The organism is Bacillus cereus group sp. BfR-BA-01316, assembly GCF_022664195.1.
In the GTDB taxonomy this organism is placed as follows: domain Bacteria; phylum Bacillota; class Bacilli; order Bacillales; family Bacillaceae_G; genus Bacillus_A.
Window position 1 is genome coordinate 1 of the sequence record NZ_JAKUGX010000029.1, and the last position, 57,671, is coordinate 57,671.

The window sequence follows — 57,671 nt, forward strand, 5'->3', positions numbered from 1 at the left end:
ATTAAAAGTTGAGCCTTTTTTAGTCATAAAAAATCCCCTCCAAGTAATAGTGTAACATCCATGTGTGCACATGGTCTTTTTTACACTGTCTACCTAAAGGGGATAATACCAAAAACGGTCTCTCCTTAAGCATAATCTTCAGTTATCGCTAATGTTGTAGGAGTTTGAAGACTTTTAGATCGTAAACGATAGGCAACGGCTTTCTTCTTATATTGCTTTATTACATCAACATGTTCCTTATAACTATATATCGATAATGTAATTATTCTTTTTCCTTTCTTCGTTTCAATGATTATCGGCATCCCTTCACCGTGCGGCGGAAAGTAATGCTTATCTAAAAATAAAGCCTCGTTAAAGTCGTTTATAACTTGAAGTTTCATTTCACCCTCTATATTCTTTCCATCTAGCGATACAGTAGTATTTTCTTCATCAAGTTTTTGATGTAACTCAAATCTACTAATAATTGATTCTACAACAGAAGTTGGCATACTAGAAACTAGTACTTTAAGGGCACCAAAAATAAATAATGTAACTATAAACCATGTTGTCATTTTCATCATCTCCATTACATTCTCAAATAAATAGTATTATATTTCTTATTACAATTCTTAAAATATAAATTTCGTTCCATAAGGTATTAATATACTAATGAGTATTCCTGTTACAATCATCGTTACCGAACCGATAGTCGCTTCTTTCTCCCCTTCCTTCACTAGACGACTCACACCGATAATATGTGATGCGCAGCCCATTCCAACTCCTTTTCCAATTGTACTTGTTATACGGAAAAACTTAAGTACTGTTGGTCCGATAATAGCACCTGTTATTCCTGCAACAACTACAAAACTAGAAGTCATAGAAGGAATACCACCAATTTGATCCGATAATGAAATGGCAATTGGCATTGTCGCTAATTGCGGAAGAGTTGTTAGTATAAACTCCTTATCTATATTTAAAATTCCACCAATCACTACATTCATACTTGTTAAAGCCACTATACCTATCACTACGCCGATAAGTATCGATAAAAAGTTTTTCATAAGTATCTTTCGCTCTTTAAATAGAGGTATGGCTAACGCTACAATTGCAGGGCTCAAGAATCCTGAAAGGATATCTCCCCCATTTTCCTTATACTCATGATGAGAGATGCCGAAAATCAAAAATAAGCAAATCATAATTGCTGTAACTGTTAATACCGGTAACGTAAATGGAAACGTATATTTTTTATACAGCTTTGTCGCAAATAAATATATTACTACAGTAATAATAATTAAGACCATTTGAATAGCGCACCTTGTCGATTTTATTTTTTTGATGTTACTAACAATTGACTTACATACCCTGAAACAATCAATGTTACTATCGTACTTGCAACAACTAAAAGGAATATAACACTCCCCTTACTTAAAAGAAAAGATCCGTATTCCATTAACCCTGTTGTCGAAGGGATTAGAAATAACGGTAAAAATACTATTAATTTTTCCGCACCTACCTCAAACCACTTTAATGGCAAAATACGAGTAGAAAGGAGTAAGAACAGCATTAACATCCCTATTAAACTTCCTGGCATCGATAGATGGAATATTCCCTGAATCCACGTACCAGTTAAGCTAAATACATATAGCACGCCTACTTGAAGTAAAAGCGTCACGTACTTCATTTCTTTCCCTCATTTCAATATTACGCATCACTATTATGAAATCTCGTTTAACGTTTCCGCAAACCTTGTAATTCCAAGTTGGATTTGTTCTACATCTACTCTCCCAAAAGTAAAACGAATATATTCACTTTTAGAACCTAAAACACTTCCTGGGACAAACGCTACACCATTTCGTATAGATTCACCTAATAAATGATATTCATCAAACGTTCCTTGCACTTTGCACCATAAATGTATTCCACCCTCCGGAACAAAAAATTCAACCTGATCCCCTAATAATTCTTCAAGCTTTCTAATTAACTCATCTCTTCTTTGTTTCAATTGTCCACGAAGCATTGTAATATGTGCATGAAAATCTTCTGATTCTAAAAATTGATTTGCCACCCACTGCGTAAATACACTATGGCCAAAATCAACTTGTTGCTTCGCATCTGCTAAACGTTCTATTACACGCGTAGGTCCAATTACCCAGCCAATACGTAATCCTGATGCAACAATTTTTGATAATGAACTTACATAAAGAACATTTCCATTTTGATCCATCGATTTTAATGTTGGATTCACTTCTCCATTAAATGTAGTTAAACTGTACGGATCATCTTCTACAATTGGTATACCGAATTCAGAAGACAGTTCTAAAATCTTTTTACGTCTTGCTAATGAAAGCACAGTGCCAGTTGGATTTTGATAATCTGGATTCAAAAACACCATACGAATACGATGCTTTTTATGCAAATCAATTAAGTCATCTGGATTCATTCCATGCTGATCAACAGGTAAATGGAATATTTTTAAGCCAGCGGATTTAAACATCGGAAGTGAGAAACAATACGAAGGATCCTCAATCGCAATCGCATCTCCAGGTTTTAATAAGCATTGAACGATAAGATTAAGCGCCTGTTGTGCTCCAGATGTAATTAGTATAGAACTTGAATCCGCTTCAATTTGTTTATATTGCTGAACATGTGCTGCAATTGTTTTTCTCAACATTTCATTTCCAAGTGGATGGTCATAACCGAGGTTTTCCATAAACGTTTTCTCCGACAAAATTGTTCGAAATCTATCACTCGGAATTAATTCTGGTGACAATTCACCACTGGCTAAATTAATTAAGTCATCTTTTTGTGTTTCCGTTCGAATTTGTTGAACAAGTGGTACATTAGGTAAGAACGATCCATCCTCAACGTACCTACCCCAGTTCGGTATTCGTTTATGTGACACACCCCATATGTCTGTATTCACCCGTGTTCCGCTTCCTTTTTGCCGTTCTACTACCCCAAGTGATTTTAATTCTTCATACGCAGCTACTATTGTGCTCCGGTTCACTTGTAATTCCTTTGCTAACATACGCTCAGAAGGTAACTTGCTATCAGAAGGAAATTCACCTGAAGAAATACCCCTTTCAATATAATCAGCAATTTGTTTATATACAGGTGTCTTATCTGCACGATTTGGTTTCCATTCCATATAGTTGCCTCCTCTCAAAACTAACTATACCTTACTCACTAATAACAGTATTCACTGTAACAATAGTATTAATTAAGCGCATGATTTAAAAATGTTTCTACCGTCATATTAAAGCTAGTCGGCTGTTCTAAATAAGGCAAGTGCCCGCTATTTTTAAACAATATGACAGGACCCGATCCTTCTATATTGTTTAAAATCTTTCGATTCTTATATTCAAAATACATATTCATCACCTTCAGTTATAGCATCACTTATTCTTATCTTTGAATGGATATATCCAAAACGGTTCTCTTTCTAACCACTCAACTGTTTCTGGAACACCTTCTTCATACTCTCTTTCCAGCTCATCCACTTTAGTTGTAAATTGTGATGCATGTGCTCGTAATGCCTCCAATTTTTTCGGAACATATTCCGTCACTTCATTTTTAAAATCTGGAGGACCAATTTCGTCTTCATGATTTTTCGAAAAAGCTACAGCATAAAAGACCGGTCGTTTACTTTCCGAAATATTAGCTACTGCCTCTACTACCGCTTCCCCTGTTGCATCGTGATCTGGATGAACTGCATACCCAGGATAGAAAGAAATAACTACAGAAGGATTCAATTCTTCAATATAGTTTTGAATCAGACCTCTTAATTGTCCAGGCTCTTCAAATTCAAGAGTTTTATCACGATATCCCATCATACGTAAATCTTCAATCCCTAAAATATTTGTAGCTCGCTTTAACTCTTTCTCTCTAATAGCATATAAAGATTCACGTGTTGCAAAAGGTGGATTCCCCATCGCTCTCCCCATTTCACCAAGTGTTAAGCAAACATAAGTAAGAGGGACTTTCTGCTCAGTATAAGCCAAAATTGTGCCAGCCACGCAATACGACTCATCATCTGGGTGCGGAAAAACAACTAAAACGTGGCGCTCATTTTTCATCAATACATTAACTCCTCCATCATATACAAACTCTATAAAATAACGACCGCATACCATGTAACCCCCACAAGTAGTCCTAAAAGAAGGATGACATAGATAGCAGATAAATTTTTCACATTCTTCTTTGTAGACTTACCGTAATTCTCTTCCACATTTCGTGCGACTAGTACGGTCCCAAACAGTGATACAACTACAATAATAACAACTAGTGAAATTGCAAAACTCATTGTCTTTTCACCTCTCTAAAACCAGTCTATTTAAACAAAGGAGATACATATAAAATGTCCTTCTTAAGGTATCAATAAAATACTACCTTTCTTCTCTTATCATAATAGATGTTTGTAAAAAACGGACCAACCACTTTCGTGTTTTTTTGCTCATCCACTTTAAAAATAAAAAGTAACTGATCACTTATGGCCAGTTGCTTTTTCGCAGGATTATTTATATTCATTTTCACTTGAAATTAATCCGATTCAGAAGTTTGGTCTTTTCATAATGAAACATCGATTGAGATAACTCGAAAATTGTTCCATTTACAAGATAAACTGTATTTTCAATAAGAAGCGCCGGATCACCTTCATTTAGTTCTAAAAGCTGTGCATTTTCTTTATTTACTTTTTCACAACTAATAACTTTATCGGCAAAACCAATATTTAATCGTAAATCTTCAATGAAATAACTGTATACAGAGCTTAATGCTATTTCTTCATTCAAATAAGGAATGATATCCTTTTTGAAATAACTTACTTCCATAGAGAATGGTTTCCCATCTACAATTCTTAAGCGCTTCAAAAAATATAACCTAGTTCCAACTTCACATTGCATCCGCTTTGCTATCTCTTCTTCCGCATCTATTACTTCAAGCTCTAACACTTTCGTTTCAATATTTTGTGAAACGAGGTTTTTCGTTAATCCACGCAAACTGCCTAGATTAATGTAATCTGTTACAGAAGTTTCGCGTAAAAACATGCCACTACCTTGCACTTGAAATATATAGCCTCTATTAACAAGCTGGCTAATCACTTTACGTATCGTATTACGGCTTACTTCAAATCGATTCATCAATGCTTCTTCTGTAGGTAGTTTTTTCGTTTCATTAAAAAGCCCGTCTCGAATGTTTTGCTCTAACACATCTGCAATTTGTTTATACTTTGCACGCATACACTTTCTCCTAAAATACTCTTTTATCTGTTATAACTCTTCTCCTCTCGTTTCGATCACATGCTTATACCAATGAAACGAAAGTTTCTTCTTACGTTTTAAGTTATCATTATGATCGACAAAAATAAAGCCATATTGCTTTTTATATCCATTTAGCCAACTTAATAAATCGATAACAGACCATGCATAATACCCTTTTAAATTAATTCCCTCTTGAATTGCACGCTTCATTACTTTTAAATGCTCTTCAATGAATTTAATTCTCGGAATATCTACAATTTCTCCGTCAATGATTGGATCTTCATCACCAAGTCCATTTTCCGTTACATACATCTTTATGTCACCGTAGCGTGCTTTCAACATATGCAATCCATCTAAGAAACCTTCGGGAGATATTTCCCATCCCCATTTTGTATATGTTTTATCATCCATTTTAACTGTTCGATAAAAACCATCAAAAGAAGGATTACCCGGAGCAAGTGTTGAGTTTTCTCGAGAATGTTCCTCGCTCTTTATATCCATATCGTATCTTTCTACTCGTATCGGTTGATAATAATTCAAGCCAATAAAATCATTTTTTCCAGCATTTTGTTTAATGATTTCTAATTCTTCAACCGTCCAATTAGGAGTCCATCCTTTTTCCTTTAATTCCTGCACAACATAAGACGGATACTCACCTTTTAAAACTGGATCATAGTACCAATACATTTCATATTCATTCGCATGATTTGCTGCTAGTATATTTTCTTTTTGATCATCCACACTATAAGCAGGTAAGAAAACATGCGTAATCCCAATCTCTCCATATTGTTTCAGCTGCTTGTACACTGCAACTGTTTTTGCATGTGCATAAAATACATAATGAGTCGCTTGAAAGTACTTTGAAACATCATTTTGTATTCCTGGTGGATGTGCACCTTTTAAATACCCTAGTCCACAAAACATTACTGTTTCGTTAAAAGTAATCCAATGTTTCACTCTATCACCAAATGCTTTAAAACAAATCTCTGCGTATTTTACGAAAGCCTCTGCTGTTCGTTTATTCGTCCATCCACCATCTTTTTCTAATGGTAAAGGTAAATCCCAATGATATAAAGTTACAAACGGTACAATCCCGTATTTTAAACATTCATCAATTAAGTTGTTATAAAATTCTATTCCTTTTTCATTTACCTCTCCATCTCCAGTCGGCAATATTCTCGCCCAAGAAATAGAAAAGCGATACGATTCTAATCCCATCTCAGCCATTAAGCGAACATCTTCCTTATATCGATGATAATGATCAACAGCTACATCACCATTTGTTCCATTGTATGTTTTGCCAGGAATTTTTGAAAACTCATCCCAATTCGTAACACCTTTTCCATCTTCATTCCATGCACCTTCTACTTGATAAGAAGCTGAAGCAGCCCCGAATAAAAAATCATGTGGAAACTTCATAGTATATACCTCCGTTTCATTACAATAAATCAAATTTATTACTACATATAAAATTTATAGGTACAAATTTTATATGTGTAATTATATCGCAAGTTTCGATTTTTTCCTATCATGAAAGTACGATATGTAAAACTATACCTAATGTTAATTTTTAGAAAACAAAAAAGAAGCGATGTATTTTATCGCTTCTTACTATTACAATCTTCATTCTTTTATAAGTGACTTATTCGCTCTTATAACTTCTTGATAAAGTATTGGTGACCATTTTTCATTTATATAATCTTGAATCATCCAGCCTACTCTTTTAGGATTCTTTTGTTTCATATAGTTTGCAATTTCAGGATTTATATAAGAGGCGTAATAATATGGACTATTCCATGCTGTACCACCAGAAGACAAGCTTGTAAAATTAATATACAGATGATTACAATCTTCACTATTGTTAATCGTTTCATTTATCGTATCTTTAATAGATTTTACTTTCTCATCATAACTCACTTTATATTTATCTTGTACTGTTACATTTACATTTTGATTTACAGTTGTCGTAAACGTCTCATTATCTGGCCAATAAAAATTATTATATCCTCCAGATTCATTACTACCACTATATCTTTTTAGTAGTACAATTTTCCCTCGAGCATCTCCAAGCTTTATATTCCCTTCTGTTTTTAAAAAGATAGGATCAAGGAAATAATTTTTTTCAAACGTACTACTAAATGAATCTTCTGCCCCTTTCATATCCTCATACTCTTTTTTTAAAGACATAATAATCGTTTCACTTGGGTTATCTTTTAAAAATTGTTTCGCTTCATTTATAAATTCGTGCAATGTTACATAAAGATATAGTGGCCCATGATGAAGAACTATCGTATTATCATCTGTTAAACGCCCTCTAATATCAAAAATTCTAGCTCCGTGATCCATTTGGTAACGAAAATCATATTCTTGCGTCATTCCCCATACTTGCTTTATCGGATTTTGCAACTTGAACGTTCCACTATCATGTGTTCCTGGAATTGAAATTCGTGTTAACGGTATGTCATCAGGTATAGGTTGCATCCATTTTGACCAGTTTTCAAGCCCATTACCAGAGCTAGCAGCAACTGCTTGCTTATCATTGAAAGCAAATACAAATGTGCTAAGTATAGTACTACATATGAATAATTTCAAAATAAACTTCTTATTGCTCATTTTTATTCCTCTCTTTTTCTGTTTTTACATCAAACTTATTGAATATAATATAAGCTACTTAATAAATAACATTTCATAAATATGGAATATTGCATAGAAGTAAAATTTAAAAGCATTCACATATTCTCAATGCATTAGGAAAATTTAAAATCCCTTTCCACTAGATAAATTATAGTAATCAACAACATGAACTTCAATGGGCTTTCATATGCAATATTTCATATTTGGGTCCTACACGATATAAATAAAAAACTTATAATGATTATTTATTTCATACGTGCTGATATACTTATATTAAAATATAAATACATATCTTATATACTCTGAACTACATTACTCAACAGTTAAAACTTAATTTTTTATTGGGAGGATTTACAATGAAATTATTAAAAATAAAACATATAATTCCTTTATCTGCGGCAGCCATTACATTCGTATGTAATCAAGGTGTAGCTGAGGCTTCCACCATTCATACAGTAAAAAAGAATGATACACTTTGGGGTATCATTAAACAATATGGAGTTTCAATACAATCTATTAAACAAGCAAATAATAAAGGAAACGATCAAACTTTTATTGGTGAACAGTTAAATATTCCAGGATCCATGAAATCAAATGAGGTCACTGTTCATCAAAATGACAACCCTAAGAACATCTCTGGACAAATTATTTATCAAGTACAGCCGGGAGATTCATTAGAAACTATAGCAAAGCGTTACAATGTTACCGTTCAATCTATAAAACAAATTAACAATACAGTCGGAAACAAGCTTTATACAGGACAACATTTAAAAATTAATTCAAGTATTTCAGAAAAAGAAAAAGACTTAATGGCACGCTTAGTTACTGCTGAAGCAGGTGGCGAATCATATAAAGGAAAAGTGGCAGTGGCGAAAGTTATTTTAAATCGTGTAAATGCAAAAGGTTTTCCTAATACAATAACAGGCGTTATTTATGAACCTATTAAACACGGATATGCATTTACTCCTGTTACAGATGGAAGAATTAATCAGCCTGCAAGTGCAGAAGCAAAGATGGCAGTAGAAGAGGCTATCTCCACAAATGGAATACATTCTGATTGGCTTTATTTCTATAATCCGAAAACATCAACAAGCAAATGGATTACTACACGTCAAACAGTAGCAATCATAGGTAACCATGTCTTTGCTAAATAAAGATACGTAATAAAACTATAATTAATTTCAAATTATTAGCAGACCTCTTTACTTAAAAGGTCTGTTCTTTTTATATGTAAGCTTTTTATTAACCCTATGATAAAATGATTGTTTAAAAGTATCTCTCTTTTCAAATAAAAAAACTGTTGTATCTCATTCACCATTTAGAGTAATTGAGAGAGCATCAAATCCACAACTATGACTTTATTAATACAAGCTATTTCTTAACTTCGTAAAATTGTTATACACTAGGAAAATAGCAAACAAACTATTCGGTAGCAGGTGAAAAAATATGTATGATATTACAATTATCGGTGCTGGAGTGAGTAGCATTTTTATGGCTTATACATTAGCCAAAAGCAACAAAAAGGTTTTAATTCTTGATAAAGGCAAATCGTTAGAACATCGAAATTGCTCTTTAGAACAAGGGGAAATATGTAACTGTACTGCATGTGATAAATATTTCGGATTTGGTGGTTTAGGAAAGTCTGAAGGGAAATTTAATTATACAAACGGCTTTGGAGGCGAACTTGAGCAAAAAGTAGGTAAAGAAGGTTTTATGCACCTCATGGCTGAAGTAGATGAAATTCTATGTCAGTTTGGCGGAAGTTCAGTTTCAAAATATTCTACAGAAAATTTAAATCTCACTAAGAGAGCTGAAGCGTGTGGTTTACAAATGTTAACAACGGAAGTAAGGCATCTGGGTACTAAACTTTCCAGCAGCATTTTTCAGCAACTCTATGAATTTTTACTTACGAAAATAAATATTCAATTTCATATAGATGTACAACATATTATGAAACAGAAAGATCATTTCAAAATAGAAACAAACCAAGGAATAGTTCATTCTAAGCAACTAGTATTTGCAACTGGGCGCTCTGGGGCGGATTGGTTAAAAGAAATGTGTACTTCTCTAAATATTTCTCAGGAGCAAACACGTGTAGATTTAGGTATTAGAGTAGAAATGAAAGAACATCAATTACGTTCTATATTAAAGGATACTTTCGAAACGAAACTTTCTTATCAAAGCGAAAATTTCACAGCTACTACTTACTGTATGAATCCAAAAGGACGCATTATTCGAAAGTACGAAGAAGGTTTAGTTATGCCTGACGGCCAAAATTTTCGAGAGCAAGGAACTGGCACTCCTAACTTAAATTTCACTTTATTTATCCCGCGCTATTTTCCAACTCTCAAAGAAGCAAATGTATACGCAAGTTTAATTATTAAAAGTATTAACCAAGGACGAGATCGGATTATTATACAGCGCTTAGAGGACTTAATAAAGAAACAACCTACTACGGAAAAAGATATGAAACATAATCGTATACAACCTACACTACACGGAGATTTTGGGGATTTGCACAAAGAAATCCCTCCATTATATATTGAAGGGCTCAAAGCATTTTTATTACGTTTAGAACAATTTACCGAAGAACCTATCGATCAAGATACTTTATTATATGGAATTGATGGAAAGTTCTATGCTCCTACGATAAAAATCAATAACCATTTTGAAACAAGTATGAATGGGCTATTTTTAATTGGAGATTGTTCAGGCGTCACTCATTCATTATCTCAAGCAGCCGCAAGCGGTCTGTATGTTGGAAAATATTTATCAGGTATTTAAACTCTTTAATTAAGATGCCAGTCAAATGTTTTAAGTTTCACCAACACTTTACTTATCTAATAATAGCTTTAACGAAATTATTATCCCTCCCCCGCTGATGATTAACCCACAAAGAATCATGATTTTACGGGATATATTAAAAGCACATGAAAAACTACATTCTATATAGAATGTAGTTTTCTACTAATTAATATAACCGTTTACTTTAAATTAACTTTTTGAAAATTCTAACCGATTAAATGTCAATAGTTTAAAAATCATCTATTCATTTCCACTTTCATTTGTTCGATATTTTGTAACATCATCATAGTGTTTAATATGTTAGGATGTCTATAAGTCACTTTCACTACAACTATGACTTTTTCTGCTCCGTTTCTAAAAAAATTAGATTTATGTTACTTCGCTTTAAAATTCCCCATTGTATATATATGAACACTTCAAATTATTACCTTTAGAAAACATAATCTAAATGGTTCATTACACTCTAATAGTTATAAAAATATAATATATAACTCTAGTTAAATAAATTAGATAAAGAAGGTGTAAAAATGAAGAATAAAATAAATTTACAAATGCAAAATATAAGCTTTGTTTTAATAATTGCTTTAGCAGTATGGTTAAAAACATATCTTATTACGCGATTCAGTTTTGATTTGAAAATTGAGTCTTCTACACAAGAGCTTATTTTGTTTATTAGCCCTCTAGCTGCATCATTAGCATTTGTTGGACTAGCATTATTTGCAACTGGTGAAAAACGAAATTATATAGCGCTATGTATTAATTTCTTATTAACTATAGTTCTCGTTGGAAATGTAATGTTCTATGATTTTTATAGCGATTTTGTTACTTTGCCAGTACTTGGGCAAACATCTAACTTTACACAGTTAGGCGGCAGTATTAAAGAAATATTAAACTACAAAATTATACTCGCATTCGTAGATATTATTTTCTTCTTTATTTTGTTAAAGAAGAGATCAATAGTCTTTAAAACAGGACGTGTAACTCATTCTGCACGCTTGTTATATTTTCTCTTAACAATTGCTGTATTTTTTGCGAATCTAAATCTTGCAGAAAAAGAGCGACCTGAATTATTAACGAGATCCTTCGACCGAGTAATGCTTGTTAAAAATTTAGGACTATATACTCATCAAGTATATGATTTAACACTGCAAGTAAAAGCAGGATCACAAAAGGCTCTTGCTGATAGTAGTAAATTACAAGAAACTGAAAACTACGTAAAAGCAAACCAAAGTGAACCAAATCCTAATATGTTTGGTGCAGCGAAAGGAAAAAACGTAATTGTCGTTACTCTTGAATCCTTACAAACCTTTTTAATAGGTGCATCCGTCAATGGTCAAGAAGTTACACCGTTCTTGAATGAATTCATAAATGAAAGCTATTACTTTGATAACTTTTCCCACCAAACTGGTCAAGGAAAAACATCAGATTCTGAATTTCTAATAGATACATCGTTGTATCCATTAAATCGAGGAGCTGTATTCTTCACGCACGGTAACAACGATTATACTGCGACTCCAGAAATTTTACGTCAGCAAGGCTATTTCACTACTGTATTCCATGCGAATAACGCAACATTTTGGAATCGTAATATCATGTACTCTGCTCTTGGTTATGATCGTTACTACAATGAACTAGATTACAAGATTACGCCAGAAACAAATTTAAATTGGGGATTAAAAGATATCGAATACTTTGATCAATCAGTAGACATATTAAAAACAATTGATCAACCATTTTATGCTCGTTTCCTCACTTTAACAAACCATTATCCATTTACGTATGATGAAGATACAAAATTCATTGAACCATATAACTCTGGTAATGGCGTATTTGATCGTTACATCGTAACAGCTCGTTACTTAGACGAATCAATTAAAAACTTTATTGAGCGTTTAAAAGCTGAGGGGCTTTATGATGATTCTATTATTGTGTTATACGGTGATCATTAAGGCATTTCCGAAAAACATAATCGCGCAATGGCGCAGTTTTTAGAAAAAGATCAAATAACAGAATTTGATACTTTAAATTTACAACGTACACCTTTATATATTCATGTCCCTGGACAAAAAGAAGGTCAAACCATTTCAAAGCCTACTGGACAAATCGATATGAAACCTACTATTCTAAATTTATTAGGGGTTGATACTACTAACGATATCCGTTTTGGTCATGATATGTTTTCAGATGAATATAACGGATTTGTTGTTTTCCGTGATGGTAGCTTCGTTACAGACAAGTATGCATATACAAATCATACTTTTTATAATCGAGAAACAGGTGAGGTTGTAGATTTACCAAAAAAAGAAGCTCAAGAAATGATTAACCGTGCACAAAATGAATTACGAATGTCTGACAAAATTATTGAAGGCGATTTATTACGTTTCTCAGAAAGTAATAAAATTAAAACTGGAGAAGTAAAAACTAAAATTAAAGAAACTGAAAAATAATCTATATATGCGAAGGGAGCAACTAACTACAGTTGCTCCCTTTTTACTCTCTTATAACACATGATGCAATTTAATATTAAAAAAGACCTGACATATTATACAGATGTAAACAAAAAACAACTCCAAAATCAACTTTCATTGTATATTTTGGAGTTACTTTACGTTTATTCTATGATTGTTTCTAAAGATAAATCTGTATAGGAATTATCCTCACCTATATTCAAGATTACTTCACATTGACGTAATCTCAATTCAAAGAGCTTTATAGGATCATGATAAACTTCAGGGTTTGATTTCATTTTATGCAGCTTATCTTGTTTTTCTTTTATTTCTAAATGAGTATTTTCTATAGCTTGCTCCAACGCACCAAATGGATTTCTAAAGAACATATTAATATCCCGCTCTTGTGTGTTTTCAAACAGCTCAAATTGCAAGAAAAACTTCTTCATAATAGAAGCCGTTACATCGGTATAATCTTCATTTTCTAAATACTGTTTGTATTTGTTATATAGCATAGCTTTATTTTTAGGAAGAACTCCAAATAATTTACCGGCACTTTTCAGTAAAAATTGTGCTGGTGTAAATCGGCGTAAAATATTTACTTCTTCCATTTGTATTCTAGTTGTCATTCTATCAGTATCTCTGCGCCAATCATCAATTACTTTAAAGTCACATTCTAACTGTATTCGATTTTCTCCAAATAAAGAATTAAGTCCTTCACTGGTTTCTTCTAAGTACAATTGACTTTGAAGGAGCTCGTTATTAGAAGTCGCAATCCAATTTTGCATAGAGCGAGCAAGATTAGGTAATACAGTTTGTTCTAGATATTGTTGCACTCTTTCATTCATCGCTGTGTTTAGTTCAATATCAATGTGACCAAAATCGCTTTCTTCACTAATTAAATCGGAACAACTCTGCAATAGTTTCGGAATATGTTCTGTAAGATCATTAGTAATTTCGTTTTTCATTGTACGATATGATTCTGTAATTAAATGAATTTTGTCCTTCTCAAAAGCAGTAAGGTTATTAATACAACCATTTAGTTTAACTAACATATCTTCATTCCAATTAATAGAATCCACTAGATTGTTTTCCCTCTCGACGCGTTTATCCAAAAGATATGTAATTGTTTTTCGAATGAAAAACAATAGCTTTTCATTACGTTCTGCATCGATATTTTTATGGTTAAAGTTAAAATGAATAAACTCAGTTAAATCGTTTAGTTGTTTACTATTTGTATATAACGAAGAATAAGGGAAAATTCTTGCATTAGGGAAATATGTATTTATTCTCACTTGCGTATCTTGTACAACTCTTTTTGCTTCTGCTTCATTGTAAATATTATCGATTTTATTTAATAAGAAATGAACTTGTAGATTTGGTGTATGTTCTTGAATACTTAATAGAATGTCACGTTCTTTGTCAGTAAAAGGTGAATCCGCATTCAATACGAATAATAATTCATCTGTAGAATTTAAATATTCAAATACCTCATCTTTCGCGTCATTGTTCCTATTAAAGCTAGGTGTAACAACGAATGTAAGTTTGTTTTTACTTAAAAATCTGCATGGTAATTTAAATTCAACACAAGCTCTATCTCTATATGTTTGACGGTGTAGAGACATCATGTTATGGAAATCAGAGAAATTCTCAGTTGTTGTAATTTCCGAATCTGTTATAGCGTTAATTTCTGTATAAGCGTCATTTTTAAAAACAACTACATTTGAAATTGAGTTTTCTAATATATTTTCTCCTAAAATAGAGTTAATAAATGAAGCTTTTCCGTTTCCTGAAGTTCCAGTTACTAATAGGCGATTTGTTCTTAAATCTGCAAGCTCGCCAACTAACCAGCTAAATCGGTGACCCATTTCTAAATCATATTCTTGTGCCCACCCTGTAATAGATTCAAAAAGATGTAAACTATACTCTAAACCATTCACATGATTAATAGAATATGACAGTAGGTTTTCCGCATATTTTATATCCGCTGAATCTATTTTGGAAGGAAAAATCTCATCCCATGCCAATACTGCTGCAGATGGAAATACAGCATGAGAGGGATTGACTACCTTTAACCAATTTGTTAACAGATTTGGAATAATATCGTGTAATTGTCTAAGCATATATTGACCTTGAATTAATTCAAAGTATGTTTCTTCGTAAAGAGAAGAAATTTCGTCCCATATATCGGACGAATGTATTTCGATATGTATGAAAAATTCATTTATTGTGTTGAGCCATAATAAGTAATTTTGTTCATCTTTATAGCTGTGCCAAAGTGATGAAACAATTTGCGTAAATTGTACTTGATCTACATTATTTAATGTAACTAATACTTTATAAAAATAGTCTGGTGAAATATTTTTAGTAAATCCTTTATCGATATATTCTTTTAGAACCTCAAACCACGGATAAGATTCTGTTCGAATTAACTCGTTCACAGCAAGCTCTACTGCACTATCAAAATCTTGCTGTTCTTCATAAAAGGAACGTGCAATTGTTGTGACGTTTGGATAATCGGGATTTAAAGAAACCGCTTCTTTTATAACAGCGAAAGCTGAATCAAAATTATTTTGCTCGATGTAAAGAGACAGTAATTGCAGTACAATTTCGGTCATCAGTATTTTGTTATCAGTAGTAATGGAAGTATACACGTTTTCAGCAACTGATAATTGGTTAAGTTCGAAGTAAGCATCCGCAATATTTTTTTGTGCCCATGGTGCTAATTCATTACTAACTTTCTCCCATTTAAAAATAGCTGCTTCAAAATCTTGATGGTGATAATAAAATTCACCTTGTGCAAAACGAATATAAAATCCATCGGAAATCTCATTTTTTTCTTCGTTTAAATAAGCTTCTCCAAGTACTTGAAGAGGTGGATGTGTTTCATTCTCCATTAGGAATGTTTCATAATACACCTTTTTTATTAATTGTTTTTCTAATCTCATCTTTTCCCCCACTATATCTTGAAAAATACATTTTTCTCCATATGTCAATACTTTTTTGTATGTATGCTTTTTATCTTAACAAAGAATTCCTTTTGGAAAATTTCATTTTCCTTTCATTTTTCAAGTAAGATTGAATTTTTATGAGAAAAGTTTCAGTTTTTTTTCAATTCCCTTTCAGTTGTGAGACAACATTAAATGTTCCTAATAGCTTAATACGAGTATACTATACTACATTAAATTATTAGGAACATCACATATAGAGTACATTATAAAAACAATCTATAATGAATATGTATGCGACGTTTGCTTCGCTGATAAATAAAAGAACCCACCAAATAATGGTTGTTAGATGAACCGAGATGCCACGTCTCTTCAGAATTTCAGATACATCACGACAACTTAAAAAACAACAATAGTATTCAACGGCTATCAATACAATATCTTTCTCGAATTGTTTCCTTTAAAATATTTCAGCATTTATGTAATTAAATTCTATTAACCTATATAAATAACTAGTCCAAAAAAATATATATGCATATCATGTTATAGTAAAGAATTTAGGAAATCCTAAAAAGGAGGCATTTTCATGTTTGAAGATAAATCTAAAATAAATTACCCATATGAATTTACCGAAACTACAACAATCCCCATAAAAAACCCAGTTTATAAACAATACAAAAACGGCACAGGTACACATAATTTCCCAATAACAAAACATTACAAAGAAAAAGTTCTATATACCGAAAAAATAAATAATAACAAACATAAATAATTCTATAGAGCATCATTGCGACCATGCACAGTTACGATTTAAGTAGTGTCTAAATCTTGATTTTACAGCTCACACACCCTTTAAAAAGGAGAGTTTACTGGAAAACTTTCCTTTTTAAAGGTGCTGATATACCGCGCTCTTTTTATTCTTAGTAGGATTTGATAACAGGATAAAGTAACCATAGCCAAGAAAGTAATTCCTTCAAAAATGAATACATACTAAAAAACAACATACCGTTATAACCTCTTAAATACTCTTTCCAATTCTTATTTCAAAACTAAACTGCTTCACACTCATTGAACAATAACAAATCTACATAAAAAAAGAGAGCAACTAATTACTGTTGCTCCCTTTTTAATCTAACTTTATCTTTATTAAATCCAAAACATTTTAGAAAAAAGCAATTTCCCCTACATAACCCTCTTAAACATCTTCTCTAACTCATAAGTAGAATGATGCACCAGAATCGGTCTTCCATGCGGACATGTATATGGGTTTGTCGTCGTACGAAGTTCTTCGAGTAAAGCGAATATTTGATCGTTCGTTAAATATTGATTTGCTTTAATGGAAGCTTTACAGCTCATCATGATGGCTGCTTCTTCTCGTAGTTTTTTAATATCAACTTTTTTTAGTTTGACAACTTGCTCCATCATTTCGTCGATAATTTCTGTTTCTTGTCCTTTTGGGAACCACGTTGGGTGCGAACGAACAATAAAGGATTGATGGCCGAATTGCTCCAAGAATAGACCGACTTTTTTCAGTTCTTCTAGCTGCTCTTCAACACGTAAAAATTCGGTAAGAGATAAATCGATACGGTACGGTACAAGTAGTTCTTGTACTTCTTGCGTAACTCGTCCCACTTTATCACGGAAGTATTCATAATTGATACGTTCCTGTGCTGCATGCTGGTCAATCATATATAGCCCGTTATCATTTTGAGCGAAAATATATGTTCCGTGCATTTGTCCAATTGGATAAAGCGGTGGTAGGTCATTACCGTTCATTTCAATCTCTTCTATCTCCCCGACTTCTTCTTCCAATTCTTCTAATTCAAAGTCTTCTTCGTTACTGTTCCATGATTTTTCTTCCCTAATTGGTTCTTCGATTATCGGTTTATTAGATGGCTGCCAACTTTGTTCTTCTCTTACGAGTGACTGTGGTGGTTGCCATTCTTGCTTCGGCGGTTGCCAAAGTTGTGCTGGTTGTTTCACAGTCGTTGTTTCTTCTTGTTTCTCATCCATGCCAGTCGGTAAAACGATGTTTGGCACCTGTGGTTCTTTCGGCTTTGTATGCTCAAACTGGAACTGCCCTTGCACACTTTCATCTTTTTCTTTTTTCTTCGTTGTTACACCAGCATCTGGAATGAGCTGTATTTTTTTGAATGCAGCTTGCAATGTTTCTTCGATAAGCTTTAGCAATTCTTGTTCTTTACTAAAGCGTACTTCTAATTTTGCTGGATGTACGTTTACATCAACAAGCATTGGATCCATTTCAATTGATAAGAAGCTGATTGGGTATCGTCCGATTGGCAGTAACGTATGATATCCTTGCTGAATTGCTTTCATTAATACGAAATTTCGAACGTAACGGCCATTTACAATCGTTGACATATAGTTACGAGACGCTCTCGTTACTTCTGGTAATGTTACATAACCTTTAATGGTAAAGTCTAGAGACTCAGCTTCAATCGGAATCAGCTTCTTCGCAACTTGAATGCTGTAAATCGATGCAAGTACTTGTCTTACATCACCGTTTCCTGATGTATGAAGCAATTTTTTTTCATTATGAAACAGTTTTAACGATACTTCGGGATGTGACATTGCAATACGATACACGATATCTGTAATGTTACCAAGCTCTGTATGAATAGTTTTCATATATTTAAGGCGCGCTGGTGTATTAAAGAATAAGTTTTGTACTGTGATATCTGTTCCTTTTCGGCTCGCCGTTTTCTCTTGTTTTATAATGTCTCCACCTTTAATAATAAGGTGTGTACCAGGCGCATCACCGGTGCTTGTGATTAATTCTAATTCACTTACAGAAGCAATACTCGGCAGGGCCTCTCCACGGAAACCGAGCGTTCTTATACGAAATAGATCATTTTCATCTTTAATTTTGCTCGTTGCGTGGCGTTCAAATGCAACGATACAATCTTCTTCTGCAATGCCATCTCCATTATCAATGATGCGAATTTTCGATAACCCAGCTTCTTCTAAGTGGATTTCAATAGATGTACTATTCGCATCGATGGAATTTTCCACGAGTTCTTTTACAACTGAGGCAGGGCGCTCTACTACTTCCCCTGCCGCAATTAAGTTAGAGAGTTGATCATCGAGTTTGCGAATTTTCCCCATCTACTTACTCATCCTTTCTTTAACTTTTTCTGTAAACGATACAGTTCGTTCATCGCTTCTAAAGGCGTCATATCGAGTAAATCAATCTTTTTAATTTGTGTAAGTACTGCCGTTTCTTTTTGATTGAGCACAGGCTTGTCTTGTTTTTTCGAAGATTGTTCTCCTCCAAAGAAAGATAGTTGTGATTCTTCGTCTGTCTCTTCTTTCTTTTCTTGTATTTTTGCCGGTTCTTCTTTTACAATAACTGGTTCTGGAGCAACTTCTTGCACTTTCACTTCTACTCGTTTCGGAATAATAATTTCTTCCTGTCCTTCTAGTTGCGCTAACACTTCTTTCGCACGAGCGATTAAGCTATCTGGAAGCTCGGCAAGTTGAGCAACGTGAATTCCGTAACTTTTATCAGCCGCTCCATCTTGAATTTTATGAAGGAAAACTACTTTTCCATTCTCTTCAATTGCTGAAACATGTACATTCTTTAGTTGGTCTAAACTTTCTTCTAACACTGTTAATTCATGATAGTGTGTAGAGAATAATGTTTTCGCACCAATTTGGTCATGAATATGTTCAATGATTGCTTGTGCAAGTGCCATACCATCGTACGTAGATGTACCGCGTCCAATTTCATCGAATAAAATTAAACTTCTTTCTGATGCATTTGCAATTGCATTTTTCGCTTCTAACATTTCAACCATAAATGTACTTTGACCTGAGATTAAATCATCTGCTGCACCAATTCTCGTAAAGATTTGATCGAAGACAGGTAATACTGCTTCTGTCGCTGGTACAAAGCAACCAATTTGTGACATAACAGTAACAAGTGCTAATTGTCTCATATACGTACTTTTACCAGACATGTTCGGTCCTGTAATTAAAAAGACATCCATCTTCTCCGGCATAATACAATCATTCGGTACATACAATTTCCCGTTCAATACTTTTTCAACGACAGGATGACGACCATCTTTAATAAAGATTTCGCGCTTAGTTGTTAAAACAGGTTTTACAAACTGCTCTTCTTCACTAACTGTCGCAAAGCTTTGCAGTACGTCTAGTTCACTAATTACTTTCGCTAAGTGTTGCAATTTCGGTATGAATGCTTTTACTTCTTCGCGAAGTGCTGTAAATAAATCGTATTCTAATTGTACAATTTTCTCTTCTGCTTCTAAGATTAATGTTTCTTTTTCTTTTAGTTCATCTGTTATGAAACGTTCTGCATTTGCAAGTGTTTGTTTACGCTCATAGCGCCCTTCTGGAAGTGCTGCAAGATTCGCCTTCGTCACTTCAATGTAGTAGCCGAAAATACGGTTATACCCAATTTTTAATGATTTAACCCCTGTAATATCACGCTCTCGTTTTTCAAGCTCAGCAATCCACGTTTTTCCGTTTTTACTAACGTAACGATATTGATCAAGCTTGTCATTATAACCGTCTTTAATAATATCTCCATCTTTAATAGAAAGCGGTGGGTTTTCTTGAATACTTCTTCCTAGTAATTCAGTTAAGCTCTCACATGGATCCGCACCTTGAATTAACCTTGCTGCATAAGCATTATCTAAAAGACTAATCGCTTCTAAAATAGCTGGTACTTGAAGTAAAGAACGTCTTAATTGTAATAGGTCCCGTGCATTTACATTACCAAATGCAACTTTCCCTGCTAAACGCTCTAAATCATATACTTCTTTTAACTTTTCTTTTAAATCTTCACGTAAGAAGTAATCATTTACAAACGTTTCAACCATTTCTAAACGCTCTTCAACTTTTTCTTTCTGGATAAGTGGACGTTCCATCCACTGTTTTAACATACGCCCACCCATAGCCGTTTTTGTTTTGTCTAATAGCCATAATAATGAGCCTGTCTTTTCCTTCGTACGAAGAGTCTCTGTTAACTCTAAATTACGTTTTGAATGCACATCAATTTTCATAAATTGGTTCGTGTAATAAATTTCTACTGGTTGCAAGTGATCTAACGAACGTTTTTGTGTTCTTATCACATAGTTAAATAAGCGTCCAATTGCTTTAATTAACTTTGCTTGTGAAACATTTTTCACAAGATGTTCTAGTCCTTCTGGAATAGTTGTTGCATCTTCATACGAAATCGTCATTTTTAATGTTTCAGTTAATTTATTTAATTCATCTTTTGAAAAAGTAGAATCTACAACAATTTCTTTCGAACCAGTCGCATACACTTCTAATAAAATGTCTTCTACCGAACCTGTTAATAACGTCACTGTATTTTGTCCAGTCGTTAAGTCATTACAAGCTAGCGCATAAGATCCATCTTCGAAATGTGTTAATGCTGCTAAGAAGTTATTCTCTTTCTCGTCTATTGTACGCCCTTCCATCATCGTTCCTGGCGTAATTAGTTGTACTACTTCACGACGTACTACACCTTTAGCTATTTTTGGATCTTCCACTTGCTCACAAACAGCTACTTTATATCCTTTTTCAACAAGTTGTTCAATATAATTTTTAGCTGCATGATGCGGTACACCGCACATCGGTATACGTTCACTACTACCACCATCTCGGCTCGTTAATGTAATTTCAAGTTCATGAGCTGCTTTAACCGCATCTTCAAAGAACATTTCATAAAAATCACCTAATCGGAAAAATAAAAAGGCATCTTGATAGTCTGCCTTAACCTTTAAGTATTGCTGTATCATAGGCGTATATTGCGTCATGTCTTTCCTCCATAATTCTTACATAATAATCTATATTCATATATATCAAATTTCACGGACACCCATATCTCCTATTCCAGGAGTCTTTCCTCATTATAGCACATTTCATAAGGAATCATGTTCATGCAGCACCACTTATGTACTGTAAAAAGCTAGGAAGAACTTCTCCCTAGCTTTCTCTTACTCTTCTTCTGCATCGACGATAAAGTTCGGATCTAATTCTTCAAACTCATCATCATCGACTTGGAAATCCTCGTCTGATTCTACGCAACCTTCAGGATTTACACTTACACAAATTTTCGTTTCCCCAACTACTTCTGTTACAAATTCACGTTCTACCGTCACAACAATTTTATTACCATTTGGCGATACAAGAGCTTCTAAACAATTTGGCGGCTGAATTACACGAGCAATAATTTCTAAATCGTCACCAGAGAAGTTTTTATCACGATACCCAATGCTTACTTCATCAGTGTAGTTAACACGTTCTGTTACAACTTCAGTCTTTGTGTTTCCATCAAATGAATACCAAGTGTTTACATCATAGAAACCTTCAATTTCCACATGTTTCCCATTCTTTCTCGCTTCGTACGAATGGTTAATTACCCAGCACCCTAAAATACTTGTTGGCTCATTATTCGATTCACATGTATGCGTTGACTTTGTATACTTACGTCCTTTTCCAACTACTGCTTTTGTAATAATCTCTCTAAATTCGGACATTCGTAACCCTCCTCAATCACTATTCACTTAATCATATGCGTGACAATAGCGGAATGTGTCATTCTTTTTTTTGAGAAGAATTTACGATATAACCCACAAAAAAAAAAGAGATGTCAATAAGACATCTCTTTAACAACCACAATTTCCTTTTTTACTTTCTACCGCTGCACCAGTTTCACCCTTCAATACATCGCCGCCAGTTGAAACTAATATTTCATCTGTTACATTGTTAGAAATGGTACTAGCAACTAGCTGTAGTAAGTCATTTACATATGTTTGTGAAGATTTAAACTCCTGTACAACTGGGATATTATCTAACTTATCTTGAAGTGCATCAATTTCAGCTTCTACTTTTTTCAAAGCTTCCCATTTCCCATAATGTTGCAAGTTTACTGCTTGTTTTTGCAAAGCTTTTATTTCATCAATTGCTCGCTTTACATTTTCATTTTTATGAATTTGTGCTTCTGCTCGCTTAAAGAAATCGACTTCTTCTGTTTCAGAGATCATTTTCGCTAATTCTTTCGCTTGCTCAACAATTTCATCTTTCGTATATACTTTCATCTATTATTTCACCTCAATCGGTTCCTTAACCAATTCCCCGTTAAGAGACCAAGTTTTTGCTTCCGTTACTTTTACTTTCACAAGCTGACCAATTAAAGATTTTGAAGCAACAAAGTTTACAAGTTTATTCGTACGTGTGTATCCCGCAAGTACTTCAGGGTTATTCTTACTTTCCCCATCAACTAATACTTCTACAATTTGTCCTATATAACGCTTATTCTTATTAACTGCATATTCATTCACTAGTGTATTTAAGCGTTGTAATCGCTCTTTCTTCACTTCCATCGGAACATTATCCTGCATTTTTGCAGCTGGTGTACCTTCACGCGGAGAATAAATAAATGTGAATGCCGTATCAAATCCTACTTCACGATATAACGACATCGTCTCTTCAAACTGCTCATCCGTTTCATTTGGGAAACCAACGATAATATCAGTCGTTAGTACTGCATTCGGAATGGTTTCTTTAATTTTTCGTACAAGCGCTAAATAGTGTTCTCGCGAATATTTACGCGCCATAATTTTAAGCATATCTGTACTACCAGATTGAACCGGTAAGTGGATATGTTCTACTAGGTTACCACCTTTTCCAAGAACATCAATTAAATGATCGTCAAAATCACGTGGATGGCTTGTTGTAAAACGAATACGTGCGATATCGATTTTACGAAGTTCATCCATTAAATCGCCAAGACCATATTGTATATCTTCAAAGTCTTTACCGTATGCGTTTACGTTTTGTCCAAGTAACGTAATTTCTTTATAACCGTTCGCAGCTAAATGGCGAATTTCTTTAATAATATCTTCTGGACGTCTGCTGCGCTCTTTTCCGCGTGTATACGGTACAATACAATATGTACAGAATTTATCACAGCCATACATAATATTTACCCAAGCTTTAATATCACCACGACGTACTTTCGGAAGGTTTTCAATTACATCCCCTTCTTTTGACCAAACTTCAACCACCGTCTCTTTTGAGAACATTGCGTCCTTTAAGATATACGGTAATCTATGAATATTATGTGTACCAAACACCATATCTACATGCTGATTTTTTTGCATAATTTTATTTACAACAGATTCCTCTTGAGACATACAACCACATACACCAATTAAAAGATCCGGATTTCTTCGCTTTAATGATTTTAAATGACCAAGTTCACCGAACACTTTATTTTCAGCATTTTCACGAATTGCACAAGTATTTAATAAAATCACATCTGCCTCTTCAGTTGAAAAGGTTGGCTCATATCCAAGTGTTGTAAAAATCCCAGCCATTACTTCTGTATCATGCTCATTCATTTGACAGCCATATGTACGAATGTAAAACTTTCTTCCTGCGCCAAAATCACGGAACTCTTCAGGTAAGCCAAAATCTCGTTCAATTTTAACTTCTTCTTTCCCACGCTTTTTCGCATCTTTCAAGGAAGGTGGTTGGTATACACTTTCAAAGTATTTACTATAATCTTTCTCTTCTTTTTTCGTAGAGGAATTTGCTTGTCGACTTGCTAATCGTTGTTGCTCGTTCATCGGTAATCTCCTTTCACCCTTAACTATACACACTCTCTGTAGTCCATTTTAATGCGCTTAGACCCATCTCAATGATGTTAGATAGCTTGAGAGATAACTTGCCCTTTGAAACTTGAGTAATCGATCTAATCATCCGTAAGAATGAAGTCTTCCCCACACAAATAGACATTCCCTTTTTATTATTTCATCTTGTCCTATTGAAAAGCATATTGCTTTATCCCTATACACATTATCATAGTATAGAACGTTTAGCCAACTTTAACGAAGAAAAAGCCTTATCCTACATTACATTTCACAGTTAATGAACATGCTATTTTTATACAACGATTTATATATTATTTTATCATTCTGAATTTTCTAAGTAAACAAATCTATTAATTATTTTTATTCCCTCAAAAAGAAGGTTGCCAAGTGGCAACCTTCTCTCCGATCATTACATAAATTCAGCAACAAGCTCATCAAACATTTTCTGATCCATATTCAAATCAGCTTGCACTAAAGGCTTTTCACTATAGTCTTTTACAAGCTCTTGGTAAGAAGGCTGCTTTGTATTTTGATAAATCAAACCTGTTACTAACCCGTTCTTTTCCATTAATGTTTGCATAGCCATCATGCGGTTAGATGGATCATATCCTTCTACTGTACTTAGTTTCGTTAAATTCTCTTTAAACCAATCGTAAGTATTTACTTTATTGTAAGTAACACATGGACTAAATACATTAATTAATGAAAAGCCTTTATGGTTAATACCAGCTTCAATAATTTGCGTTAATTCTTTTAAATCACTTGAAAAGCTTTGCGCCACAAATGTCGCACCGGCTGTTAAAGCCATTTCCATAACATTTAGTGATGGTTCAATTGAACCTTGTGGTGTACTTTTCGTTTTAAATCCAGCTTCACTACGTGGTGAAGTTTGACCTTTTGTTAATCCGTAAATTTGGTTATCCATTACGATGTACGTAATATCAATGTTACGACGAATAGAATGGATTGTATGTCCCATACCAATCGCAAAACCATCACCGTCACCACCTGATGCGATAACTGTTAAATCACGATTTGCCATTTTCACACCTTGTGCAATCGGAAGAGCACGTCCGTGAATACTATGCAAACCATATGAATTAATATACCCTGAAATACGACCGGAACAGCCGATACCAGAAATAACAGCTAGCTCATCTGGATTTAAACCAACGTTAGCTGCCGCACGCTGAATCGCAGCCTGCACCGAGAAGTCTCCGCAACCTGGGCACCAGTTTGGTTTTACACTGTTACGAAAGTCCTTAAATGTTGCCATTTAATACAACCCCTTTTTTACATTCGTTGTAAATCTCTTTCGGCAAGAATGGATTTCCATCGTATTTTAAAAGACTAGAAATTTTCTCACCATTGCCAAGATTCATTTTCATAATGTTAGCAAGCTGACCAGTTGCATTGTTTTCTACCACTACAACACGCTTCGCTTTTTTCACAAGTGGATCGATTTCAGCTGTTGGGAACGGATGAATTAAACGTACATGGGCATGGTTTACTTTCATTCCCTCTTGTTCCAAACGCTTCATTGCCTCTTCGATCGCACCACGAGTTGAGTTAAAGCCAACTAACAATACGTCTGCGTCATCATGCTTAGCATTTTTGTAAATAGGGGTATTAAACTGCAAGTTCGCCATTTTACGGAAACGTTTGTCCATTTGATCTTTACGATTTAACGCTGATTCAGATGGTTTACCCGTTTCATCATGTTCTACACCTGTAACATGGTGAATACCATTTTTCATACCAGGTAAAACACGTGGTGAAATTCCATCTTCTGTTACTTCATAACGCTTGAAGTATGCTTTATTTTCACGTTCTGGTAATTCTACTTCTAAATCAAGCTTACCGCGACGAATTTCAACTTTATCTAACTTAAGTGGTTCTACTGTTTGCTTTCCTAAAGAAAGCTGTAGATCTGTTAAGAAGATAACAGGCACTTGATATTCTTCTGCTAGGTTAAACGCTTCTACAATATCATAGAAAGCTTCTTCAACTGTACTTGGTGCCATTACGATTTTTGGAATTTCACCATGCGTTCCGTAAATCATAGCCATTAAGTCAGACTGCTCTTGTTTTGTTGGTAAGCCCGTACTTGGACCACCACGTTGTGTATCAATGATAACTAGCGGTGTTTCAGTAATACCTGCTAAACCAATTGCTTCCATCATTAAAGAAAGACCAGGACCAGCAGATGCTGTTAATGTACGAACACCAGCGTAGTTTGCACCAATCGCCATTGTACAAGCTGCGATTTCATCCTCAGTTTGGATTACTGTTCCGCCGACTTTCGGTAACTTTTTAATTAAATATTCCATAATTTCAGATGCAGGTGTGATTGGATATGCAGACATAAAGCGAGCACCACCAGCTACCGCACCAAATGCGATTGCATCGTTTCCAATCATAAACATGCGTTTCTTACCGTCAGCTTTTTCAAGCTGCATCATGTTTACTTTCTCACCAAGCAATTCTTTCATGTATTGAGAGCCACGTTTAATTGCTTCCATATTCTTTTGAACGACTTGCTCTCCTTTACGACCAAAGATTTCTTCAACAACCTCTAAATAAGCTGTTTCGTCTAATCCTAATACCGCACTAGATGCCCCAACAGCAACCATGTTTTTCATTAAAGATGTACCTAATTCTGAAGCGATATCTGTAAACGGTATCACATATAGCTTTACATCTGTATTATCAGGTATTGTCGGATTAAATTTCGCATCCGCAACTACAATTCCGCCCGGACGTAGTTCGTGGAAGTTAAAATCAATTGTTTCTTGATCAAAAGCAATTAAAATATCTAAATCATCTGAGATCGCACGTACTTCTGTTGTACTTACACGAATTTTATTATTTGTATGGCCGCCTTTAATACGTGATGAGAAGTGGCGGTAACCGTATAGGTAATATCCTAATCGGTTTAATGCAATACAGAAGATTTCTCCTGTACTTTCAATTCCTTCACCTTGTTGGCCTCCAACTTTCCATGAAAGTTGACTAATCATCTCCTACACCCCTTTTGGCTGCATTCATTGTAGTGTATTTTTTTACAGTAATAGTTTAGCATTTTTTATGCAAATAAACTACAATGGACACAAATTATGCCTCTTCTGTTTTCCCTGAATCTTTAGTATAATGCTATTTCGTTTACCATTCTAGTATTAGGTCTTAAAAAAATCAATAAATTACTACGAATAATTTTTAATTTTTCTGATTTTTTTAAAAATAAATAATTAGAAAGTAATACGATCAATAAAATTTTTATACAAAAAATGCTCTACCATTGATTCACTATACTTTTTACAAAGTTGGTTAATTATATTTTCATAATCCTTATACGTTTCTACACCTATAACAGTTTCTAAAATCCCATCAAAATCAGAACCAAACCCTATATTTTTTTCTCCACCTAATGAACAAATATATTCCACATGCCTTAATATATCCGTTACATTCGCTCGTCTTTCATTCGTTAAAAATTGCGGTACAAAAGTAACTCCAATAATGCTATTTCGATTTATGAGAGCCCTTATTTGTTCGTCATTCAAATTGCGTGGATGCTGGCATAGGTGATGGCAGTTCGAGTGAGATGCAATCGGATTTTGTGCAATTTCAATAACATCCCAAAAGCTCCTTTCATTTAAGTGAGACACATCGGTCCATAAATGTAACTTATTAAGTTCTTGTACAACTTTTCTACCAAATGTAGTTAAACCTGCTCCACGTGCCTCTAGCGCTCCATCAGCTAACAGATTGGCATAGTTCCATGTCAATCCGAAGGAACGTACACCTAAGCGATAAAACAAACGTAATTTCATCGCTTCTTTTCCAATTGCTTCGCATCCTTCTAATGTTAATAATGCTCCAATCTCGTCCTGTTTTAGCATGTTAATATCATTTTTTGTCTGAATAAACTTCATTCCTGGTAGCGATAGAATTTCATTATGAAAAATATCTATCATTTGCAGCGCAACTTCAAAACGCTTTTCATACGCTACTGTTTCTGGTACATATATAGCAAAGCATTGTATACTTCCTTTTCTTTTCTTTAATTGTTCAAATGTAATATGTAATTGTGAATCGTTTTGAAAGTCTTTTTTTCCCTTTGCACTCCATAACTGAAAGAGTACATCGCAATGAGCATCAAAAATTTTCATTTTCATTCCTCCACTATAAAAACAACCTGTTTGCATACATGCAAACAGGTTGTTTCAACTTAACGAGGTTCTACAATTAATTTTATCGCTGTACGCTCTTCACCATCAATCATAATATCTGTAAACGCTGGGATACAAATCAAGTCCAAACCGCTAGGCGCTACAAATCCTCTTGCAATTGCTACTGCCTTTACCGCTTGGTTCAATGCACCTGCACCAATAGCTTGAATTTCTGCTGTTCCGCGTTCGCGAATAACACCTGCAAGTGCACCAGCTACAGAATTAGGGACCGACGTTGCTTTAACTTTTAATATTTCCATTCCGCGTTTCCTCCTCGTTTCTATAAAAAGTAATAGCAATTATTTCACTTTAACTTATATTCACGAGGAATGGCACGTATTCCTGCTAAATTTCTGTAATTTTTCTAAAAAATTAAAATATAATAAATTCTCTAACTTTTCGTTAAAAATCAGTCAAAAAACGGTTGGTCATCATTAATTAAAATACGCTCAATTTTCTTCGCTTTCCCTGTATTAGGATCCACATCAATTAACACTGCACTTAATTGCGTTCTACCATTCGTCACTTCAAAACGCACTGGTAAGTTCGTTAAAAACTTCTTCAATACTGCTTCGCGATCCATACCTAAAATCCCATCATATGGGCCTGTCATACCAACATCTGTAATATAAGCTGTTCCGCTTGGTAAAATACGATTATCAGCTGTAGGAACGTGTGTATGTGTACCTACTACCGCTGTAGCACGACCGTCTACGTACCAACCTAACGCCTGCTTCTCACTTGTTGTTTCAGCATGAAAATCAACAAAGATAATGTTTGTACGTTTTTTTGCAATGCTGATTAACTCATCCACTTTACGGAATGGACAATCAATTGGAGGAAGGAAAGTACGTCCTTGTAAGTTAATAACTGCAACTTCTGTTCCATTACAATTTACAAAGATAAGCCCTTTTCCCGGCGTTCCTTCTGGGAAGTTAGCTGGTCTTGCAAGATATTTTGCATCATCAATAAATTCAAATACTTCACGGTTATCCCAAGCGTGGTTTCCAAGCGTAACCGCTTGTGCCCCGCACTCTAAAAAGTTTCGATATATTTTTTCCGTAATTCCACGTCCACCCGCAGCATTTTCTCCATTAATAATTGTTACTGTGGGTGTATACTTTTTCTTTAATGCCGGTACGTACTGTTGAATCATGTCTCTACCAGGAGATCCTACTACATCCCCAACAAATAATATTCTCATATGTCTTACCCTTTCTATGTACTACATTTTTTATTATCATACTATAACTTGAAGCTATTTCCTTACAACAGTTACAATTTATCTATTATAAGTTTCTTTCACTTGCATACTGCTTATAAATAGTTTCCTTTATTTTACCCAATTCCAACACAAAAAAATAAAGTGGTGTTTCACCACTTTATTTTGCGTATTCCACTGCACGTGTTTCACGAATAACAGTTACTTTAATATGTCCTGGATAATCCAGTTCATTTTCAATACGTTTTCGAATATCACGAGCTAAACGATGAGCTTCTAAATCATCAATTGTATCTGGTTTTACCAGAATACGAACTTCACGTCCTGCTTGAATTGCGAAAGATTTTTCTACGCCTTCATAAGACTCTGAAATTTCTTCTAACTTTTCAAGACGACGAATGTAGTTCTCAAGCGTTTCACTACGAGCTCCCGGTCTTGCAGCTGATAATGCATCTGCTGCAGCAACTAGAACTGCAATGATAGAAGTTGGTTCTGTGTCACCATGGTGAGATGCGATACTGTTTATTACAACAGGATGCTCTTTATATTTCGTTGCGAGTTCAACACCAATTTCAACGTGACTACCTTCTACTTCATGATCGATTGCTTTTCCGATATCATGTAATAGACCAGCACGTCTTGCTAGTTTTTCATCCTCACCAAGCTCCGCTGCCATAAGTCCAGTTAAGTATGCAACTTCCATAGAGTGTTTTAAGACGTTTTGTCCATAACTTGTACGGTATTTTAAACGACCTAAAATTTTAATTAAATCTGGATGTAAGCCATGAACACCCACTTCAAACGTTGTTTGCTCTCCGACTTCACGAATATACTCGTCCACTTCACGTCTTGATTTTTCGACCATCTCTTCAATACGCGCTGGGTGAATACGTCCGTCCTGTACTAGTTTATCAAGAGCGATACGAGCTGTTTCACGACGAATCGGGTCAAATCCAGATAGAATTACCGCTTCTGGTGTATCATCGATAATAAGGTCAATACCTGTTAACGTTTCTAACGTACGAATATTACGACCTTCACGTCCGATAATACGTCCCTTCATTTCGTCATTTGGAAGATTTACAACCGAAACGGTTGTTTCAGCAACATGATCAGCTGCACATCTTTGCATTGCAAGAGATAAAATCTCTTTTGCCTTCTTATCCGCTTCTTCTTTCGCGCGAACTTCACTTTCTTTTACCATAACGGCAATTTCATGAGAAACTTCACTTTCCACTTTACCAAGAATAATTGCTTTCGCTTGTTCGCGGGTCAGATTGGAAATGCGCTCTAATTCCGTTTGTTGCTTTTGAACTAACTCTCCCACTTTGCTTTCCAACTCTTCAATCTGTTGTTGTTTCGCTACAAGAGATTCCTCTTTCTTTTCTAACTGTCGCTCGCGCTTATCGAGCGTTTCGTCTTTACGATCAAGGTTCTCTTCTTTTTGCATTAAACGATTTTCTTGTTTTTGTAATTCGCTTCTACGGTCACGAATTTCTAATTCAGCTTCTGTACGAAGTGTATGAATTTCATCCTTTGCTTCTAAAAGCGCTTCTTTCTTAAGTGCTTCAGCATCACGATTCGCTTCGTCTAGAATACGTTTTGCTTCATTAGCTGCACCATTAATCTTCGCTTCAGCAATAGACTTTCGAACAAAAAAGCCAACAACTGCACCGACTGTTGCAAGCAAAATGGAGATGAGTATCCAAACTGTACTACTCATGATTTCACCTCCCCTTGCTATGAATGAAAAAAGACTGTCGGCATGTACATTGAATTACAACGTACAGCAAAGACCGTCGCCCCGCTTTTTTAAGGGACTTTCTTCATTTCACAATTAAAATGTCATATTATTATTTCGGCAAGATTTAAGTCTTACTCCGAATATTACTTCTCTTCTTGAGAAGAGTGTATCGTATATAAGAAAAAATATACATTCTCATTGTATCTATCGCAATTTTCATTGTCAAGCGTTGTCTACTTTTACTTTCTTTACCTTCAGCCCTGAATCTTATATGGATTAAAAAAATAGACGGCATATTATCCTGGAAAACCTTAGAAAATCCCAATTCATTCACTTAAAATATATGAATATTCCCCTTTACACATAGCCTTTTGGATAGAATAAATATTTTATCTTCAGCTATATACAACGCTTTCATAGTGGATTAAAAAATAAAAGACACGGGACCGTGTCTTTTATTTTTTAATCTTGACGAGTTGAATCTTCCGTGTCTTCAACACCAGAGTTTTCACCAATTCCGTGATGTTCACGAACAAAGAAGGCAATTTCCTCTCTTAAATCCGTATTCTCTTTTAAGAATTGCTTCGAATTTTCACGACCTTGTCCTAAGCGTTCTTCATTATAAGAGTACCAAGCACCGCTCTTTTGAACGATATCAAGTTCAGAAGCCATATCTAAGATTTCACCTTCTCTTGAAATACCTTCTCCGTACATAATATCAACTTCAGCAACACGGAATGGCGGTGCTACTTTATTTTTAACTACCTTTACTTTCGTTTTATTACCAACGATGTCATTACCTTGCTTTAATTGCTCAGCACGACGTACTTCAAGACGGACAGTTGAATAGAATTTCAATGCACGACCACCTGGAGTTGTTTCTGGGTTCCCGAACATAACCCCAACTTTTTCACGAATTTGGTTGATAAAGATTGCGATTGTTTTTGATTTGTTGATTGCACCTGAAAGTTTACGAAGTGCTTGTGACATTAAACGTGCTTGTAAACCAACGTGAGAGTCACCCATGTCCCCTTCGATCTCAGCTTTCGGTACAAGAGCTGCTACAGAGTCAATTACGATAATATCAACCGCGCCACTTCGTACAAGTGCTTCTGCGATTTCTAGTCCTTGCTCCCCTGTATCAGGCTGTGATAATAGTAATTCATCGATGTTAACACCTAATTTTTGTGCATATACAGGATCCATTGCATGCTCCGCATCAATGAACGCTGCTTGTCCACCTTGACGCTGTACTTCCGCGATTGCGTGTAATGAAACTGTTGTTTTACCTGAACTTTCAGGTCCATAAATTTCAATAACACGGCCACGTGGGTATCCGCCTACCCCTAGTGCCACATCAAGTGCTAAAGAACCACTTGAAATTGTAGAAATTCTACGCTCCGCTTGTTCTCCTAATTTCATAATTGAACCTTTACCGAATTGCTTCTCTATTTGTTTTAACGCCATATCTAATGCCGCTTGACGATCGCTCATTCAAAATTCCTCCTTAACTAAATTGCTAATCTTATTATACCTATTTTCAATTCAATTTGCCAACAAAAATCGAACATTTATTCGATTTTTTATTTTATATCGAATAAAACTAGGTTTTCCAACAAAAAAAAGCTAGAAGAAATTTATATCTCTTCTAGCTTTTTAAATAAATGATAAAATCCATATTTTGTAGAGCGTTCTCTAATTTGTTGACGACTTCCACTTAAATTAAGCGAGAAGACTACAGCTGGTTCATCTTTAATCACCAATCCAATAAATACTGTTCCTGGTTCTTTCTGCTCTGAAGCATCCGGTCCTGCCACCCCAGTGAAACTAATTCCGATATCTGCTTTTAACAGTTTCTTTACATTTTCAGCAAGATAACGAGCACACTGTTTACTAACCGCGCCGTCAGTACGCAACACTTCTTCAGGTACATGTAAAATTTGTTGCTTCACATCATTTTGATAACAAATGACACCGCCTTTAAATACAGACGAAACACCAGCATTTTCTGTTACTTGATTTCCAAAAAGACCACCTGTTAAACTTTCTGCACACGCTAAAGTTAACCCTTTTTCCTTCAATAGCCTTATTACCTTGTAATGAAGGAAATCTTGGTCATATCCGTAGAAAAATTCTCCTACTCTTTCTAAAATCAAATCTTCCACATGCTGAATCAGTTTCTCCGCCTCATCAGCATCATGATGTTTGGCAGTTAAACGTAATGTCACTTCTCCATCATTTGCAAGTGGTGCAATGGTTGGGTTCGTTTGTCCATCAATTAAATCTTGAACTTTCACCTCTAATTGAGATTCCCCAATACCGAAAAAACGAAGAACACGAGAATAAATATTTTCCCCCGTTGTAAACTTACATAAAAAAGGCTCTACGTAACTTATATACATCGGCTTCATTTCTTTTGGTGGTCCTGGTAATAAAATATAAACTTTTCCGTTCTTATTTAACCCCATACCAGGCGCCATACCGTGATCATTCGCAAATACAGTCGATCCATTTAAAACGAGCGCCTGCTTTTTATTATTCTCTGTAAATTCACGGCCTGTACGCTTAAAATAATCGCTTATCGATGTTAATGCCTTTTCATCATACACAAGCTCTTCATCTAAACTAGACGCTATTGTTTCTTTCGTTAAATCATCTTTTGTCGGTCCTAATCCACCTGTAAAAATGAGCATATCGGCTCGTTCTTCAGCCAATTCAATTGCCTTCTGTAATCGCTTGTTATTATCCCCAACAACAGTATGGTAGTACACGTTAATTCCGATTGAAGCTAACTTTTCAGATAAAAACTGGGCATTTGTATTTGCAATTTGTCCAAGTAATAGTTCCGTTCCAACCGCAATAATTTCAGCATTCATCCCAATTCCCCCATAAACTTCTATTTTGAGTTTACAAAAGCATCTTTATTTTTCCAGAAATAATCCCATCCTGAAATAACGGTAAAGAATAATGCAATCCATATGAAAATATCTGCAACTGGAATATGAAGTAAATTTAACGGTACATCATGCAATAAGTATGCTGCAATCGCAATAATTTGTGTCCATGTCTTAATTTTCCCTAGCTGATTTGCTGCAACTACTTCCCCTGTCCCAGCAAGTACAAGGCGTAAACCTGTTACTGCAAACTCACGGCTTATAATTACAATAACGATCCAAGCAGGTACATATTGCATCTCTACCAACGTGATAAGTGCTGCAGAAACAAGTAATTTATCTGCTAACGGGTCAAGGAATTTCCCTAAATTCGTTACAAGATTATATTTTCTTGCATAATATCCATCAATCCAATCTGTAGCTGAAGCAATTATAAAGATTAGTGCTCCTACTAAATGTTGAATTGGTAAATTGACATCACCAATTGCATATGAGCCCCAGTTAAAGGGCGCTAGCATAATTACCATAAAAATTGGAATTAAGCAGATTCTAGATATTGTAATTTTATTTGGTAAATTCACAGCTATTCCTCCATCATGTCAAAAACATTTGTTCATTGAAAAAAGTCATCGAAGCGATGACTGTTATTGTGCAGGTTGCCCTATCCCTAGATTTTTAATCAAGAATTTCTGATGATAATTCTCTTCCGGATTCAATGGGAATGTAACGACTTGGCCATTCAATTTAAATTCAACATTCGGTGCACTTCCTATATTAAGGTTTACCTCTTTCGCTGTTGATAAATCATATTTTTGGGTCTGGCCTGCCTGTAAAGTACCGCTAAAGATATCATTTCCTGCCTCATTTTTAATACCTACATAACTTGCGTCTTTTGTTGTAATTTCCAATTCTAACGCTTTATTATTATGAATTTCCAAAGTAGATGTTATCTTATCGGTTCCAACTAACTTAATTTCATTCTCACCAGTTGGCTGTCCTTTTTGTTCCTCTTTCTTTGGTTCTTCTTTTTTAGGTTCTTCCGCTTTCACTTCATCTTTCTTCGTATCTAGCGGAGAATCTTTTGCTTTTTGAACCTCAATTTTCTCACTTTGAGCATTTGGAACTTGCCTATCATCTTTTCCAGTTAACGCTTGAATAACAAACCAGACTACCACTCCAAATGCGATTACTAACAACACAATCAAAATTTTCGGCATATGATCTGCAATTGGCCATGATGAAGATTTTTGCATTGTTTCTTGTGTTTTTTGTCCGGTTGATACTTGTGGAACTTCACGATTTTCAGATTGTGGTATCGTACTCTGATATTCTACAAGCAGTTCCTCTCCATTTAATCCAACAGCATCTGCATATTGTTTAATGAATGCACGCGCATAAAAAGCTCCTGGCAACACATCATAATTGCCTTCTTCAATCGCTACTAAATGGCGTTTTTGAATTTTTGTAATCTCATGCAGCTGATCAATAGACAAGCCTTTCGCTTCTCTTGCTTCTGTCAGCTTTTGTCCTAATTCCGTCACTACTAACACCTCAATATTTCTTTAAAAGTCGAACATAGAGAAATTATTTTGCGTACCTTGCTCAATTTCATCTACTAAATTATATTGAATTTCTTCATCATAATCGTTACGCAATTCGATAATATAATCAAAATCATCCAATGTGTATTCTGACTGACTCACAAACACATCCGGATGTTCCACAACTTTCGTTGCAGGCAATCTCATGATTTCACGAACGAGCTGCCAGTGTCTTTCATTGGCACGCTTTGTCGACACAATTCCATCTAGTATGAAAATATTATCGTCGCTATACTCATCTTCAATCAATTGGCTACGAACAGTTTGCTTAATGAGAGTAGATGATACGAATAACCATCTCTTATTTGCACAAACACTTGCGGCAACAATAGATTCTGTTTTTCCGACACGAGGCATTCCTCGTATCCCAATTAATTTATGACCTTCTTTTTTCATTATCTCCGCCATAAAGTCTACAAGTAATCCTAGTTCATCACGCACAAATCGAAATGTTTTCTTATCATCTGCATCTCGTTGTATGTACCTACCATGTCTAACTGCTAGCTTATCTCTAAGCTTTGGTGGACGATATTTCGTTACCGTTATATTATCCATCGTATTTAAAATTGATTCAAGTCTAGAGATTTGTTCTTGATTATCACACATAAGCAAAAGTCCACGTCGTGCATTATCTACACCATTAATTGTGACAATATTGATGCCAAGCATACCGATTAGCGAAGAAACGTCACCAAGTAAGCCAGGTCGGTTTTTATGTATTTCATATTCAAAATACCATTCAATCATCCAAAATCACTCCCCCACGCTTACTTTACACCTACGTACTATATTATATGATTTCACCTTAATAGGGAAGCTAAATGTATAATCTATTCCTCCTAATTATTATACAAAAAAAGTAGAGAGGATCTTCTCCTCTCTACTTTTACTTATGTTGTACAAACTTCACCATTAAATTTGCGATTGTATGTTGCTCTTGTTCATCAGCAACTTTCCAAAGCTCAGCTAATAATTTTTCTTGATCATTGCGAGCTTCCACTTCATTAGCTAGATAATCTCCCACACGAAATGCCATATCTGATACTGCACCACCATCAAGCCCTTTTCCCTCTGCTTGCTCTAAACGTTCTCCTAAAAAGCTCTTCCACTGATCAAAGTTTTCTAACACTGTCATGTTTAAGCACCTCACTATTTAGTAATAGAATCATGCTTAATTTGTACAATTTCTTGTTTTTTATGTAAGAATTTTTTAGCAATGCCAACCGCCATTCACTCCGATAATTTGCCCCGTAATATAAGAAGCTCCCGGTGAAACAAGGAAGGAGACTGTTTTTGCTACCTCTTCGGGTAGTCCTATTCTACCTAATGGAATATCTTCAGCAATTTCATTTTTATCATCTTCTGAAAATACATTTAACATTTCTGTTTCGATTGCACCTGGCGCTACCGCATTAACGCGCAATCCACTTAAAGAAACTTCTTTCGCTAAAGCCTTCACATAGGAATTTTGTGCACCTTTTACCATTGAGTACAGCACCTCACAAGATGCTCCTATTTGCCCCCATATGGATGAAATAATGACAACATTACCACTTCTCCGCCCAATCATCGGTGGAAGCGCCATCGATAAAAGTCTATATACACTCTTCACTTGAAGCTCCACCATATAATCTAATTCTTCATTCGTAACATCTGTTACTAATCCAAAGATACTCTTTCCAGCTGCGTATACAATAACATCAATAGGATGTTCGATTTGTCCCCACAATTCCTCCGCTCCATCGATAGAAGCTAAATTTGCTTGCACAGGAATCACTGCATCAAATTCCTTTTGTAACTCCCTTACCTTGTCTTCGCTTTTATTGTAATGAATATAGACTGTATAACCATCCTCGATTAACTGCTTCGAAATAGCAGAGCCAATCCCTCCGCTTCCTCCAGTTACTAATGCATACTTTTTCATAAATTCCCTCTCTTATCTTTTATGTATAAATAAATAATACCCTCATCTTACCATTTGGCAATAACACAACGTTAGATGAGGGATATAGATACTGCGTTTTTTATTCACATATTACTTCACTTTTTTGGTAACACTTGGCAGACACTCATTTTCTCTTCAATTAATAATGTTTTTGCTGCTTGTTGTAGGTCTTGAACAGTTAATCCTTCTAACACTGTAAGAGCATCAAATAAACTAGATTCATTAAACGCATATCGTGTAAACTGATTTGCAATATATTCAGGTGAATTCAACGATCGTAAAAATCCACCAATTTTCTTTTTCTTCACCCGTTCCAGCGCCTTCTCATCTAACTGATCATAATTCGTTTGTAGTAAAATCCCTTTTAATCGCTCTGCCAATTCATCAGGGTGCTTCGTATCTCCACCAACCATTGCAAAACCGAAGTTATTTTCTTCTGTATAGTCATACGAGAATGAATCATCAATAAGACCTTCATTATATAAAGATTCGTAATGAACTGACCCTTTTCCAAATAAATAATCTAAAAGTAATGTAAGCGCAATTTCTTGTTTTAACAGGGCTTTCCCTTTTTCTTTTAAATTCGTTGCCTTAATACCAACTAAACATTTTGGAGTTTGAACAGGCATTGAAATAATCTTTTTCTTTTCATTTACTTCTTCTGGTTCCTCTTCAAAAGAGCGAACGATTTCCGATTGATTTTCGTAATCTTTTTTCGCTTGATTTTCACGAACTAAATCCATTGTTTTTTCAGGATCAATCGCTCCAACAACAAATAATAACATGTTGCTCGGATGGTAAAAAGTCTCATAACATTCATACAGTAGGTCTTTTGTAATTTTACTAATAGACTCAATCGTCCCGGCAATATCAATTTTAATTGGATGTTTCACAAACAAACTATCGATTAACCCAAAGTATAAACGCCAGTCTGGGTTATCTTGGTACATTTGAATTTCTTGACCGATAATACCTTTTTCTTTTTCAACCGTTTTTTCAGAGAAATACGGTTCTTGTACAAAGTCTAACAACGTATTTAAATTTCTCTCTACATTTGATGTACAGGAAAAGAGATAAGCGGTTCTTGTAAAAGATGTAAAAGCGTTCGCTGAAGCACCTTGTTTACTAAACAATTGAAAAGCGTCATGGTCCTCTTTTTCAAACAATTTATGCTCAAGGAAATGAGCAATTCCATCTGGGACACGAGTCATGTCTTCTTTTCCAAGCGGAACAAATGTATTATCAACAGAACCGTACTTCGTCGTAAATGTTGCAAATGTTTTGTTGAAGCCTTGTTTCGGTAAGATATATACGTCTAATCCATTCGGAAGTTTTTCATAATATAGCGTCTCTTTTAATTGCTCATACACAATTTTCTCCATTTATTCTCCCTCCGTTCCATGTAAAAAGTAAATTGTATCCAGTTCAATATTATTAGCAACTTTCACAATCTCTTCTTTCGTCACGCTTTCTATGCCCGTTAGCCATTCTTCAACTGGACGCGTACGCTCCGAGATTACCCCGTGATAAAGCATTTCAACAAAACCACGTGGTGTATCAATTGCCTCTAAGATTTGATTTTGAATTACACTTTTCGTTTGCTGAATCTCTTCCTCTGAAAAATCACCACTTTGCATTGCTTTCATCTGTTCTTTAATAATTTCAACAGCCTTTTCAAAGTTCTTCGCTTCAATCCCAGACATAACGAAGAGCAAACCTTTATGACTTTCAAATCTCGATGCTGCATAGTACGCTAAACTATTTTTTTCACGGACATTTACGAATAACTTCGAATGAGAAAACCCTCCAAATAATCCGTTAAACAATTGTAATGCAAAATAATCTTCATCTTTATACGTAATGAATGTGCGATAGCCGATATTTAATTTACTTTGCTTTAGTTCTTGTTTTTCAACAATTTCTTTTTCTTCATTATTTCGTTTATGAAGAAGTACATTTCTTTCTTTCACAACACGAGGTGAAATCGAAAAATACTTATTTACAAGCTCCACGGCATCTTCTGAAATGTCACCAATGATGTATAAATCCATTTCATCTTCAGCTAACACTTTTTGATAATATTGATACAAACTTTCATTTGTAATAGAAGCAACACTTTCTTTTTTCCCATTTGCACTTAAGCGATATGGTTCTACTTTGCACATTTCTTCAATTAAACGCTCGTTTGCATAACGCATTTTATCATCATAAGTAGCTTCAATTCGTTGCAAGAGTGCTCGTTTCTCACTTTCTACAATAGAAGATAGAAAACCGTCCCCTTCTGTTGCTGGATTTAAAACAATATCAGATAACATAGAAAGCGCTTTTTCAAATAACGGTGGTGCATCGCGTAAATACGTTTCATTTGCAATGTCTACATAAATAGAGATGATATGGTCTTCCCCTTTTTTACTTACATCTACCGCTAAAGAAGATCCATATAATTCTTCTAAATATTGACGAAGACGAATTACAGAAGGCAGTTTTTCTGTCGCACTTTGCAATACGTATGGCAATAAGGCACGCTCTGTCACCGTCTCCTCATTTAAAGGTGCTTTAAAACGAAATACAAAGGTATTTGTTTTATATTTATCAGTCGGAATAATATGTACTCGCAAGCCACCTAATTCATGTAGTTGCTGTTCCATTAGTTTCATTAATAGCCCTCCTTTACGTATGTAGGAATATTCCTCTTCAATATACAGTTTTTAGAAATAAAAAATCAACTTTTCTTCCTTATTATGCTTACATTTGAGTCTTTCTAAAAACTTTAATATGTAAGGAACATAGTAAAATTCCGTATTAAATATATTCTATGTAAAAAAGCCCGCACTAATGTGCGAGCTTTTCTTATACTTTTTAAATACTCATCGTTTTCCTTTTTCATAAGGCGTTCCTAATGCTTTCGGAGCCTCAGATCGGCCTACAAAACCAACAAGTGCTAATATTGTAAATACATACGGTAATATCGTTAAGAATACACTTGGAATTTCTTTTAATACAGGAATTGTACCACCTGTTATCCCAAGTGATTGAGCAAATCCGAAGAACAGCGCTGCTCCAAGAGCACCAAGTGGATTCCATTTACCAAAGATCATAGCTGCTAGCGCTAAGAAACCTTGTCCAGTAATTGTAGCACCTGAGAAGTTACCAGAAATCGACATTGCAAAGACCGCACCACCCACTCCTGCAAACATTCCAGATATACAAACTGCAATATAACGCATTTTATATACATTAATCCCCATCGTATCTGCGGCCATTGGATGTTCACCAACAGCACGAAGACGAAGACCGAATGGTGTTTTATAAATAATGTACCAGACAACAAAAGCTAAAATAATAGCAATATACGATGTTAACGGTACATTTGAGAAAAAGATTTTCCCGATTACCGGAATATCCGAAAGTCCTGGAACATCGATTTTTTCAATTCGGTATTGAATAAAATCAGTCTGTCCTTTACCAAAGATTTTCTTAATCGCAAATACTGTTAAACCGAGAGCCAAAAAGTTAATCGCTACCCCGCTTACTACTTGATCCGCGCGGAATGTAATGGATGCTACTGCGTGAAGAAGTGCAAATAACCCACTACCAATAGCTGCAAATAATAGTGCAATCCAAGGAGTCATCGCTCCCCACGTATCACCCATTAATAACGTTGTAACGATACCAGTAAATGCACCAAATAACATTAAACCTTCTAATGCTATATTTACAACCCCAGAACGTTCACTGAACACTCCACCTAACGCCGTAAAAATAAGTGGCGCTGCCGTATATAACGTACCAGTCACAAGAATGGCTAAAATATCTATAAAGCTCATTTATTTCCCCTCCTTGCTCATGCGTGTAAGTGCCCAACGTAAAACATAACTGCAAGCAACAAAGAAAATAATACATGCGATAATAACATTAATTAACTCAGAAGGTACATCTGCTTCAAAATTCATTTGCGGTGCTGCACTTTTCAAACCACCGAACAGTAAAGCCGATAATAATATACCAAACGGATTATTTCCTCCAAGAAGAGCTACCGCAATCCCATCGAATCCAATACCAGTAAACGATGTCATTGCCGTCATACTTTGGAATGTTCCTAGACCTTCCATTGCCCCACCAATTCCAGCAAAAGCACCAGCAATTGTCATTGATAATACAACATTACGAGAGACTTTCATCCCTGCATATTGCGATGCATTTTGGTTAAAACCAACCGATTTCAACTCATATCCTAACGTAGTCCTATCTAATAAGAACCACATTACAATAGCAATTAAAATAGCTACAACAATTCCCCAGTGCAAACGAGATCCATCTGTCAATGAAGATAGCCAATCAGAAGCTAATGAAGCACTCGCTTGTACATCATAAGATTTCTCATTACCTTCATGTATAAAACGTTTAATAAGATCATACGTAACATAAAGTGCAATGTAGTTCATCATAATTGTGACAATTACTTCATTTACTTTAAGCTTTCCTTTTAAATATCCAGGTATAAACCCCCATAAACCACCGGCAATCGCGGCTACTAAAATAGATAACGGAATATGCAAAAATGCTGGTAACGATACTGCATATCCAAACCAGACAGCGGCAAGCCATCCAACTAATAATTGTCCTTCTACCCCAATGTTAAAAAGACCTGTACGAAACGCAAATGCAACAGACAGACCAGCTAACACAAGTGGAATCATCGTACGTAGCGTCTCACCGATAGCCTGCGGATTTCCAACCATTCCTTCCCAAAGCGCTGCATACCCAACAATTGGATCATATCCACTAACTAACATTACAATGGCACCAACAAGTAAACCAAAAATAACGGATAATACAGGAACTAAAATGTTAATTGTTCGCTCCGTTAAAAATTTTTTAGCCATTTGTATTCACCTTCTCTTTCTCCGTTCCGCCAGCCATCAACAAACCAAGCTGTTGTTCATTTGTTTCTTTCGCATCGACAATTGCTACAATTTCCCCTTCATATATAACAGCAACTCGATCACTTACATTTAAAATTTCATCCAGTTCTAGCGATAGAAGTAATACTGCTTTCCCATTATCTCTCTGCTCGATTAATTTTTTATGAATAAATTCAATCGCACCTACATCTAAACCACGTGTTGGCTGTGCTGCAATTAATAAATCTGGATTACGATCTACTTCACGTGCAATGATAGCTTTCTGCTGATTTCCACCTGATAGAGCACGCGCTAATGTTTGTTCACTAGGTGTACGTACATCAAACTGTTCAATAAGCGCCTTTGCTTTCTCTGTGATTTTGCTAAAATTTAAAATCCCCTTCTTTGAAAATGGATTTTTATAGTATGTTTGCAAAACTATATTGTCTTTAACAGAAAAATCAAGAACTAGCCCGTGTTTATGACGGTCTTCTGGAATATGACCAATTCCTTCCTCTGTAATTCTTCGAACAGGCCAATTCGTTATTTCTTTTCCTTTAATTGCAATAGAACCTGACTCAACTTTTCGTAAACCAGTAATCGCCTCTATTAATTCACTTTGTCCATTTCCATCAATCCCTGCAATCCCCACAATTTCTCCTGCACGAACAGTTAAGTCAAGGCCTTTTACAGCAGGTAATTGGCGTGCATCATGAACGACAAGATTCGCAACAGACAGAACCTCTTCTTTCGGTTTGGCCTCTATTTTTTCTGTTTTAAAATTCACTTGACGTCCGACCATTAATTCTGCAAGTTTATGTTCATCCATTTTCGCAACGTCAACTGTACCAATCCCTTTACCTTTACGAATAATTGTACAACGATCGCAAACTTCCATAATTTCTTTCAACTTATGTGTAATAAGAACGATTGATTTCCCTTCTTTTACAAGTTTTTTCATAATTTGAATCAATTCATTAATTTCTTGAGGGGTTAACACCGCAGTAGGTTCATCAAATATTAAAATCTCCGCACCGCGATAAAGTGTCTTTAATATTTCAACCCTTTGCTGCATCCCAACCGAAATATCTTCAATCTTTGCATATGGATCAACAGCTAAACCGTACTGTTCAGATAATTGTTTAATTTCTTTTGCAGCCTCTTCAACAGCGATTTTCCCTTTTCTCTTCGGCTCATTTCCAAGAATAATATTCTCTGTAACTGTAAAATTATGAACAAGCATAAAATGCTGATGGACCATCCCAATTCCAAGGTCATTTGCTATATTCGGATTTGTAATTTTTACAGGTTTCCCTTTAATTTTAATCTCTCCCTGTTCTGGTTGATACAAACCGAACAGTACATTCATTAGCGTTGATTTCCCTGCACCATTTTCTCCAAGTAAAGCATGTATTTCTCCCTGTTTTACTTGCAGCGTAATATCATCATTCGCCACAATGCCTGGGAATACTTTTGTAATATTGTTCATCTCAATTACGTATTCCATTTTGTTCCTCCTTCTAGCAGGGAACACTCCCCAATTACACTCTATTAAAAGTAATTTTATATATACAAAGGTTAGTTCTAAGAACTAACCTTTGCTATTTCTCTATCATTATTTCTTTAGAGAAGCTTCATATGCTTTATATTCTTCGTCAGTTGCAGGTACTTTAATTTCACCAGCAGTGATTTTCTTCTCAAATTCTTCTACTTTTGTTAAAATTTCTGGGTTTACTTTTTTCACATTGTCAGTTGTTTTCGCAATACCGACACCTTCATCTTTTAAGCCAAACTCTTCTACTTTACCGCCTTTTAACTTACCATCTTTCGCTTCTTGTGCCACTTTTGCAACTGCAATATCAACACGTTTTACCATTGAAGTTAAAGTTACGTTTTCAGGCATACCTTCTTGGTTTTGGTCACGGTCAACACCGATTACCCAAACGTTTTCACCTTTTTTCTTGCGGTTTTTCGCTTCTGTGAATACACCGTTACCAGTTGCACCTGAAGCGTGATAAATTACGTCAACACCTTGACCGTACATTGCTGAAGCTAATACAGATCCTTTTTCTGGCTTATCAAACGCATCAGCATATTGCGATACAATTTCGATATTTGGATTTACTGCTTTTGCACCAGCTTTAAAACCTGATTCAAATTTTGTAATTAATGGACTCTTCACACCACCAACAAAACCTACTTTATTTGATTTTGTTGTCATTGCTGCTACAGCCCCAACTAGGAATGAACCTTCATGGTCTTTAAATGTAATACTTGTTACGTTTGGCTTATCCACAACTGTATCTACAATCGCAAACTGTTCTTTCGGATACTGTTCAGCTACTTTTGTAATTGATTTTTCCATTAAGTAACCAATACCAAATGTTGTGTTATAATTATCTTTCGCAAATTTCGTTAAATTCGGAATATAGTCTGCATCTTTACTTGATTGAAGATAACGGTATCCTTCATTTTTCTTTAAATTGTTGTCTTTACCGAATTTTGTTAAACCTTCCCAAGCTGATTGGTTAAATGATTTGTCATCAACGCCCCCAACATCTGTAACCATACCAACCTTAAACTCTTTATCCCCTTTTTTGTCACTATCCGCTTTATCCGAGTTACCACATGCACCTAACACTGTACTTGCTGCTAACGTTAACGATAATAAAAGACCTGTTTTTTTCTTCATACTAGAAACCCCTCCTGAAATGTTTTGTCTAATGATTCATACGCTGCTGTCCCTTACTTCTTGCTGTCACCTCCCTAAAAAGGAACTTCCCTACATACGTTTTCTTAATACGTGGAAGCTAAACTTATCAGCTCTAAAGTAATTAATAGAATATAAGATTGGCTCATCATTTTGATCATAGTGCATTTGTTTTAAAACTAGCAGTGCCGTTTCAGGTTCACATTCTAAAATCGGTGAAATTTTCGGGTGATAACCAATCGGTTCAATGTGAGCAACTGCGTATGTGATACGCTTGTGCGTATTATTATGTATTACTGTAAGCAGCGATTCCTCATTGTATCCCGATAAATCTGGTAATATCTCTTTTGCCAGTTTATCAATGCAATATACAACTGGTTCCCCATCCGCTGTACGAACACGTTCAATCATTACTGCGCTAAAACCATCTTCACAATTAAATTTCTCTTTTTCTTCTTCTGTTAAAGTTGTTGTAGATGATGATAAAAAGATTGTTCCTGGTGTTTTCCCCACACTAGAAATCATATCTGTAATACTAGAAAGTTGCTCTATTCCAGAAGAAAATAACGGCTTCGCATTTACAAATGTCCCTACACCATGTCTACGAATAACAACATTTTCTTCTTCTAAAATACGTAGTGCTTCCCTTAAAGTTGCCCTACTTACACCAAGTTCTTTCGCTAGATCAAACTCTGAAGGTAACTTTTGTTTTTCTTTGTAAGCCCCATCTTTAATTTTCCCTTTGATGTGATCAATCACCCGTAAATATAGATGACGACTATCGGATTTTACTGACATAAGACTCCCCCGCATTTCAATTATTCGACCTCTGATGTAAGACTTCTTTTCTCTTTTTTCAACTTACAACATAGTATAAATTACTAAATACTAAAAATAAGCGTAATTATCGAATAAATATTAATAATTTTTCAAGATGAAATTTTCACTCTTTATTCCATAAAAAAAACTTTGCACCATAAACATTTCTCATATAGAGAAAAAGTTCGGCACAAAGATTCCTTACATCCTTTGTTACACACTTTTCCCCTCATAGTCTAGCAATTCATGGTTGCCAGGTAGAAACTTATGGACCTTATCTCCAAGATTATATGAGGCAGTGATTCTTTTCGAAGTAATCTTACCACTTGCTCCCATATGTGTCAACAGAATTCAACATTTTTCTACATTAAATATCGAACGTTTCGAAAACCAAAACGATAAGCATTCGTATTCTAAAGGACCCTTAAAGATGTAAGCCCTTTCTTCGTCAGTGACTATAGTATATAACAAAAACAGCATATAAAAAAGCCTAATTGTAAAAACAATTAGGCTTTTTTTAAGAACTTTTTTCTTGCACATCTTTAATAAGTACTCCCCTTGGTTTACTACCTTCATAAGGGCCTACTACACCATTCATTTCCATGGCATCAATTAAACGAGCTGCTCGCGTATATCCTACTCTAAATCTACGTTGTAACATAGAAACAGATGCTGTTTGCATTTCTACTACAAGCTGAACCGCTTCATCGTATAATTCATCTTCTACTTCCTGCTTTGTTTCAGGAACATCTTGTGGAATCATATCCTCTTGATATTGCGCTTTTTGCTGCGCAATAACAGATTCTACGACTCTCTCAACTTCATCATCTGATAAAAACGCCCCTTGTACACGAACAGGTTTCGATGCACCAATTGGTATGAACAACATATCTCCACGACCTAGCAACTTCTCTGCACCACCACCGTCAAGAATCGTTCGAGAGTCTATTTGGGAAGATACAGCAAATGCAATACGCGATGGAATATTCGCTTTAATAACACCCGTGATAACATCAACTGACGGGCGCTGAGTCGCAATAATTAAATGAATACCAGCAGCACGTGCCATTTGCGCTAAACGCATAATCGCATCTTCTACATCCGAAGAAGCAACCATCATTAAATCAGCTAACTCGTCCACAATTACTACAATATATGGTAATTCAGGTTGTTTCGCTTCCGATTGGCTATTATGTTCTTTAATATAATCGTTATACCCTTCAATGTTACGCGTACCGCTATGCGCGAATAATTCATAACGACGCTCCATTTCGCTCACAACTTTCTTCAAAGCCTGTGACGCTTTTTTCGGATCAGTTACAACTGGTGTTAATAAGTGCGGAACACCGTTATATACATTTAACTCTACCATTTTCGGATCAATCATCATTAATTTTACTTCATGCGGTTTCGCACGCATTAAAATACTTACAATAATTCCATTAATACATACACTCTTCCCACTACCAGTCGCACCAGCTACTAATAAATGGGGCATTTTATTTAAACGTGCCAATACAGCCTCTCCTGTAATATCACGTCCAAGACCGATTAATAACTTCTCTTCTGGGTGGTTATTCGCCTTTGAATCAAGAACTTCTCTCAGCGTTACTATAGAAACTTCTGAATTCGGAACCTCAATCCCTACAGCTGATTTCCCGGGAATAGGTGCTTCAATACGAATGTCTTTCGCTGCTAAAGCAAGCGCTAAATCATCACTTAAACTAACAATTTTACTTACCTTTACTCCCATATCAGGATACACTTCATACTTCGTAACTGCAGGACCTCTATGTACTTTTGTTACTTTCGCTTTCACACCAAAACTTTGGAATGTACGTTCCAATTTACGAGCATTTTCATAAATTTCCGCATTTTCATTTGTAACTTGCTTATTTTGGGGAAACTTTAATATATCAAGCGAAGGAAGCTTATAATCTTTATTTTCCACATTAGAAAATTGCATAGGAGGTGCTTTCGTTTCACCTTCTAGCGATTCAACGATTTTTTCTCCTCGTTTCTTTTGAGGTTGTTCTTCTGGCGTAGGTGGAACTGCCTCTTCAATAAACGGAGGAGTGATTAAATCATTTTCTTCTATCTGCTTTTCCGTCTCTTCACTTACTGGATAATTCTCAGTAAAATTTGAAATAATTGGTGGACCAATTTCTATTTCTTCTACTGGCTCAATAGCTTCTTCTTGTTCAGCAACACCTTCACGCCTCTTGCTTCTTGTTGTTTTTTTCTTTTCAGTTTGCTCGGCGACCCTTTGAGATTTCCAATCTTTATAATCCCCTTGCATTACTTGAAATTGACTTCTAAGAATTCTCCCTACCGGAGCAAGTACTTCTCCAATATGCTTATTTGTTATACAAAGTATTCCAAGAATAACTAAAATAATTCCAATGATATATGCCCCTACTTCGTCAAATAAGAAGTAGCACGTTGCGAACATCAGTGCGCCGAACATACCACCACCTAAATGAACACTATCCGGGCCCTTTTTCATTTCAAGGAAGAAGTAATCTTTTGTACTAACAATTACAGAAGTATTTTGCACAGCTCCATCTTTCGTAAGAAGGTTAAATAATGTAATATGACTAAACATTAATATTGCTAGTACAATTAAATAAACACCTATTAGCCGTTTATTTAAAAGATTCGGCCATCCCCGCTTTATTACAAACGCAACAGATAAAGCTATTACACCTAACACACCAATTATGTACCACTCACCAAAGAAGAAGCGAAAAAATAACACAAACGATTTTCCTACAACACCTAGCTGTAAAATCGTAATAATCGAAAGTGCAAAAAGAGTCAACCCGACGATTTCATAATACAAAGTTGGCTTTATCATACGTCTTGCCTTAGCCTTCGTCCCTCTTTGCTTTTGTTTTGCCATTTCTTCACCTCGTGTTCTAAAAATTAAGTACAACTTTCTTATAAAAAAAGCTCTACTTATATGTCTTTCTCTCTATTTTTCAGGTCTTTATATCTTCTATTTTTACACTTCTTGTAAAATGTTAAATAAACAGAAGAAAGCAGCCTACTCATGGCTGCTCAACCGTCTTGTTTTTTATATTATACCATAGCTCCTAAACAAAATCCTTCTTTTTACTAAAAGGTAATTTTCTGTCCAGGCTCAAACTCTAGGTAGTGAGACGGATTCGTACCTAATACACGTACAATAGAGTAACATTGATTATCCTCCTCAGAGACCACTAATTCCACGCCGTTTATATTCACAACTTTTTGGCTTTCACATTGTGAATAATCGGCCGGATACACAAGTTGCTCTGGCATAATTGTATATAAAATCATTGTAACATTGTCCCTTCTGTATAATTGTCCGTGCGTTCATCAATTAATTCGTTTAATTTTCGAAGTGCGTTACCAATACCACCGACATCATCTATAAGACCATACTTCACTGCATCTCCACCTATTACATTCGTCCCAATATCTCGCGTCAAATTCCCTTTTGCAAACATAAGCTCTTTAAAACGATCTTCCGTTACTTTCGAATGCTTTGTCACAAATCGAATGACTCTTTCTTGCATTTTATCCAAATACTCAAATGTTTGTGGCACACCTATAACAAGACCTGTTAAACGAATCGGATGAATTGTCATCGTCGCTGTTTCGGCAATAAATGAATAATCAGTTGAGACCGCAATCGGTACACCGATCGAATGCCCTCCTCCTAAAACAAGAGATACAGTTGGTTTTGAAAGCGAAGCCACCATTTCAGAAATTGCTAATCCGGCTTCAACGTCACCTCCAACTGTATTTAATATTAACAGTAAACCTTCAATTTTTGGATTTTGTTCAATCGCGACAATTTGCGGAATGATGTGCTCATATTTTGTTGTTTTATTTTGTGGTGGTAACTGAATATGACCTTCCACCTGCCCAACAATCGTTAAGCAATGAATACGCGATTCATTCATCTGTGGTACATTCGTTTGTCCAAGTTGTTGAATTTTCTCCACTATAGAAGCCTCTTTTGGAACTTCTTTCGGCTCAGCTTCTTTTGCTTCATTTGTATAACGATCACGTTCTGTCATATCGCATCCCCTTTCACTCGTATATAACTATTATTTCTTAAGTTATGAATTTCATTCGATAGGTTAAAAAAGAAAAAGATCACCTGTAAAGGTGACCTTCTTTATACTTCCATAATAATCGGTAAAATCATTGGCTTTCTCTTCGTTTCTTCGTACAAGAACTGCCCTAATAATTCACGAATATTTTGTTTCAACATAGACCATTCAATTGTATACTCTTTAATTGATTGTTCAACAATCATACGTACAATATCTGTGGATCGTTCGATTAATGCTTCTGATTCACGAACATATACAAAGCCGCGTGAAATAATTTCTGGACCAGAGATTATTTTATTTTCATCCTTACCTAGTGTTACAACAACAACTAAAATTCCATCTTGAGATAACATCTTTCTATCTCGAAGAACGATGTTACCCACGTCACCTACACCTAATCCATCAATTAAAACATTGCCAGCTTGCACTTTACCAGCTAATTTTGCTTCATCGTCACCAAAAGCAATTACATCACCTTTTTCTACGATAAAGATATTCTCTCTCGTAATACCTACATCTTCCGCTAAATATGCATGTGCTTTTTGCATACGGAACTCACCATGTACGGGTACAAAATACTTCGGCTTCATTAAATTTATCATCAGCTTTAATTCTTCTTGGCTACCGTGACCTGAAACGTGAACTTTTCTTTCACCGTAATAAATAACCTCAGCCCCAGATCTAAATAACAAGTCAATAATTTTTGATACAGATATTTCATTTCCTGGAATTGGAGAAGCTGCAATAATAACAGTATCACCTTTACGAATTGAAATTTGTTTATGAGCTTGCTTCGCCATTCTAGAAAGGGCTGCCATTGGTTCCCCTTGACTACCAGTCGTTAAAATAGCTACCTTTTTTTCCGGGAAATTGTCTATTTCTTGTAATGAAATAACCATACCTTCTGGAACATCTAAATAACCAAGACGTCTTGCAATATCTACCACTTTCACCATGCTACGTCCTACTACCGCTACCTTCCTTCCAGTTTCAGCAGCTGCATCAAACACTTGTTGAATACGATGTACATTGGAGGCAAATGAAGCAACAATAATACGTCCTTCTGAACTATAGAATACTTTAGAAATCTCTATACCAACTTCTTTTTCCGAACCTGTATAACCAGGACGTTCAGCGTTTGTACTATCAGATAACAAGCAAAGTACGCCTTCATTTCCAATTTGCGCCATTTTCCCAAGATCTGCTCCACTATTTCCGATTGGAGTTTGATCAAATTTAAAGTCTCCTGTATATACTACAGCACCTTTTGATGTATGGAAACAAACACCCACAGAATCCGGAATACTATGTGTCGTTCCGAAGAATGACACAGTTGTTGAATTAAACTCTACTGTTGAATTCGAGTCAATTGTTTTTAAGTCTATACGGCCTAACATTCCTGCTTCGCCAAGCTTTTCTTGTATAAGTCCTACCGTTAATTTCGTCGCATATACTGGAATAGATAATTTACGAAGCACATAAACAATTCCACCAATATGATCTTCATGACCATGGGTAATAAATAGTCCTTTTACTCGCTCTTGATTTTCTACTAAATATGAAATGTCAGGAATAACAATATCAATCCCAAACATTTCATCTCCCGGGAACATCAATCCTGCATCTACAATAAAGATTTCAGAATCAATTTCAACACAGTACATGTTTTTTCCGATTTCACCTACTCCGCCAAGAGCAAATACTTTAACAGACTCATTCTCTTTTCTCTTCATGTTGTTGCCTGGTTTAAAAATCTTGCAAACACTGATTTCACTAAAATTGCAGAGACACCAGGGGAAACTCTGCAACCACCATATATTCACCGTCCAAGACGAATGTCCTTACCGTTATGCGATATCATGTTCTTTTTTATTTTTTAAACCAGGTTTCACCTCTCTTTCATTATATAAATCAAATATCTTATTCGATATGATATAAAAATTTCATTGAATCATAATTTTTTCCAATTTTGCTAAGCATACCCGTACTAAGCTACTTAGCCATATTATAACTGATACAAGAAATAGAACACAAGTTAAATTATGCGAAAGACAAGAGAAGACGCTAAAGTGAGGCTGTAATTTTCGGGGGGTATCTTCATATCATACTCACTATTTTTCCTACGTAATAGGAGTTTAATGGAAAAATATGCATGCAAGTTCTTTACATAAACATGAAACGATATTCACTAAAAACCTTATCTCTGTAATCAGTTTCTAACTAATCCTACACTCTGCCATCCCCTTCTTATTAGAGCCTATTAACTATAGCTAATTTTTCACCACTTACATATAGTTAGTCAAAATAAAAATGACCTAGTTTCACACTAGGTCATTTTTATTAACGAGGAATAGATTGCATTACAGATTGTAACGTTACTCTTTCTTCTTCCGTTAATGGAAGAAGTGGCAAACGTACAGAACCTACATCTAATCCAACCATTTGTAATGCTGTTTTTACTGGTGTTGGGCTTGGCGCCATAAATAGTGCATCCGTTACTTTTACTAGTAATTGATGTAATTTCTGCGCTTTTTTGAACTCTCCAGCTTGGAATGCAGCAATCATTTCTTGCATTTCATTCCCGATAACATGAGATGCTACAGAAACAATACCTTTTGCTCCAATTGCCATAGCTGGTAATGTTAAACCATCATCACCGCTGTATACTGCAAAGTCGTCCGCTGTTTTTTCAATGATTTCTGTCATTGTTAATACATCGCCGCCTGCATCTTTAATCGCAACAATGTTTTCTATTTTTGATAAACGAACAACTGTATCAACGGAGATTTGTACAATAGATCGTCCTGGAACATTATATAGCATTACCGGAAGCGGAGTGCTTTCAGCGATTGTTTTAAAGTGCTGGTACATCCCTTCTTGACTCGGTTTGTTATAATACGGTGCCACTAGCATAACTGCATCAACACCAACTTCAGTTGCCTTTTTTGTTAAATCAACAGAAGCATGCGTATTATTGCTACCTGTTCCAGCGATTACGGGCACCCTTTTATCGACAACAGATACGACATGGCGATATAACGCTACTTTTTCTTCTGATGTTAATGTAGGAGATTCTCCAGTCGTTCCTCCTACCACGATTGCTGTTGTACCTTTATCCATTAAATAATTTACCAATTTCGTTGTCTTTGCAAAATCGATATTACCGTTTTTATCAAACGGTGTTACCATCGCGGTTGCAATTGTCCCAAAATCTATCATGATCTCACTCCTTATTGTTCCAGTTGCTTTTCTTTTGAAAGCTCAAATGCACTATGTAATGCATTCACAGCCTCCACTAAATCGGCTTCTTTTACAAGAACCCAAATTGTCGTATGACTATCTGCTGATTGCAGAATTTGAATACCTTTTTCCGCTAAAGCTGTGACAATTTTTGCTGTAACCCCTGGAATACCTGCCATTCCAGCACCAACGATAGAAACCTTCGCACAATGCTCTGTCACAGCTGGATCATATCCAAGTTGCTTTAAGACTTCAACTGCACGCGCTGATACACTATCATTTACTGTGTAAGCTACACCGGTAGGAGAAATGTTAATTAAGTCCACACTAATCCCTTCATTAGCCATTTCTTTAAACACATGTTGTTGTAAATCATATGCAGTTTCTTTTGCAAGCACTTTAATTTGCGTTACGTTTGACACATGGGCAATCCCTGTAACAGGACGTTCTTCTACATCCTGCCCTTTTGTGGCACCATCATATGCCGCAATAAGCGTACCTTCACTATCAGAATACGTAGAACGTACACGAAGTGGTACTTTTGCATGCATCGCAATTTCAACCGCACGCGGATGAACGACTTTCGCACCTTGATAAGCCATGTTACAAATCTCGTTATATGTTACAGTTTGAAGATGACGCGCATCTTTTACGATACGAGGATCCGCAGTCATAACACCTTCAACATCTGTGAAGATATCGATATATTCAGCATGAAGCGCAACACCTAATGCTGAAGCTGAAGTATCACTACCTCCGCGGCCAAGTGTTGTCGTGTCTCCATTTTTCGTTTGACCTTGGAATCCAGTAACGACGATAACATCTACATTTTCTAACTCTTCATGTATACGATCGCAATTCATTTCAATAATCTTAGCATTCGTAAAGTCACCATTCGTTACAAAACCAGCTTGTGCACCATTTAATGCTGCTGCTTTTATACCATTCTCATTCAACATGTTAGAGAAAACAATTGCTGAGATTAATTCTCCGCATGATAATAATAAATCTTGCTCACGTTTAGAAATATTAGATTCCTCTTGATTTACAAGACTTAATAACGTATCAGTTGCATACGGTTCACCTTTACGGCCCATTGCTGATACAACAGTAACTACTTTATAACCAGCAGCTAATGATTTTTTTATATGGTGAAGCGCATGCTTACGCCCATTGTCATCACGTACTGATGTACCACCAAATTTTTGAACAATAATTTTCATATTTTGCACCTTCTCTTAGCCGTTTACACTAATTGTAATTTTACTAAGCGCTCTGCAATTTGAACAGAATTCCATGCAGCGCCTTTTAATAAGTTATCAGATACGACCCAAAGATGGAATCCTTTATCATTATTTAAATCTTTACGGATTCTTCCAACGAATACTTCGTTTTTACCTACTGCAGTAGCTGGCATTGGATATAACTGCTCTGCTGGATTATCTTGCAGTACAATACCTTCTGCATTTGCAAGTAAGTTTTTCATTTCTTCTACTGTTACGCCTTCTTTATCTACTTCAATGTACACAGACTCAGAATGACCCGATACAACTGGTAAACGTACACATGTCGCAGCTACTTCTAATTCAGGCATATGCATAATTTTTTTCGTTTCATTAATCATTTTCATTTCTTCAAATGTAAATCCATTATCTTGGAATTTATCAATCTGTGGAATAGCATTAAAAGCGATTTGGAAATGCTTTTCGTCACCTGATACAGGTAAAACATTCGCCTTTACTTCTTCACCATTTAAGATTGCTTGTGATTGTTCATGAAGTTCTTCAATAGCTGCCGCACCAGCACCTGATACAGCTTGGTATGTGGAAACGATTACTCGTTTTAAACCATATTGCTGGCGAACTGGCTCAAGAGCTACTACCATTTGAATTGTAGAACAGTTTGGATTTGCAATAATACCATTATGTTCTTTTAAATCATTTTCATTTACTTCAGGTACAACAAGTGGCACGTTTTCTGTCATACGGAATGCACTTGTATTATCAACAACAATTGCACCGCGCTTTGCTGCTTCAGGCGCTAATTGTTTCGATACAGATCCACCAGCACTAAATAGTGCAATATCTACTCCTTCAAAACTTTCAGGAGTTGCCTCTTGAACTGTAAATTCTTCGCCTTTAAATACAAGTTTCTTACCTGCAGATCGTTTAGATGAAAGTAACGTTAACTTCCCAATTGGAAATTCTCGTTTCTCTAAAGTATTTAACATTTGTTCACCAACTGCGCCGGTTGCTCCAACTACAGCGACATGAAAAGTTTTTTGCTTTTCCATCACTATGCCCCTTTCTAGATACCAATCCTTCTATAACTTAGAATTAGAAGGAGCTTACAATGCCCCTTCTAATCTTAATAACGTTAATTTTATCATATTCTACAGTAAGAATGATGGTTTCATCAAAAATTGTCCGTTTTTTTTCGTTTTTTAATTCATATATCTGAATTTTTCTACAACAACAGGTTGTAATTGTTTTCCTTGTAGCGCTTCTAATACTGTATCTTCAAGTAACTCCATACGAGCTACCATTGAGTTCGGTTTTTTCTCTGGTGCATCTTGGCCGAATGGTACGAAGTAGATGTCTTTTGTAGCCATTAGGCGCATTAGGTTTACACCAACATGATGACACCAATGAAAATATGCAGTTTTTTTATTATCTTCTATTATATATGTAAACAACATGAGAAATTAAATTTGTTTAATTCTCTAAATTGTATACATAAATCATTAGCATCAATTTATTACTTTCCCATTAGTGTACTTGCGTGCGGAATATATCCTCTGAATTCATCAAGTATTAAATTGAACCAGAAACGCTGATTTATCAAGGTTTTATAAAAGTGATGTTTCATAGTGATTCATCACTTTTTTTATTTTTGTGGGTGAATTGTGGGTGGGTTTGTGGGTGCCCCACACAAAATAAAACAAACCTAAATAGGTTAGGCTTGTTTTATTTTTTCATCTGTTCTTTCCCATTTAAAATATCCTCTAAAAAAATTCGTTACAGTTCAATAATTTTTCACAATTGAACAAGGCAAGATGTTGTCATCATCCTGCCTTGTTTATTTTATCTACTTTACTGCTTATTGATTATTTATTTCTTTAATAACTGATGGGGGTAATTTTTTTATTTATTAGATTCCTGTACCATGTTCTGAATATGAAATAATATTTTCTTGTTTCAGTGTAGTTGCTGCACTTTTTTCAATACTAGGACTATTTAATCCAAACGATAATACTGCAATACCGATTAAACTCATTAATGTAATTTTAATCTTTTTCATTTTAAACGCCCCTTTTCTTTTAATAAAGTTCTCGCTTCATGGCTTAAGTGATAATACTCACACGCCTTATCCTTTGCACCCACATTATACCATTTACTTGCTAATAGTTCGGTATAAATTTGAATGTCTTTCCACAATTCTTGTTCTTTAAAATACGAAAGTGATTCATTTACAATTTCTTCTAACTTCGCTATAGATTCATTGTTATTTATACACTCCATAATATTTAGGTGAT

At 35.3% G+C, this 57,671-nt stretch carries 47 protein-coding genes, 5 pseudogenes and 1 riboswitch (1 of these 53 running past the window's edge); of the genes and pseudogenes, 4 read left to right on the forward strand and 48 right to left on the reverse strand.

Annotated features, from left to right (window positions below):
* Window positions 1-125: 125 nt before the first annotated feature.
* The 11 genes and pseudogenes from MR071_RS19265 to MR071_RS19310 form a co-directional block, all read right to left on the reverse strand.
* The gene (locus MR071_RS19265; RefSeq protein ID WP_105585398.1) at window positions 126-551 is read right to left on the reverse strand and encodes a YfmQ family protein; all 426 of its coding nucleotides are present in this window, start codon (window positions 549-551) and stop codon (window positions 126-128) included.
* Window positions 552-608: 57 nt separating this feature from the next.
* On the reverse strand, window positions 609-1,280 hold the full coding sequence (locus MR071_RS19270) for an LrgB family protein (protein ID WP_105585399.1): 672 nt from the start codon (window positions 1,278-1,280) through the stop codon (window positions 609-611).
* Window positions 1,281-1,303: 23 nt separating this feature from the next.
* A complete protein-coding gene (locus MR071_RS19275; RefSeq protein ID WP_105585400.1) occupies window positions 1,304-1,660 on the reverse strand; it encodes a CidA/LrgA family holin-like protein in 357 nt (118 codons plus the stop codon).
* Window positions 1,661-1,693: 33 nt separating this feature from the next.
* Complete coding sequence (gene pdxR / locus MR071_RS19280) at window positions 1,694-3,127, reverse strand: MocR-like pyridoxine biosynthesis transcription factor PdxR (RefSeq protein ID WP_242237612.1); 1,434 nt, start codon at window positions 3,125-3,127, stop codon at window positions 1,694-1,696.
* A gap of 68 nt (window positions 3,128-3,195) precedes the next feature.
* Window positions 3,196-3,291 (reverse strand): annotated as a pseudogene (locus tag MR071_RS19285) (alpha/beta fold hydrolase); the annotation flags it as partial.
* Window positions 3,283-3,357: pseudogene (locus MR071_RS25840) on the reverse strand (alpha/beta fold hydrolase); the annotation flags it as partial. The pseudogenes MR071_RS25840 and MR071_RS19285, both read right to left, overlap by 9 nt.
* 17 nt (window positions 3,358-3,374) lie before the next feature.
* On the reverse strand, window positions 3,375-4,055 hold the full coding sequence (bshB2, locus tag MR071_RS19290) for a bacillithiol biosynthesis deacetylase BshB2 (RefSeq protein ID WP_105585443.1): 681 nt from the start codon (window positions 4,053-4,055) through the stop codon (window positions 3,375-3,377).
* Window positions 4,056-4,087: 32 nt separating this feature from the next.
* The gene (locus tag MR071_RS19295) at window positions 4,088-4,282 is read right to left on the reverse strand and encodes a hypothetical protein (protein ID WP_105585402.1); all 195 of its coding nucleotides are present in this window, start codon (window positions 4,280-4,282) and stop codon (window positions 4,088-4,090) included.
* A 226-nt stretch (window positions 4,283-4,508) separates the two neighbouring features.
* On the reverse strand, window positions 4,509-5,216 hold the full coding sequence (locus MR071_RS19300) for a GntR family transcriptional regulator (protein WP_105585403.1): 708 nt from the start codon (window positions 5,214-5,216) through the stop codon (window positions 4,509-4,511).
* 30 nt (window positions 5,217-5,246) lie between these two features.
* Window positions 5,247-6,656 (reverse strand): glycoside hydrolase family 1 protein, encoded by a 1,410-nt coding sequence (locus tag MR071_RS19305; protein ID WP_242237614.1) that lies wholly within the window; start codon window positions 6,654-6,656, stop codon window positions 5,247-5,249.
* Between the two features lie 204 nt (window positions 6,657-6,860).
* The gene (locus MR071_RS19310; RefSeq protein ID WP_105585405.1) at window positions 6,861-7,850 is read right to left on the reverse strand and encodes a phosphatidylinositol-specific phospholipase C; all 990 of its coding nucleotides are present in this window, start codon (window positions 7,848-7,850) and stop codon (window positions 6,861-6,863) included.
* Window positions 7,851-8,227: 377 nt separating this feature from the next.
* Between MR071_RS19310 and MR071_RS19315 the strand changes: the two genes are divergently transcribed.
* From MR071_RS19315 to MR071_RS19325, 3 genes and pseudogenes are all read left to right on the forward strand, one after another.
* A complete protein-coding gene (locus MR071_RS19315) occupies window positions 8,228-9,025 on the forward strand; it encodes a cell wall hydrolase (protein WP_242237615.1) in 798 nt (265 codons plus the stop codon).
* A 292-nt stretch (window positions 9,026-9,317) separates the two neighbouring features.
* Complete coding sequence (locus MR071_RS19320; RefSeq protein WP_242237617.1) at window positions 9,318-10,655, forward strand: NAD(P)-binding protein; 1,338 nt, start codon at window positions 9,318-9,320, stop codon at window positions 10,653-10,655.
* Between the two features lie 548 nt (window positions 10,656-11,203).
* A pseudogene (locus MR071_RS19325) lies at window positions 11,204-13,123 on the forward strand (LTA synthase family protein).
* A 164-nt stretch (window positions 13,124-13,287) separates the two neighbouring features.
* Here MR071_RS19325 and MR071_RS19330 read toward each other — a convergent pair.
* Together MR071_RS19330 and MR071_RS19335 are read right to left on the reverse strand one after the other, a co-directional pair.
* Window positions 13,288-16,071 (reverse strand): dynamin family protein, encoded by a 2,784-nt coding sequence (locus MR071_RS19330; RefSeq protein WP_242237619.1) that lies wholly within the window; start codon window positions 16,069-16,071, stop codon window positions 13,288-13,290.
* Between the two features lie 325 nt (window positions 16,072-16,396).
* Window positions 16,397-16,545, reverse strand: a pseudogene (locus MR071_RS19335) (IS6 family transposase); the annotation flags it as partial.
* A 112-nt stretch (window positions 16,546-16,657) separates the two neighbouring features.
* Here MR071_RS19335 and MR071_RS19340 point away from each other — a divergent pair.
* Window positions 16,658-16,843: a hypothetical protein gene (locus tag MR071_RS19340; protein WP_105585410.1), complete on the forward strand. Its 186-nt coding sequence runs from the start codon at window positions 16,658-16,660 to the stop codon at window positions 16,841-16,843.
* Between the two features lie 410 nt (window positions 16,844-17,253).
* Here MR071_RS19340 and mutL read toward each other — a convergent pair whose 3' ends face one another.
* The 35 genes and pseudogenes from mutL to MR071_RS19520 form a co-directional block, all read right to left on the reverse strand.
* Window positions 17,254-19,197 carry a DNA mismatch repair endonuclease MutL gene (gene mutL / locus MR071_RS19345; RefSeq protein ID WP_105585411.1) on the reverse strand — a complete coding sequence of 648 codons (1,944 nt, stop codon included), beginning with the start codon at window positions 19,195-19,197 and terminating at the stop codon, window positions 17,254-17,256.
* 8 nt (window positions 19,198-19,205) lie between these two features.
* The gene (gene mutS, locus MR071_RS19350) at window positions 19,206-21,878 is read right to left on the reverse strand and encodes a DNA mismatch repair protein MutS (protein ID WP_105585412.1); all 2,673 of its coding nucleotides are present in this window, start codon (window positions 21,876-21,878) and stop codon (window positions 19,206-19,208) included.
* A gap of 180 nt (window positions 21,879-22,058) precedes the next feature.
* Window positions 22,059-22,601, reverse strand: coding sequence for an outer spore coat protein CotE (gene cotE / locus MR071_RS19355; RefSeq protein ID WP_001288802.1), 543 nt, complete (start codon window positions 22,599-22,601; stop codon window positions 22,059-22,061).
* A 129-nt stretch (window positions 22,602-22,730) separates the two neighbouring features.
* Window positions 22,731-23,162, reverse strand: a complete 432-nt coding sequence (locus MR071_RS19360) for a YlbF/YmcA family competence regulator (protein WP_002033698.1) — start codon at window positions 23,160-23,162, stop codon at window positions 22,731-22,733.
* Window positions 23,163-23,165: 3 nt separating this feature from the next.
* Complete coding sequence (gene miaB / locus MR071_RS19365; RefSeq protein ID WP_105585413.1) at window positions 23,166-24,695, reverse strand: tRNA (N6-isopentenyl adenosine(37)-C2)-methylthiotransferase MiaB; 1,530 nt, start codon at window positions 24,693-24,695, stop codon at window positions 23,166-23,168.
* Window positions 24,696-25,128: 433 nt separating this feature from the next.
* The gene (locus MR071_RS19370; protein WP_002088040.1) at window positions 25,129-25,995 is read right to left on the reverse strand and encodes a 2-oxoacid:ferredoxin oxidoreductase subunit beta; all 867 of its coding nucleotides are present in this window, start codon (window positions 25,993-25,995) and stop codon (window positions 25,129-25,131) included.
* Window positions 25,982-27,739, reverse strand: coding sequence for a 2-oxoacid:acceptor oxidoreductase subunit alpha (locus tag MR071_RS19375; RefSeq protein ID WP_105585414.1), 1,758 nt, complete (start codon window positions 27,737-27,739; stop codon window positions 25,982-25,984). Before MR071_RS19375 ends, MR071_RS19370 begins: the two co-directional genes overlap by 14 nt.
* Window positions 27,740-27,967: 228 nt before the next feature.
* A complete protein-coding gene (locus MR071_RS19380) occupies window positions 27,968-28,891 on the reverse strand; it encodes a dipeptidase (protein WP_242237621.1) in 924 nt (307 codons plus the stop codon).
* Between the two features lie 59 nt (window positions 28,892-28,950).
* On the reverse strand, window positions 28,951-29,211 hold the full coding sequence (gene spoVS, locus MR071_RS19385; protein WP_000404341.1) for a stage V sporulation protein SpoVS: 261 nt from the start codon (window positions 29,209-29,211) through the stop codon (window positions 28,951-28,953).
* A 149-nt stretch (window positions 29,212-29,360) separates the two neighbouring features.
* Window positions 29,361-30,155, reverse strand: a complete 795-nt coding sequence (locus MR071_RS19390; protein WP_002014601.1) for a TIGR00282 family metallophosphoesterase — start codon at window positions 30,153-30,155, stop codon at window positions 29,361-29,363.
* 178 nt (window positions 30,156-30,333) lie between these two features.
* Window positions 30,334-31,896, reverse strand: a complete 1,563-nt coding sequence (rny, locus tag MR071_RS19395; protein WP_002160762.1) for a ribonuclease Y — start codon at window positions 31,894-31,896, stop codon at window positions 30,334-30,336.
* A gap of 483 nt (window positions 31,897-32,379) precedes the next feature.
* On the reverse strand, window positions 32,380-33,411 hold the full coding sequence (recA, locus tag MR071_RS19400; protein ID WP_002014599.1) for a recombinase RecA: 1,032 nt from the start codon (window positions 33,409-33,411) through the stop codon (window positions 32,380-32,382).
* A 143-nt stretch (window positions 33,412-33,554) separates the two neighbouring features.
* A complete protein-coding gene (locus MR071_RS19405) occupies window positions 33,555-34,793 on the reverse strand; it encodes a competence/damage-inducible protein A (protein ID WP_105585415.1) in 1,239 nt (412 codons plus the stop codon).
* A gap of 20 nt (window positions 34,794-34,813) precedes the next feature.
* Window positions 34,814-35,392, reverse strand: coding sequence for a CDP-diacylglycerol--glycerol-3-phosphate 3-phosphatidyltransferase (gene pgsA, locus MR071_RS19410; protein WP_105585416.1), 579 nt, complete (start codon window positions 35,390-35,392; stop codon window positions 34,814-34,816).
* 63 nt (window positions 35,393-35,455) lie between these two features.
* Complete coding sequence (locus MR071_RS19415; protein ID WP_105585417.1) at window positions 35,456-36,352, reverse strand: helix-turn-helix domain-containing protein; 897 nt, start codon at window positions 36,350-36,352, stop codon at window positions 35,456-35,458.
* Window positions 36,353-36,373: 21 nt separating this feature from the next.
* Complete coding sequence (locus MR071_RS19420; RefSeq protein WP_000574107.1) at window positions 36,374-37,159, reverse strand: DUF3388 domain-containing protein; 786 nt, start codon at window positions 37,157-37,159, stop codon at window positions 36,374-36,376.
* A gap of 139 nt (window positions 37,160-37,298) precedes the next feature.
* Window positions 37,299-37,547, reverse strand: a complete 249-nt coding sequence (locus tag MR071_RS19425) for a DUF3243 domain-containing protein (protein ID WP_025148368.1) — start codon at window positions 37,545-37,547, stop codon at window positions 37,299-37,301.
* 75 nt (window positions 37,548-37,622) lie between these two features.
* Entirely contained in the window at window positions 37,623-38,336 is a 714-nt protein-coding gene (gene ymfI / locus MR071_RS19430) for an elongation factor P 5-aminopentanone reductase (protein ID WP_105585418.1), read from the reverse strand.
* Between the two features lie 116 nt (window positions 38,337-38,452).
* The gene (yfmH, locus tag MR071_RS19435; RefSeq protein ID WP_105585419.1) at window positions 38,453-39,739 is read right to left on the reverse strand and encodes an EF-P 5-aminopentanol modification-associated protein YfmH; all 1,287 of its coding nucleotides are present in this window, start codon (window positions 39,737-39,739) and stop codon (window positions 38,453-38,455) included.
* Entirely contained in the window at window positions 39,740-41,014 is a 1,275-nt protein-coding gene (gene yfmF, locus MR071_RS19440) for an EF-P 5-aminopentanol modification-associated protein YfmF (RefSeq protein ID WP_105585420.1), read from the reverse strand.
* A 210-nt stretch (window positions 41,015-41,224) separates the two neighbouring features.
* Complete coding sequence (locus MR071_RS19445; RefSeq protein ID WP_000008059.1) at window positions 41,225-42,184, reverse strand: ABC transporter permease; 960 nt, start codon at window positions 42,182-42,184, stop codon at window positions 41,225-41,227.
* Window positions 42,185-43,243: an ABC transporter permease gene (locus MR071_RS19450; RefSeq protein ID WP_002146122.1), complete on the reverse strand. Its 1,059-nt coding sequence runs from the start codon at window positions 43,241-43,243 to the stop codon at window positions 42,185-42,187.
* Window positions 43,236-44,768, reverse strand: a complete 1,533-nt coding sequence (locus tag MR071_RS19455) for an ABC transporter ATP-binding protein (protein WP_105585421.1) — start codon at window positions 44,766-44,768, stop codon at window positions 43,236-43,238. Before MR071_RS19455 ends, MR071_RS19450 begins: the two co-directional genes overlap by 8 nt.
* A 108-nt stretch (window positions 44,769-44,876) precedes the next feature.
* The gene (locus MR071_RS19460) at window positions 44,877-45,953 is read right to left on the reverse strand and encodes a BMP family lipoprotein (RefSeq protein ID WP_105585422.1); all 1,077 of its coding nucleotides are present in this window, start codon (window positions 45,951-45,953) and stop codon (window positions 44,877-44,879) included.
* 90 nt (window positions 45,954-46,043) lie between these two features.
* A complete protein-coding gene (locus MR071_RS19465; protein ID WP_002121705.1) occupies window positions 46,044-46,769 on the reverse strand; it encodes a GntR family transcriptional regulator in 726 nt (241 codons plus the stop codon).
* Between the two features lie 233 nt (window positions 46,770-47,002).
* A riboswitch (purine riboswitch) is annotated at window positions 47,003-47,104 on the reverse strand.
* Window positions 47,105-47,307: 203 nt separating this feature from the next.
* Window positions 47,308-49,692 carry a DNA translocase FtsK gene (locus tag MR071_RS19475; protein ID WP_242237624.1) on the reverse strand — a complete coding sequence of 795 codons (2,385 nt, stop codon included), beginning with the start codon at window positions 49,690-49,692 and terminating at the stop codon, window positions 47,308-47,310.
* Window positions 49,693-49,907: 215 nt separating this feature from the next.
* Window positions 49,908-50,111 carry a YlzJ-like family protein gene (locus MR071_RS19480; RefSeq protein ID WP_105585425.1) on the reverse strand — a complete coding sequence of 68 codons (204 nt, stop codon included), beginning with the start codon at window positions 50,109-50,111 and terminating at the stop codon, window positions 49,908-49,910.
* Entirely contained in the window at window positions 50,108-50,857 is a 750-nt protein-coding gene (gene tepA, locus MR071_RS19485) for a translocation-enhancing protein TepA (protein ID WP_105585426.1), read from the reverse strand. The genes MR071_RS19480 and tepA overlap by 4 nt, the downstream gene beginning before the upstream one ends.
* Before the next feature lie 101 nt (window positions 50,858-50,958).
* Window positions 50,959-52,629: a ribonuclease J gene (locus MR071_RS19490; protein WP_242237626.1), complete on the reverse strand. Its 1,671-nt coding sequence runs from the start codon at window positions 52,627-52,629 to the stop codon at window positions 50,959-50,961.
* Window positions 52,630-53,236: 607 nt separating this feature from the next.
* Entirely contained in the window at window positions 53,237-54,115 is an 879-nt protein-coding gene (gene dapA, locus MR071_RS19495; RefSeq protein ID WP_242237627.1) for a 4-hydroxy-tetrahydrodipicolinate synthase, read from the reverse strand.
* A gap of 11 nt (window positions 54,116-54,126) precedes the next feature.
* Window positions 54,127-55,359, reverse strand: coding sequence for an aspartate kinase (gene dapG, locus MR071_RS19500; RefSeq protein ID WP_105585429.1), 1,233 nt, complete (start codon window positions 55,357-55,359; stop codon window positions 54,127-54,129).
* A 23-nt stretch (window positions 55,360-55,382) separates the two neighbouring features.
* Window positions 55,383-56,429, reverse strand: coding sequence for an aspartate-semialdehyde dehydrogenase (asd, locus tag MR071_RS19505; RefSeq protein WP_002014577.1), 1,047 nt, complete (start codon window positions 56,427-56,429; stop codon window positions 55,383-55,385).
* 150 nt (window positions 56,430-56,579) lie between these two features.
* A pseudogene (gene spoVFB, locus MR071_RS19510) lies at window positions 56,580-56,768 on the reverse strand (dipicolinate synthase subunit B); the annotation flags it as partial.
* A 518-nt stretch (window positions 56,769-57,286) separates the two neighbouring features.
* Window positions 57,287-57,436 carry a Phr family secreted Rap phosphatase inhibitor gene (locus MR071_RS19515; RefSeq protein WP_197218985.1) on the reverse strand — a complete coding sequence of 50 codons (150 nt, stop codon included), beginning with the start codon at window positions 57,434-57,436 and terminating at the stop codon, window positions 57,287-57,289.
* On the reverse strand, window positions 57,433-57,671 hold the end of the coding sequence (locus tag MR071_RS19520; RefSeq protein ID WP_197218986.1) for a response regulator aspartate phosphatase. It continues 850 nt past the right edge of the window; only the last 239 of its 1,089 coding nucleotides appear in the window; its start codon lies beyond the right edge, outside the window; the stop codon is at window positions 57,433-57,435. Before MR071_RS19520 ends, MR071_RS19515 begins: the two co-directional genes overlap by 4 nt.

Coding starts and splice junctions, on each gene's coding strand:
- MR071_RS19265 (WP_105585398.1), bottom strand. CDS start 551: ATGACAACATGGTTTATAGTTACATTATTTATTTTTGGTGCCCTTAAA.
- MR071_RS19270 (WP_105585399.1), bottom strand. CDS start 1,280: ATGGTCTTAATTATTATTACTGTAGTAATATATTTATTTGCGACAAAG.
- MR071_RS19275 (WP_105585400.1), bottom strand. CDS start 1,660: ATGAAGTACGTGACGCTTTTACTTCAAGTAGGCGTGCTATATGTATTT.
- pdxR (WP_242237612.1), bottom strand. CDS start 3,127: ATGGAATGGAAACCAAATCGTGCAGATAAGACACCTGTATATAAACAA.
- bshB2 (WP_105585443.1), bottom strand. CDS start 4,055: ATGAAAAATGAGCGCCACGTTTTAGTTGTTTTTCCGCACCCAGATGAT.
- MR071_RS19295 (WP_105585402.1), bottom strand. CDS start 4,282: ATGAGTTTTGCAATTTCACTAGTTGTTATTATTGTAGTTGTATCACTG.
- MR071_RS19300 (WP_105585403.1), bottom strand. CDS start 5,216: ATGCGTGCAAAGTATAAACAAATTGCAGATGTGTTAGAGCAAAACATT.
- MR071_RS19305 (WP_242237614.1), bottom strand. CDS start 6,656: ATGAAGTTTCCACATGATTTTTTATTCGGGGCTGCTTCAGCTTCTTAT.
- MR071_RS19310 (WP_105585405.1), bottom strand. CDS start 7,850: ATGAGCAATAAGAAGTTTATTTTGAAATTATTCATATGTAGTACTATA.
- MR071_RS19315 (WP_242237615.1), top strand. CDS start 8,228: ATGAAATTATTAAAAATAAAACATATAATTCCTTTATCTGCGGCAGCC.
- MR071_RS19320 (WP_242237617.1), top strand. CDS start 9,318: ATGTATGATATTACAATTATCGGTGCTGGAGTGAGTAGCATTTTTATG.
- MR071_RS19330 (WP_242237619.1), bottom strand. CDS start 16,071: ATGAGATTAGAAAAACAATTAATAAAAAAGGTGTATTATGAAACATTC.
- MR071_RS19340 (WP_105585410.1), top strand. CDS start 16,658: ATGTTTGAAGATAAATCTAAAATAAATTACCCATATGAATTTACCGAA.
- mutL (WP_105585411.1), bottom strand. CDS start 19,197: ATGGGGAAAATTCGCAAACTCGATGATCAACTCTCTAACTTAATTGCG.
- mutS (WP_105585412.1), bottom strand. CDS start 21,878: ATGACGCAATATACGCCTATGATACAGCAATACTTAAAGGTTAAGGCA.
- cotE (WP_001288802.1), bottom strand. CDS start 22,601: ATGTCCGAATTTAGAGAGATTATTACAAAAGCAGTAGTTGGAAAAGGA.
- MR071_RS19360 (WP_002033698.1), bottom strand. CDS start 23,162: ATGAAAGTATATACGAAAGATGAAATTGTTGAGCAAGCGAAAGAATTA.
- miaB (WP_105585413.1), bottom strand. CDS start 24,695: ATGAACGAGCAACAACGATTAGCAAGTCGACAAGCAAATTCCTCTACG.
- MR071_RS19370 (WP_002088040.1), bottom strand. CDS start 25,995: ATGGCAACATTTAAGGACTTTCGTAACAGTGTAAAACCAAACTGGTGC.
- MR071_RS19375 (WP_105585414.1), bottom strand. CDS start 27,739: ATGATTAGTCAACTTTCATGGAAAGTTGGAGGCCAACAAGGTGAAGGA.
- MR071_RS19380 (WP_242237621.1), bottom strand. CDS start 28,891: ATGAAAATTTTTGATGCTCATTGCGATGTACTCTTTCAGTTATGGAGT.
- spoVS (WP_000404341.1), bottom strand. CDS start 29,211: ATGGAAATATTAAAAGTTAAAGCAACGTCGGTCCCTAATTCTGTAGCT.
- MR071_RS19390 (WP_002014601.1), bottom strand. CDS start 30,155: ATGAGAATATTATTTGTTGGGGATGTAGTAGGATCTCCTGGTAGAGAC.
- rny (WP_002160762.1), bottom strand. CDS start 31,896: ATGAGTAGTACAGTTTGGATACTCATCTCCATTTTGCTTGCAACAGTC.
- recA (WP_002014599.1), bottom strand. CDS start 33,411: ATGAGCGATCGTCAAGCGGCATTAGATATGGCGTTAAAACAAATAGAG.
- MR071_RS19405 (WP_105585415.1), bottom strand. CDS start 34,793: ATGAATGCTGAAATTATTGCGGTTGGAACGGAACTATTACTTGGACAA.
- MR071_RS19420 (WP_000574107.1), bottom strand. CDS start 37,159: ATGATTGAATGGTATTTTGAATATGAAATACATAAAAACCGACCTGGC.
- MR071_RS19425 (WP_025148368.1), bottom strand. CDS start 37,547: ATGACAGTGTTAGAAAACTTTGATCAGTGGAAGAGCTTTTTAGGAGAA.
- ymfI (WP_105585418.1), bottom strand. CDS start 38,336: ATGAAAAAGTATGCATTAGTAACTGGAGGAAGCGGAGGGATTGGCTCT.
- yfmH (WP_105585419.1), bottom strand. CDS start 39,739: ATGGAGAAAATTGTGTATGAGCAATTAAAAGAGACGCTATATTATGAA.
- yfmF (WP_105585420.1), bottom strand. CDS start 41,014: ATGAAACTAATGGAACAGCAACTACATGAATTAGGTGGCTTGCGAGTA.
- MR071_RS19445 (WP_000008059.1), bottom strand. CDS start 42,184: ATGAGCTTTATAGATATTTTAGCCATTCTTGTGACTGGTACGTTATAT.
- MR071_RS19450 (WP_002146122.1), bottom strand. CDS start 43,243: ATGGCTAAAAAATTTTTAACGGAGCGAACAATTAACATTTTAGTTCCT.
- MR071_RS19455 (WP_105585421.1), bottom strand. CDS start 44,768: ATGGAATACGTAATTGAGATGAACAATATTACAAAAGTATTCCCAGGC.
- MR071_RS19460 (WP_105585422.1), bottom strand. CDS start 45,953: ATGAAGAAAAAAACAGGTCTTTTATTATCGTTAACGTTAGCAGCAAGT.
- MR071_RS19465 (WP_002121705.1), bottom strand. CDS start 46,769: ATGTCAGTAAAATCCGATAGTCGTCATCTATATTTACGGGTGATTGAT.
- MR071_RS19475 (WP_242237624.1), bottom strand. CDS start 49,692: ATGGCAAAACAAAAGCAAAGAGGGACGAAGGCTAAGGCAAGACGTATG.
- MR071_RS19480 (WP_105585425.1), bottom strand. CDS start 50,111: ATGATTTTATATACAATTATGCCAGAGCAACTTGTGTATCCGGCCGAT.
- tepA (WP_105585426.1), bottom strand. CDS start 50,857: ATGACAGAACGTGATCGTTATACAAATGAAGCAAAAGAAGCTGAGCCG.
- MR071_RS19490 (WP_242237626.1), bottom strand. CDS start 52,629: ATGAAGAGAAAAGAGAATGAGTCTGTTAAAGTATTTGCTCTTGGCGGA.
- dapA (WP_242237627.1), bottom strand. CDS start 54,115: ATGATAGATTTTGGGACAATTGCAACCGCGATGGTAACACCGTTTGAT.
- dapG (WP_105585429.1), bottom strand. CDS start 55,359: ATGAAAATTATTGTTCAAAAATTTGGTGGTACATCAGTACGTGATGAC.
- asd (WP_002014577.1), bottom strand. CDS start 56,429: ATGGAAAAGCAAAAAACTTTTCATGTCGCTGTAGTTGGAGCAACCGGC.
- MR071_RS19515 (WP_197218985.1), bottom strand. CDS start 57,436: ATGAAAAAGATTAAAATTACATTAATGAGTTTAATCGGTATTGCAGTA.